The 57,671-nt window shown below is 70.9% G+C and carries 12 protein-coding genes and 1 pseudogene (1 of these 13 running past the window's edge); 3 read left to right on the top strand and 10 right to left on the bottom strand.

Annotation, left to right across the window (positions count from 1 at the left end):
* From CCN37_RS22015 to CCN37_RS22000, 4 genes and pseudogenes are all read right to left on the bottom strand, one after another.
* On the bottom strand, positions 1–732 hold the 5' portion of the coding sequence (locus CCN37_RS22015; protein ID WP_210408148.1) for a DHA2 family efflux MFS transporter permease subunit. Its footprint begins 723 nt before the window's first position; only the first 732 of its 1,455 coding nucleotides appear in the window; the start codon lies at positions 730–732; its stop codon lies off the left edge, out of view.
* Between the two features lies 1 nt (position 733).
* On the bottom strand, positions 734–1,165 hold the full coding sequence (locus tag CCN37_RS22010; RefSeq protein WP_086824119.1) for an SRPBCC family protein: 432 nt from the start codon (positions 1,163–1,165) through the stop codon (positions 734–736).
* A gap of 28 nt (positions 1,166–1,193) precedes the next feature.
* Positions 1,194–9,980 (bottom strand): annotated as a pseudogene (locus tag CCN37_RS22005) (amino acid adenylation domain-containing protein); the annotation flags it as partial.
* A 41-nt stretch (positions 9,981–10,021) separates the two neighbouring features.
* Entirely contained in the window at positions 10,022–15,067 is a 5,046-nt protein-coding gene (locus CCN37_RS22000) for a type I polyketide synthase (protein WP_168200791.1), read from the bottom strand.
* Between the two features lie 135 nt (positions 15,068–15,202).
* On the opposite strand from CCN37_RS22000, the gene CCN37_RS21995 reads away from it, so the two are divergent.
* From CCN37_RS21995 to CCN37_RS21985, 3 genes are read left to right on the top strand one after another with little or no spacing between them, the layout of a single operon-like run.
* Positions 15,203–16,369, top strand: a complete 1,167-nt coding sequence (locus CCN37_RS21995) for an aromatic ring-hydroxylating dioxygenase subunit alpha (RefSeq protein ID WP_168200790.1) — start codon at positions 15,203–15,205, stop codon at positions 16,367–16,369.
* Positions 16,369–17,523 (top strand): acyltransferase, encoded by a 1,155-nt coding sequence (locus tag CCN37_RS21990; RefSeq protein WP_086824108.1) that lies wholly within the window; start codon positions 16,369–16,371, stop codon positions 17,521–17,523. The genes CCN37_RS21995 and CCN37_RS21990 overlap by 1 nt, the downstream gene beginning before the upstream one ends.
* Complete coding sequence (locus CCN37_RS21985; protein ID WP_086824106.1) at positions 17,520–18,602, top strand: acyltransferase; 1,083 nt, start codon at positions 17,520–17,522, stop codon at positions 18,600–18,602. The genes CCN37_RS21990 and CCN37_RS21985 overlap by 4 nt, the downstream gene beginning before the upstream one ends.
* Before the next feature lie 65 nt (positions 18,603–18,667).
* Here CCN37_RS21985 and CCN37_RS21980 read toward each other — a convergent pair whose 3' ends face one another.
* From CCN37_RS21980 to CCN37_RS21895, 6 genes are read right to left on the bottom strand one after another with little or no spacing between them, the layout of a single operon-like run.
* Positions 18,668–19,909, bottom strand: coding sequence for a glycosyltransferase (locus CCN37_RS21980; protein ID WP_086824104.1), 1,242 nt, complete (start codon positions 19,907–19,909; stop codon positions 18,668–18,670).
* Between the two features lie 2 nt (positions 19,910–19,911).
* Positions 19,912–21,123: a glycosyltransferase gene (locus CCN37_RS21975; protein WP_086824103.1), complete on the bottom strand. Its 1,212-nt coding sequence runs from the start codon at positions 21,121–21,123 to the stop codon at positions 19,912–19,914.
* Positions 21,120–22,382: an activator-dependent family glycosyltransferase gene (locus CCN37_RS21970; protein ID WP_086824100.1), complete on the bottom strand. Its 1,263-nt coding sequence runs from the start codon at positions 22,380–22,382 to the stop codon at positions 21,120–21,122. Before CCN37_RS21970 ends, CCN37_RS21975 begins: the two co-directional genes overlap by 4 nt.
* Before the next feature lies 1 nt (position 22,383).
* Positions 22,384–32,253: a type I polyketide synthase gene (locus CCN37_RS21965; protein WP_086824098.1), complete on the bottom strand. Its 9,870-nt coding sequence runs from the start codon at positions 32,251–32,253 to the stop codon at positions 22,384–22,386.
* Complete coding sequence (locus CCN37_RS39135; protein ID WP_143261731.1) at positions 32,250–52,466, bottom strand: type I polyketide synthase; 20,217 nt, start codon at positions 52,464–52,466, stop codon at positions 32,250–32,252. The genes CCN37_RS21965 and CCN37_RS39135 overlap by 4 nt, the downstream gene beginning before the upstream one ends.
* Entirely contained in the window at positions 52,463–57,538 is a 5,076-nt protein-coding gene (locus CCN37_RS21895; protein WP_086824096.1) for a type I polyketide synthase, read from the bottom strand. Before CCN37_RS21895 ends, CCN37_RS39135 begins: the two co-directional genes overlap by 4 nt.
* Positions 57,539–57,671 lie beyond the last annotated feature (133 nt).

Genomic DNA, 57,671 nt, shown 5'->3' with positions numbered 1-57,671 from the left:
TCCGACCACGCCGACGACGCCCAGCAGGCCGATCGGCCAGACGACGGCCGCAGGAGCCCCGCCAGCGGCGAGGAACGCGGTGAAGATCAGCGCGGCCAACCCGGGCGAGAGCAGCAGCATGCCGAGGAAGTCGAAGCGCCCGGCGGGCCGGGGCGGGTCGACCGGCAGCACCCGCGCGGAGATCACCAGTGCCACCACGCCGATCGGCACGTTGATCAGGAACAGCGCGCGCCAGCCCGCGACGTCGACCAGCCAGCCGCCCAGGATCGGGCCGCTGATCGGGCCGAGCAGCATGGGCACGCCGAGCACGCCCATCACCTTGCCGACCTGATCAGGGCCTGCGAGCCGGACAAGGATCGCGGTACCGGCTGGCCCCAGCAACCCGCCCGCGAAGCCTTGCAGGACGCGGAAGACGACCAGCGAACCCACGTCCCACGCGAGCCCCGCCAGCGCCGAGCCCGCGGTGAACAGGACCAGCGCGAGCAGGTAGACCCGGCGCGCGCCGAAGCGGTCGGCCGCCCACCCGGTCACCGGGATGGCCATGGCCAGCGCCAGCAGGTAGCCGGTCACCACCCACTGGATCGTGGCGAAGGAGGTCTGGAACCCGGTGGTGAGCTCGGGCAGGGCGATGTTGACCACCGTGGAGTCCAGCACCGCCATGAACGAGCCGATCACCACCGCCCCGGCCGCCCGCCACGACGCGCGATCGAGCGCGGCCGGTGCCGTCGTCACGCTAGTTCCCCTCCGCGCGCGACTTGAGCGCGGTCAGCAGGCCGTCGATGCCCTTGCGGCACATCTTCTCCAGCAGCCGCTTGGGCATCGGCCACTTCAGCGCGATCTCCTGGCTGGCCGTGACCTCGCTGCCGCCGCCGGTCGCGGTGACCGCGCAGGTGAAGTCGTACTTCGTGGTGACCTCGCTGGAGTCCAGGTGGAACTCGTAGGCGTCCTCCCCGGAGTAGCTGTAGCGCACCTGGTGCGACGCCTTCTGCCCCATCGCCGAGACGTACCACTTGACCAGCACGGGGCGGCCCCGCTCGTCGGTCTCGTGGATCTCGATCTTGTCGTAACCGCTCTGCCAGGACGGGTACTTGGCGACGTCGAGCAGGATGCCGATGACGGCAGCGGGCTCGGCGTCGATGGAGATGGAGCCGGTGACGGGCGCCATGGGTGAGCCTCCGGGTCGGGAAGTGCTGTCAGGGAAGGAGTTCGCCGAGCGGGCGGCGCGGGTCGGCGGCGACGGCTTCGAGCAGGCGCACGAACTCCGCGAGCCACCCGGCCACCGCGCCGTCCGGGAAGCGCCCGGCGCGGTGGTTGAGGTTGAGGTGCATGATCTCGCCGGCCAGCACGACCTCCACGCGCAGCGGGTGCTCGGTCTGGGCGAGGAACTGCAACGGGAACGCGCCGAGCACGGAGAAGAACCGGCCGAGGTTGGAAGCCATGCCCGGAACGGACTCGCTGACCAGGTAGCTCTCCACCAGCGGAGCGTCCTGCGGTGCCCCGGCGAGTTCGTGCAGCCGGGCCTGCGGCAGGTACTCGTGCTCGGTGATCGCGGAGATCTTGTCCTGCAACGCCGCCAGCCACGGCAGCAGCCGCTGCGTCCGGTCCACGGTGACAGCGACTGGCAGGATGTTGAACAGCAGCCCCACCGCCTGGTCGACATCGACCGAGGTCGTGCCGCGACCGGAGAAGATCGTGCCGCACACCACCCGGTCCGAGCCGGTGATCGTGCTGAGCAGCAGTGCCCAGGCTCCGTGCGCCAGCGTGTTCACACTCAGCCCGTGCGCCCGTGCCAGGTCGGCCAGCGCGACGGCGGTCTCCGGCGCGATGACCGCCGTCTCCTGGAAGATCGGCGTGGAGATGTCGGCCGTCCCGGGCGAGGTGATCGACGGCGCGGGGAAAGCCAGTTCCTGCCGCCAGAACTCCTCGGCGGCGGTCATGTCGCGCTGGCTCTGCTCCACGCAGAAGTCGCCGAAGGCCGTCGCGGGCGGCAGCGCGGCGGGCTCCCGGCCGGAGGCGTAGAGCTGGTAGGCGTCGAGCAGCGTCGTCACCAGGATCTGGTAGCTCCACCCGTCCTGCGAGGGCAGCGTGAACATGTGGACGTAGTCGTAGGTGTCCTCGTCCGTGCGGAACAACGCCAGCCGCAGCTGCGGCGCGGAGCCGTCGAATCCCTTGCGGCGCTCGGCTTCGATGTAGGCGCCGATCCGCCGCTCCTGCTCGACGGGCTGCACCGCGCGGAAGTCACGCATGTCGATGCGCGGCTCAACGTCCGTGCGGACCACCTGAATCCAGCGTCCGCCGTCCTCGCGGACGTAGGCCGTGCGCAGCGTCGGGTAGCGCCGCGCCGTGTACTGCCAGGCGCGTTCGAGCGCCACCGGGTCCAAGCCCTGGTCGGCAAATCGGAAGCGTTGGTGCACAACGTAAACACCGGAGCCCGGCTCGCGGAGGATGCTGTCCAGCGCGCGCTGTTGCATGCCGGTCGCCGGGTAGGCGTCCTCAGCGTCGGCGTGGTGCGTGCGCGCCCACTCCACCAATTCCGCGTCCCGTTCCACAGCGACGGCGTTTCGCGCGGGACCGCGTGCCTCGACGAGCGCCGCCAGTGCCGCGATCGTGCGGCTCTGGAAGACGTCCTGCGGGCTGAGCACCATGCCCCTGGCGTTGGCGCGGCTGACCATCTGGATGCCGAGCAGCGAGTCACCGCCCAGCTCGAAGAAGCCGCGGTCGACGCTGATCTCCTCGATGCCGAGCACGTCGCGCCAGACCTCCGCCAGGCGCCGCTCCACGTCGGTGCGCGGGGCCAGGACCTCGCCCGTTGGCGCGGCTCCGCGCAGTGGGAGCGGGAGCGCGTCGCGGTCGAGCTTCCCGTTGGCGCTCACGGGGAACTCCGCCACCGCGACGACCGCGGTGGGCACCATGAACTCGGGGATGCTGTCCCTCAGGAAACGCGGGACGTCGGTGCTGAGCCAGCGGCTCAGTTCGAGCAGGCGCGGGTTGTTGGTGTGCGCCTTGCCCGGCTCGACGGGATCGGCCCAGTCGACCAGGCGCGCGCTGCCTTCACGGCGCAGGACGACTCGGTAGGAGCCATCGGTGGCACCGCCCTGCCACGACACGTCGGCGGTGTAGCCGAGGTCGTCGGCCAGCTGCCACCACGCCTCGGGCTCGACGCCCCCGGTGGTCACCGATGTCCGCACCGGAGCGTCGGCGGCGGCTTCGGCCAGCTCAGCCAGGGCAGCGTTGATCGACGCGACGCGCGCGTTGGGCACGCCGTCAACGCGCAGCACCTCAGGGCGCTGCTCGGTGAGCACGTGACGCACGTCCTCCAGCGAGGTCCACGGCACCGGCTCGACCGGCGTCGCGGGCGCCCCGCCCACGTGCACGGCGACGTCGTAGCGGTAGCGGGTCAGCTCGTTGTGGTGGTCACCGCGCTTGAGCATGACCTCGACGCGGCTGATCTCCGGGACCTCCGCGCGCAGAGCGGTGAAGTACTCGGGCGCGATCACCAGCTCCTGCTCCTGCGCGGCGCGCTGGTGCACGCGGTCGCGCAGCGCCCCGACGGTCAGGCCGGGTTCGGCGCGGGCCAGCTCGACCTCGACGTGGAAGGTGTTCAGCAGGGCGAGGCCGCGCAGGTCGCCGAGGAACAGCGTGCCACCGGGTACCAGGCACGCGATCGCCTGCTTGACGACGTCCGTCAAGTAGTCCGGACCTGGGAAGTACTGCGCGACGGAGTTGATCACCACGGCGTCGAACCGCTCCCCCGCGATGCCGGAGAAGTCGTTGGCGTCGCGCTGGAAGAGCTGCACGTCCACGCCGGAGGGCAGCGTCGGCACCACCGCGTCGCGCACGTAGTCCAGCGCGGTCGCGGAGATGTCGGTGCCCCAGTAGCGCTCGGTGTCCGGGGCGATCCGCGCGAGCAGCAGTCCGGTGCCGCTGCCGATCTCCAGCACGGAGCGCGGCCGCGTCGCCCTGATCCTGTCCACAGTGGACTCGACCCAGACGCGCATCTCCTCGGCGGGCAGCGGTTCGTCGGTGTAGCTGCTGTTCCAGCCGACGATGTTGAAGTCCGCGGCGCCGCCGGAACCGCCGGAGCGGTAGTTCTGGTCGAACAGGTCCTGCCACTCCGAGACGCGGCTCTCCTCGCTGGAGGAGGGGGCCATGGCGCCGGGCTCGGGCACGACGTAGGCGACGAGCTGCTTGTCCTCGGCGTCCTGGGTCAGCGAGCGCGCGAGCACGACCACGTCGCGCACGGCGTCGTGCTCGGCCAGCGCCGCCTCGATCTCGCCGGGCTCGATGCGCAGCCCGCGCACCTTGACCTGGAAGTCGGTGCGGCCGAGGAAGACGATCGTGCCGTCCGGCTGGTAGCGGGCGAGGTCGCCGGTGCGGTAGAGCGTCGCGCCGGGCCCGTCGTTGAAGGGATCAGTGCTGAACGGGTCGGGCACGAAGCGCTGCTCGGTCAGCTCGGGGCGGCGGTAGTAGCCGCTGCCCACGCCGATCCCGCCGATGTACGCCTCACCCGGAGTACCAATTGGAACCGGGTTCCGGTGCTGGTCGAGGATGTGGATGCGGGTGTTCGCGATCGGAGTTCCAATTGGCACCAGCGCCGATGTGGTGTCGCGCGGGCACTCCCACGCCGTGCTGTCCACGCTGGACTCCGTGACACCCCACAGGTTGTGCAGCGCCGCTCCCGGCAGCGTCGCGTAGAGCGCGCGCACCGAGGTCTGCGGGAGCGCTTCGCCGCTGGAGATCACCCGCGTGATCGACTCGCAGTTGCCGACGCCGGGGTGCTGGAGGAACACGCGCAGCATCGGCGGGACGAAGTGCAGCGTGGTGACGCCCTGCTCCTGGATGAGCGTCGACAGGTACTCGGGGTCCTTGTGGCCCTCCGGCTTGGCGATCACCATGCGCGCGCCGGTGATCAGCGGCCAGAAGAACTCCCACACCGACACGTCGAAACTAAACGGAGTCTTTTGCAGTACTCGGTCCCCGGCGGTGAGGCCGAAGTGCTCCTGCATCCACAGCAGCCGGTTCACCACGGCGCGGTGGGCGTTCATCGCTGCCTTGGGCTGCCCGGTCGAACCGGAGGTGTAGATCATGTACGCGATGTCGTCCATGCCGACCGCGACGCCGGGGCGCGTGTCCGGCTCGGCGTCGAACTCTCCCGCGCCGTCCAGCGCGACGACGACCGCGCCGTGCTCCGGCAGGTCGTCGACGAGCGTCTGCTGCGTCAACAGGATCGTGGGCTCGGCGTCGGCGAGCATGAACGCGACGCGCTGCTTCGGATAGGTCGGGTCGATCGGCAGGTAGGCACCACCTGCCTTGAGGACGCCGAGCAGGCCGACCACCATCTCCGGCGAGCGCTGCACGCAGACGCCGACGGGCTGCCCTGCCGTGATTCCCATGCGCAGCAAGCGGTGCGCGAGCCGGTTGGCCCGGAGGTCCAGCTCGGCGAAGGTGACGTCCTGGCCCTCGAAGCGCAGCGCGACCGCGTCCGGAGTCGCGTCAACGGTGTCCTCGATAAGCGTGTGCAAGGGGCGCCAGCGGTGCTCCGGCCACTGCACGTCGGTGGCGTTCCACTCGCGGAGGATCTTCTCCTCAGTGGCGGCGGGCAGTACCGGCAACTCCGAGACACTGCGCTCCAGATCGGCCGCGAAAGCCTCCAGAAGCACCTGGTAGCCAGCGAAAACGCGCTCGATGGTCTCGCGGTCGAAGATGTCGCTGTTGTACTCCGCGTCCACCAGCAGCGAGTCGGGGTTCTCGGTCACCGAGATCTCGACGTCGAACTTGCTGGTGTCGGTGTGCACCTCGCTGATGTCGGAGAACGGCGAGTCCTCGCCGTCGGCGACCGGGATCTGGAGCTGGTCGATCTTGTGCCGCTTCATGTCGAAGAGCACCTGGAACAGTGGCGTCGCGGTCAGCGCGCGCTCGGGCGCCAGCTCGGAGACCACCGCGTCGAACGGCACGTCCTGGTGGTCGGCAGCGCGCTTGACCACGGTGTCCACGCGCTTGATCAGCTCGGCCACCGAGGGGTCGTCGCCCAGGCTGGTCTTGAGCACCATCGTGTTGACGAAGAAGCCGATCAGCCCCTGCACGGCCTCGTGCTGCCGGTTGGCCATCAGCGTGCCGACCACCACGTCACCGCTGCCCTGCGTGTCCCCGGCGTAGCGGTAGAGCACGACCTTCAACGCCGACAGCACGGTGGTGAACAGCGTGACGCCGCGGTCGTTGCTGAACGCGCGCAGCCGGGCCAGCAGCTCCGCGCCGACCTCGAAGCTCGTGCTCGCGCCGCGGAACTCCTGCAACGCCGGGCGCGGCCGGTCGGGCAGCAGCTCGACGCCGGTACCCGTGGCGCCCAACAACTCCCGCATGCTGCCGACGCGCTCGGTGAGCGTGTCGCCGTCCAGGCGCTCGCGCTCCCACAGCGTGTAGTCCGCGTACTGCACGGGAAGCTCGGGCAGCTCCGGCTTGCGGCCGTTGGCGAAGGCGTCGTAGGAGGCGGCCAGCTCGGCGCCGAACACGCCGCCGGACCACGCGTCCGCGACGATGTGGTGCATCGTGAACAGCATCCGGTGCTCGTCCGCGCCGAAGCGGTAGAGGGTCACGCGCATCAGCGGACCGGTCGCGAGGTCGAACGGGTCGCGCGCGGCGGCCTTCACCAGGCGCTCGCACTCCTGCTCGCGCTCGCCCTCCGGCAGGTGCTCCATGTCGATCACGGGAACCGTCATGGCCAGCTCGGGCGCGATGTCCTGCCACGGAACGCCTTCGACGCTCGGGAAGGTCGTGCGCAGGATCTCGTGCCTGCGGACGAGTTCGTTGACCGCCTGCTCCATCGCCTGCGGCTGCAACGGTCCGTACAGGACGACCGACATCGACATGTTGTAGGCCGGGCTACCGGGAACCATCTGGTCCACCGACCACAACCGCTGCTGCGCGAAGGAGAGCGGCACGCGGATGTTCTCGGCGCGGCGGCGCGCGGCGATGGCCAGCAGCTCCTGGTTCGCGTCCGGACCGTTGCTCCCGCCGCTGGCGCACTCCGCGAGCACGCACTCAGCCAGCTCGGTCGGCGTCGGGTGGTCGAAGACCATGCTCACCAGCAGGGTCATCCCGGTCGCGCGGTTGAGCCGGTTGCGCACCTCCAGCGCGGTCAGCGAGTCCATGCCGAGTTCGAGGAACTTCGCGGCGGGGTCGATCTCCTCGGCGGAGGCGTGCCCGAGCACGCCCGCCACCACGCGGCGGACCAGGTCGAGCGCGGCGGCACTCGGGTCCTCCGCGCCGAGCAGGTCGACGTGATCGGCGTCAACCGTGCTCTGCGGCAGGTGCGCCTCAAGGGAATCACCCTCGCCGGAGCCCGAGGTGCCGGTGTTCATCCAGTAGCGCTGGCGCTGGAAGGCGTAGGTCGGCAGGTCCACGACCGGGCCGCTCGGCAGGACCGAGTTCCAGTTGAGACCGACTCCCGCGACGAACGCCTCGCCCAGCGAGGTCAGCACGCGACGGCGGTCGCCGTGGCCGCGCCGCAGCGTGCCGATCGAGCAGAAGGGCCGCCCAGTCGGCTCCAGGTTGTCCTGGACCTCGCGCGGCAGCACGGGATGCGGGCTGACCTCGACGAAGGAGTCGAAGCCCTGCTCCGCGAGCGCGGTCAGCGAGGCGGCCAGCAGCACCGGGCGCCGCATGTTCTCGAACCAGTACCCGGCGTCCATGGCTTCGCCGTCGAGCCAGTCACCGGTCACTGTGGAGAACACGCGCACCGGAGCGTGCTGCGGGCGAACGGGCTCCAGCTCGCTCATCAGGCGCTCACGCAAGTCGTCTACCTGCGGAGAGTGAGTGGCGACGGAGGCCGGTACCTTTCGGGCCCGGGTACCGTCCGCCTCGCAGCGCGCGAGCAGCTCGTCCACGGCGTCGTCGTCCCCGGCCACCACCGAGGACACCGGGCTGTTGACCCCGGCCACGGTCAGCCTTCCGCCCCACGGCTCCAGCAGCTCGGTCAGCGCGGCACCGGCCGCCTCGATCGCGACGAGACTTCCACGTCCGGCCAGCAGCTCCACGAGTTCCTGGCTGCGCAAGGCGATCACGCGCGCGGCGTCGGCCAGGCTGAGCGCGCCCGCGACGTATGCGGCGGCGATCTCCCCCTGGCTCTGGCCGACCACGGCGCCCGGCTCGACGCCGTTGGAGCGCCACAGCGCCGCGAGCGAGACCGCAACCGAGAACAGCGTCGGCTGCACCACGTCGATGCGGTCCAGACCGGGGGTACCGTCTACTTGACGGATGACGTCAAGTACCGAGAAGTCGACGTGCTCGCGGAACGCCTCGTCGCAGCGGGCCATCTCTTCGGCGAACACGGATTCGGTGTCGAGCAGGTCCGCGCCCATGCCCGCCCACTGCGAGCCCTGGCCGGGGAAGACGAAAACCGTGCGGCCGGTGGTGCGTGCGCGACCATGCACCACGCCAGCCGAGTCCTCGTTGTCCGCCAAGGACTTCAGCCCGGAAAGCAGCTCTTCGCGAGTCTCGCCGACGACGGCCGCGCGGTTCTCGAAGACCGTGCGCGAGGCGAGGGCGCGGGCCACCGAGTCGAGCGGCGCGTCCGTCTCCTCCACGTGCGCCAGCAGCTTCGCGGCCTGAGCGCGCAGGGCTGCCGCGGAGCGGCCGGACAGCGGCCAGGCGAGCGGGCCGTTCACCGGCTCGGCCTCGACGGGCTCCTCCGCTGGCGCCTGCTCCAGTACCACGTGGGCGTTGGTACCGCTCATGCCGAACGAGGACACAGCAGCGCGCCGGGGGCGGTCGACCTCGGGCCACGCCCTGTTCTTGTCCACCAGCTCGATCGCGCCCGCCGACCAGTCCACGTGCGGGGTCCGCGCATCCAGGTGCACGGTCGCGGGCACGGTGCCCTTGCTGAGCGCGAGCACCATCTTGATCACTCCGGCCACACCGGCGGCGGCCTGCGCGTGCCCGATGTTGGACTTCACCGAGCCCAGCAGCAGCGGCGTCCGCTCCCCCGCCCCGTAGGTGGCCAGAAGTGCTTGCGCCTCAATGGGGTCGCCGAGCTTGGTGCCGGTTCCGTGCGCCTCGACCACGTCCACGTCACCGGTGCTCAGGCCAGCGTTGGCCAAGGCCGCGCGGATCACGCGCTGCTGCGACGGGCCGTTGGGAGCAGCGAACCCGCTGCTCGCGCCGTCCTGGTTGACCGCGGAGCCGCGCACGACGGCGAGCACCCGGTGGCCGAGGCGGCGCGCGTCGGACAGGCGCTCCAGCACGACGATGCCCGCGCCCTCGGACCAGCCGATGCCGTCCGCGGTGGCCGCGAACGGCTTGCAGCGACCGTCGTCGGAGAGCACGCCCTGCCGGGTCAGCTCGACGAGCACCCGGCGCGTGATCATCACCGTCGCCCCGCCCGCGAGCGCCAGCGAGCACTCGCGCTGCCGCAGCGCGGTCACTGCCGTGTGCAGCGCGACCAGCGACGACGAGCACGCGGTCTCCAGCGTCATCGCCGGGCCTTCGAGGCCGAGCGTGTAGGAGATCCGCCCGGCCGCCATACTGCCCGCGCTGCCGTTGCCGAGGTATTCGTTGTACGCCAGGCCCATGTAGACGCCGGACTGGCTGCCCGCGAGCGACTTCGGGTCCACACCGGCGTTCTCCAGCGACTCCCACGCGCACTCCAGCAGCAGCCGGTGCTGCGGGTCCAGGGTCAGCGCCTCGCGCGGGGAGATCCCGAAGAACGCGGCGTCGAACCCGGCGATGTCGTCGATGAAACCGCCTTCGCGCACGGTGATCTGGTCGTCCAGGCCGTCCTCGGACCAACCCCGGTCACCGGGCGTTGGGGTGATCGCATCGACGCCGTCGGCCATCAGGCGCCAGAAGCCCTCGGGATCGCTGACCCCGCCCGGCATCCGGCAGGCCAGGCCCACGATCGCGATCGGCTCGGCGGAGGCGGCGGTCAGCTCCTCGGTCCGCCTGCGCAGGCGGTCGTTCTCGATCAGCGACGCCCGCAACGCCTCGACGAGCTGCTCCGGAGACGTGTCCATCCCGTTTCCCACCTTCAGTTCATCTCAAGCTGTTCGTCGAGCAGGGCGAAGATCTCGTCGGCGCTGCCGGTGGCGACCGTGCTGGTCGCGGGGGTCCACTCGCGCGCCAGGTCCCGCAGCCGCCGCGCCAGGTCGGCGCGCTCGGCCTCGTCCAAGCCGCCGGCGACCGAACGCAGGTGCGCCACGGTCGAGCCCACCGCGTCCGCCGCAGCGGCGGGTTCGGTGACCAGTTCCGCGCGCAGGTGCGCGGCCAGCACCTCGGGCGTCGGGTAGTCGAAGACCAGCGTCGCGGGCAGTTTCAGCCCGGTCGCGGTGCTGATCCGGTTGCGCAGTTCGACCGCCGTGAGCGAGTCGAAACCGAGTTCCTTGAACGGGCGATCCGGTTCGACCACCTCGGAGGTGTGGCCGAGCACCGACGCGACGCGCGCGCCGACCAGGTCCAGCAACACCGCCAGCTGGTCCTGCTCGCTCAGCCCGGCCAGCTCCACCGACCGCTCGGGCTCGTGCCGTTGGACGCGCACCAGGCCGCTCAGCACCGGCGGCAACTCGTCGTTGGCCGCGACCGCGCGGAGCACGGACATGTTGAGGCGAGCGGGAACGAGGGCCGCTTCGTCCACAGTGGACGCCAGGTCGAACAGCGCGGTTCCCTCGGCGTCGCTCAGCGGCAGCAGTCCCGCCGACGCGAGCCGTTCCTGGACTCCGCTGGCGAGCCCACCGCTCCACGAGCCCCAGGCAAGCGATTGCCCCCGCTGACCGTTGGCGCGCCGATGCTTCGCGAGCGCGTCCAGGAACGCGTTGGCCGCCGCGTACCCGGCTTGGCCAGCGCCGCCGAGCACTCCGGAGAGCGAGGAGAACAGCACCAGGTCGGCGTCGGGTGCGAGTTCGTGCAAGTTGATCGCAATGTCCACCTTGGACTTCAGGACACGCTCAAGCCGCTCCGGGCTCTGGTCGGTGATCACGCCATCGTCCAACACACCGGCCGCGTGGATCACCGTCGTGACCGGGTGATCCGCGAGGACTTTCGCGAGCGCGTCGCGGTCGGCGGCGTCGCACGTCACCACCGCGACCTCCGCGCCCAGCTCAGCGACGAGTTCGGCCGCGCCCGGCGTGTCCGCTCCGCGACGGCCGAGGAGCACCACGCGCTTGGTAGCGCGCTCAGCCACGAGGTGCTTCGCCATCGTCGAGCCGAGCGCGCCGAGCCCGCCGGTGATCAGCACGCTCTCGACGGGTTCGGGGCTCGTCGTCGTGGGTCGCACCGGAGCGAGGCGCGCGACGTGCGTGACTCCTTTGCGCACCAACACCTGCGGCTCGCCGACGGGAAGCGCCACGGCTCCGGCGTCGCTGTCCAACAGCACGAAACGGCCCGGGTGCTCCGACTGCGCCGAGCGCACGAGCCCCCACACCGCCGCCCCGACGGGGTCCACGCTCGGCGCCATGACCACCAGGCGCTCCGCGTGGTCTCCGGAGATCCACTCCTGCACGCGCGCCAACGCGTCGGCGAGCACGGCCCGGAGGTCAACGGAGGTGTCGATCGCGACGAACTCCAGTCCCTCCAACGAAACCTGAGCCGTGGACTCCTGCCATTCAAGGCGGAAGAGCGCGTCACCCACACCGAGCCGCATCGGCCGGGTGACCAGCGAGGTGACCGACGCGACCGCCGTGCCAGTGGAATCGGCGACCAGCAGCGCGATCTCGTCCTCACCGCGCCGGGTGATCCGCACGCGCAACGGCCCCTCGCCCGGGGTCCCTTGGAACGAAACACCTTGCCACGCAAAGGGAAGCTGTGGGCGCACCTCGCCGCCGGTCACCAGCAACGCGTGCAGCGAGGCGTCGAGCGCGGCGGGGTGCAGCGCGAAACCGGCTGCTGGGGGCGCTTCGACCTGCGCGAAGACCTCGTTCCCGCGAGTCCACGCGGCACGCAGGCCCTGGAACGCCGGACCGTATTGGTACCCGAGGTCCGCCAGCCGCGTGTAGGCGTCGGCGACGTCGACCGCTTCAGCACCTTGCGGCGGCCACGCACGGAGATCATCCTCCTGCGGCTCTGCCACGGCCAAGGTACCCGTCGCGTGCTTCGCCCAGGGCTCGTCGGTCTCGGCAGGCCGCGAGTACAGCTCCACCCGATGATCACGCACGAGCACCTGTAGGGCCACATCACCTTGCAGCACAAGCGGTGCGTGCAGGGTCAGCTCCTCCACCGCGCCCAACCCGCTACGCGCGCCAGCGGCAGCGGCCATCTCCACGAGCGCGGTGCCGGGCACGAGCACGGTCCCGGCCACCGCGTGATCGGCCAGCCACGGATGCGTTGCCGTGGAAAGCCTGCCGAGGAGCACCAGGTCGCCGTCTGCCCGGTCCACGACGGCGCCGAGCACAGGATGCTCCGACGGCGTCAGGCCGACCGCGCGCACATCGCCGGGGGCCGCACTCGCGTCGAGCCAGAAACGTTTGCGTTGAAAGGGATACGTCGGCAGGTCGACCCTTCGCGCACCGCTGCCCGCGAAGGCGACGGACCAGTTGACGGGCAGGCCACGCACGTACAGCTCAGCGAGCGACCTGTGGAAACGCGCGAGCCCGCCGTCCTCCCGGCGCAACGTGCCGGTGACCCGGGTTTCGTCCAGCTCGTCGATGCCGTAGGTGAGCACGGGGTGCGCGCTGCACTCGACGAACGTGTGGTGGCCGTCCGCGACCAACCTCGCCACCGCGCCCACGAAGTCGACGGGCTGGCGCATGTTCGCCCACCAGTAGTCCTGGGAGAAGTCCGCCTCCTGGGTGGCGGTCGAACAGAACGGGACGCTCAGCTCGCCGGGCTCGATCACGCCGATGGCCGCGCGCATCTCCGCTTCCACGGCGTCGACCTGGGGCGAGTGCGCCGCGTAGCCGATGTCGATCTTGCGCGTCCGCGTGCCGGACGCCTCGCAGGCCGCCTCCAGTTCGGCGAGCACGGCGAGCTCCCCGGAGACCGCCGTCGATGACGGGCCGTTGAGGGCGGACACGGAAAGCTTGTCGCCCCAAGGAGAAATCAGCTCAGTCACTTCGTCGGCCGGGCGCGCCACGGACAACATCCCGCCGCGCCCGGTGAGGCGCTGCTGGATCAACCGGCTGCGCGCGGCGACCATGCGTGCGGCGTCCACAAGGGACAGTGCGCCCGCCACGTGCGCCGCCGCGATCTCGCCCTGGCTGTGCCCCACGACGGCGCTGGGCAGCACTCCGTGCGCACGCCACACCTCTGCGAGGGCAACCATCATCGTGAACAGCACGGGCTGCACGACCTCGTCGCCGTCGAGACCGCGCGAGCCGCGCAGCACCTCGGTGACCGACCAGCCCAGGTGCGGCAGGAAGGCCTCGTCGCACTCGCGGACCTTGGCCGCGAACACCCGGGACTCCGTCAGCAGAGCCGCACCCATCCCGGCCCACTGGTGACCTTGCCCGGGGAAGACGAACACCGCGCCGGGCTTGCGGCTGGCGGCGGTACCCAGAACCAGATTGGACGCCGTCTCACCGTTGGCCAGCGCCGCGAGCCCGTCGCGCAGCACGCCGCCCGCGATCACCGCGCGGTGCCGCAGCGCGGACCTTCCGCTGGCCAGCGAGAAACCCACGTCCACCGGCTTGTCCACAAAGGACAGAAGCCGCGCGGCACTCGCGCGCAGCGCTGCCGCGCTCTTTGCCGACACGACGATCGGGACTTCGGCGTGCGCCGGTTCTGCGTCCGCGGCGGGCACAGGGGTGTGTTCGAGTACCACGTGGGCGTTGGTACCGCTGAGGCTGAACGAGGACACGGCGGCACGGCGGGGTTCGTCACCGGCGGGCCACGCGACCGCCTCGGTCAGCAGGCGCACCGCACCGCTGGACCAGTCGACGTGCGGGCTGGGCGCGTCGATCCCGAGCGTCGGCGGAGCGATCCCGGCGCGCAGCGCGAGCACCATCTTGATCACTCCGGCCAGGCCCGCCGCCGACTGGGTGTGGCCGATGTTGGACTTCACCGAGCCCAGCAGCAGCGGCCGTCCGTCACGACGGCGCGCGCCGTAGGTCGCCAGCAGCGCCCTGGCCTCGATCGGATCGCCGAGCGTGGTCCCGGTCCCGTGCGCCTCGACGACGTCCACCTGGTCCGGGGTGAGCCGGGCCGAGGCGAGCGCGCTGCGGATGACCTGCTCCTGCGCGGCGCCGTTGGGCGCGGTGAGGCCGTTGGAGGCGCCGTCGGAGTTCACCGCCGAGCCCGTGACGACCGCCAGCACCTCGCGCCCGGCCTTGACCGCGTCGGAAAGTCGTTGCACCACAACCATGGCGACGCCCTCGGAGAAGGAGGTCCCGTCGGCCGCGGCGGCGAAGGGCTTGCAGTGCCCGTCCTCGGCGAGCCCGCCCTGGCGGCTGAACTCCTCCAGCAGCGCGGGCGTCGACATCACCGACACGCCGCCGACCAGTGCGGTCGAGCACTCCTGGCGGCGGAGCGCGCGGCAGGCGTCGTGCAGTGCCACCAGGGTCGAGGAGCACGCGGTGTCCACGGTGACGGCGGGACCGTGCAGACCGAGCGCGTAGGCGATCCGGCCGGAGGCGATGCTGCCGCCGTTGCCGTTGAGGAAGAAACCTTCGAAGCCCGCGTGGCCGAAGCGGCTGGCGTAGTCGCCCGCCATCATGCCGATGTAGACACCGGTGTCGGTGCCGCGCAGGTCGTCGGCGGCGATCCCGGCGCGCTCCAACGCCTCCCACGCGGACTCCAGCAGCAACCGGTGCTGCGGGTCCATCGCGATGGCCTCGCGCGGGGAGATCTCGAAGAACTCGGCGTCGAAGTCGGCGGCGTCGTGCAGGAAACCCCCGCGCAGCACGCCGTTGCCCGTGGGCCAGCCGCGATCGGCCGGGCCGTCGGTGATGCCGGTGCCGCCGCGCAGCACCAGCTCCCACAGCTGCTCGGGCGAGTCGACCCCGCCGGGGAAGCGGCAGGCCATGCCCACGATCGCGATCGGCTCGTCGTTCTCGGCGGCCTCAAGACGCTTGCGCGTGTCCAGCAGTTCCCCGGTCACGCGCTTGAGATAGCCGCGCAGCCTCTCCTCAGCGCTCACCCTCGCCATGCTCGGGGGCCGCCGGTGGCGCGGACCAGGCAGAACCGCTGGCGGAAGCCGAATCCGCCGCCGGTTCTGCCTGGTGACACCGCGCCGCGCGCGGAGATGCTGCGCACTGGACGCAACCGTCGCTGGAGGTCGACCGTGGTTTTCCGCCCCACTCGTGGTGACCTGCCCGCCCGCTTCGGGCCGGGGGTGCCCGCCGCGCCGCCCATCGGCCCCGCCGAGCTGGACGCCGAGGTCTACCGCGACCCCGCGCGCTACGAGCTGGAGCGCGAGCGCGTGCTCAACCGCAGTTGGCAGCTGATCTGCCGCTCGGACCAGCTCGCCAACCCCGGCGATCACCACGTGTGGGAGGGCCACGGCGAGAGCGTCGTGATCACCAGGCGCGAGGACGGTGGCCTGTCCGGCTTCCACAACGTCTGCCAGCACCGGGGCGCGCGCATCGTGCGCGAGAGCGGATCGGGCGCCAAGCGCTTCACCTGCCGCTGGCACAACTGGGCCTACGACGTCGACGGGAACGTGCGCGGCGTGCCCGACCGCCCCGACTTCGGCAAGGAGCTGCTGAAGGGGCTGTGCGCGCCGGGCCTCGACCTCGCCGAGTGGGGCGGCTGGGTGTGGGCGGTGCTCGCCGGGCCCGGTGTCGCGGGGTCGCTGGAGGACTGGCTGGGCAAGGAGATCGCCGACGACCTCGGCGCCTTCCGCATGCAGGACATGCGCCTGGCCGAGAAGGTCGAGTGGGAGGTCGAGGTCAACTGGAAGGTCTGCGTCGACGCCTTCAGCGAGTACTACCACGCCCAGGCGCTGCACGAGGTGCCCTCCACCGACGTCAAGGACGCGCGGCACTCCACCATCGACGTGTTCGGCCGCAACGGGATGATGGTCGTCCCGGTGATGGGCGTGCTGGAGGAACTGCGCGAGACCCTGGACCACAACCGGCTCGCCACCTGCAACTACGTGCTGTTCCCGACCACCGTGGTGAACAGCACCCACCTGCACACCCAGGTCTTCCGCGCCGTCCCGCTGTCGGTGAACAGGACGCGTTTCGAGGCGTGGGAGCTGCAGTACGCCAGCGACGACGAGGAGTACCTGGACTACGTCGAGATGTCCTGGGAGCTCTACAAGAGCATCGTCGCCCAGGACGTCGAGGAGTGGACCGACGTCGCCGCCGTGGCCAGGTCCTCGGCCTACCGCAGGAACGTCCTCAGCGAGCGCGAGTGCCTGATCACCCACTTCCACCGGGTCTGCGAGGACATGGTCTCCGGCGGAGACGGCCTCAGCCCCAGCCAGTTCAGACAGGAAACCCCCTGATGACCACGACCACCTCTCCGGCAGGGCTGAGCCCCGCGCCCGTCACCGAGAACCGGCTGCCGTCGCTGACCGGGGTGCGCTTCTACGCCGCGCTCGCGGTCGCGCTGGTGCACCTGGTGTCCACGCAGGTGATCTTCTCCGACACGAACCTCCAGATCGCCTTCGGCGCCACCATCCCGCTGGCCACCTCGGCGGTGTCGATCTTCTTCGTGCTGAGCGGTTTCGTGCTGACCTGGTCGGCGCGCTCGGCGGTCGGGGACACCGCGCGCAAGTTCTGGCGGCGCAGGCTCGTCAAGATCTTCCCGAACCACGTGGTGATGTGGGCGCTGGCCATGGGCTTCCTGGTCACCTTCGGCGCCAAGGCCCAGATGGTCGGCACCACGCCCGGGCCGGTGCGGTGGGACGCCAGCGTCGCCAACCTGTTCCTGGTGCACGCGTGGGTGCCCAACCCCGCCTACATCTCCTCGGCGAACTCCCCAGCGTGGTCGCTGGCCAACGAGCTGTTCTTCTACCTGATGTTCCCCGCGCTCTATCTGGTGATCAAGCGGATTCCCAGCGCCCGCTTGAAGATCTGCGCGCTCGGCGCCGTGCTCGTCAGCCTCGCCGTCCCGTGCCTCGCCCTGCTCTTCGGCGGCGCCAACCTCGCGCCCGAGATGCCGATCCCGGTGTGGCAGCTGTGGTTCGGCTACCTGTTCCCGGTGAGCAGGCTCGCCGAGTTCGTGCTCGGCATGGTGCTGGCCCGCGTGGTCGCCGAGGGCCTGTGGCGTCCCCGCCGCGTCGGCCTCGCGGTGCTGCTGCTGTTCGTCTCGCTCGTGGTGTCGCTGGCCCTGCCGCCCATCTTCTTCTTCGGCCCGTTCTACGCCGCGCCCGCCGGGCTCCTCGTGGCCACCCTCGCCACTCGTGACCTCGAAGGCCGTCCCTCGCACCTGCGCGGTCGCGTCATGACCTACCTCGGCGACCGCTCGTTCGCCCTGTACATGAGTCACTTCGTGGTCATCGCCTACGCCAGGCAGCTGCTGCTTCCCTCCGGCGGCCAGGACGCGGGCCAGGCGCTGATGTGGCTGTTCTTCGTCGTGCTGCCGCTGGTGCTGCTCGCCCCGATCGCGCTCTACGCGCTCGTGGAGAAGCCGCTGTACAAGCGATTCGCCCGATGATCTTCTTCGCGGCGGTGGTCGTCGGGGCGCTGCTCGTGCTGAGCGTCCCGGCGTTCGCCCGCCTCGACTCCCCCGCCTCCGGTCGCTTCGGCCACGTCGACGGGCTGCGCGGCTTCCTCGCGCTGGCGGTGTTCGTGCACCACGTCGCGGTGTGGCGCGGCTACGCGGAGACCGGCCGGTGGGAGCCCCCGGAGTCGGCCTTCTTCGAACACCTCGGCAAGGCCCCGGTCTGGCTGTTCTTCATGATCACCGGCTTCCTGTTCTGGCGCAAGGTGATCGCCGGTCCCGTCCGCTGGCGCACGATGCTGCTCGGCCGTGTGTTCCGGATCGGCCCGCTGTACCTCGTCGTGATCTTGTTCATGCTGCTCATCGTGTTCTGGCGCACCGGGTTCCAGCTGCACCAGCCCGCGGGGACCGTGCTCGGCCAGGTGGCGAGCTGGCTCGCGCTCGGCCTCTCCGGCAACGCGACCACGGTGATCAACGGCTACGCCGACGCGCACACGGTGGTCGCCGGAGTGACGTGGACCCTGCAGTTCGAATGGGTCTTCTACCTCTCGCTGCCGCTGCTCGCCCTGGTCCGCAAGCGCCTGCTGATGCCTTCGGTGATGTTGGCGCTGCTGCTCGCCCTGCCCGCCAACGAGATGTCAGCCCTCCCCCTGGCCAGCTTCGCGAGCTTGTTCGCGGGCATGGTGTGCGCCGCGCTCCCACCGCTGTCCGTGCCGGACCGGCTGAGTTCGGCCGTGGTGGTGCTGTGCCTGCTGCCGGGCCCGTTCCTCGCGCCGACCGGGAGCCTGCAGATCGTGCTGCTCGCCGTGGCGTTCTTCTTGGTGTGCAACGGAAGTTCCGTGTTCGGCCTGTTGGGTCTGCGAGCTTCTCGACGGCTCGGCGCCGTGAGCTACGGCGTCTACCTCTCGCACGGCCTCGTCCTGACCCTGCTCGCTCCGACCACCTGGCCGGTCGCCGCCTTGGCGGGCCTCATCGTGCTCGTCGTCGCCGCCCTGGCCCACGTGCTCGTCGAGCGCCCCGGAATCCGTTGGGGCAAGCGCCTGTCCACCCGCGCCCCCGTACTCCCTGAATGACTCATTGAGGTACTTGAGGGTCCTGAATGAGTCATTCAGGACCCTCAACGCACCAAACGCGGCATTCAGTTCGCGCTGAGGATGTGGTTGACGGCGTTGAGGACGGGGGCGAAGCCGTCCTCGGAGCGCACGAGCGGGGCGACGCGCTCGGCACTGTCGCGATAGGACGGTTCGGTGAGCACGGCGGTGATGGCCGAGGCGAGGGCCGACGACGTGAGGCGCTTGTGCGGCAAGGGCGCGGGGGACACGCCCAGCGCGGCCAAGCGGGTCGCCCACAGGGACTGGTCGTTGATCAACGGCACACCGACGACGGGCACTCCGGCGCGCAGGGCGTAGGCGGCCGTGCCGACGCCCGCGTGGCAGACGACGGCGGACACCTGGGGGAAGAGCCAGTCGAAGGGCACGTCTCCCACGGTGATGACGTCGTCCCCCACGGAACCGAGATCCGACCAGTCCGCTTGGACGACGCCGCGCACTCCGGCGGAGCGCAGCGCGGAGAGCACGAGGTCGGCGCTGGCGGCGGTGGAGCCGTGCGCGGTGCTGCCGAAGCCGACGAACACCGGCGGCGGGCCGGAGGCGAGGAAGTCCAGCAGCTCCCGCGAAGGCTCCCACGCGGACGGCGCGGGCCACCAGAAGCCGCAGACGTCCAAGCCAGGACGCCAATCCGACGGCCGGGGCAGCAGCGTGGGGCTGAAGCCGTGGTAGATCGGCCAGTTCCGCGCTTCGAGCTCGCGTACCACTTGGGTCACGGTCGCCGGAGGCAACCCGAGGGTCGACCGCAGCTCGGCGTTGGCCTTCTTGAGCACCATGGCCTGCGCGACGGTCCAGTTGGTCAGCACGCCCGCGACGCGGTTGCCGAGCCGCCCGAAGGAGCGCGTGGTGTTGAGCGAGATCGGCGCGAAGTCGCCGGTGCGGTGCACGGGGTAGACGTTGACGCCGATGCTGGGCAGCCCCAGCGCCTCCGCGACCTGCACTCCGGGCAGCCACCCGGTGAAGTTGAGCAGGAGCAGGTCGGTTCCCTGCTTCGCCGCGTCGAGGGTGCCCCACGCGATCTCCCGCCAGTAGCCCTCCAGCAGGTCCCGCTTCTGCTTCAGCGAAGGGCGGTCGGAGACGAGGACGTCGGCGTTGACGGCGTGCACGTCACCGGGGATCGCACGGAACTCCAAGCCTGCGGAACGAACCATCGACGAGAACGGCTCGTGCGCCGCGACGGCGACGGAGTACCCGGCCTCGTTCAACATGGCACCGAGTCCCACATAGGGGGCGACGTCGCCGCGCGTGCCGATGGCCACGATCAGGATTCGCACGGTCAGCCTCCCAAGCCGTTGATCGCGGCGACGACCGCGCCCGCGCCGTTCTCCGCGGCGATCTGCTCGCTCAGCGCCCGCGCCCGCACGCCGAACGACGGCGTTGACACTGCGGCCCGAATGGAATCGGCCAACCGCTGCGCGGTGAGCTTCTTGTACGGCAGCGGCTTCGGCCCAGCGCCGAGCGCGGCGACGCGGCCCGCCCAGAACGGCTGGTCGCCGAGGATCGGCACGCCGACGGTCGGCACTCCGGCACGCAGTCCCGCCGCGGTGGTACCGGCACCGCTGTGGTGCACGACCGCAGCCATGCGCGGGAACAGCCACGAGTGCGGGGCCTCGCCCACGGTGAACGTGCGCGAGGACGACGCGGCGAGCTCGGCCCACCCGGCCTGGACGACACCGCGCACCCCGGCGAGGCCGAGCGCTTCGTCGACGAGCGCGGCGATGCGCGGCGCGTCCTCGATGTTGCGGCTGCCGAAGCCCACGAACACCGGCGGCGGGCCGTCGGCGAGGAAGTCCAGCAGGTCCTGCGAGGGCTCCCACGTGGACGGCGCCGGCCAGAAGTAACCGCAGACGTCCAGGCCAGGACGCCAGTCGGCCGGGCGCGGCAGCACGCTCGGGCTGTAACCGTGCAGCACCGGCCAGGACGCGTGCTGCTCGGTGAGCTGCGCGCGGGTGCGGGTCGGCAGGCCGAGGCGTGAGCGCAGCTCCATCGTGGTGCTGCTCATCAACCGGCCCATCACGCCCATCACCGCTTTCGCGGAGGCGCGGTTCCCCCACCCGCCGAGCGAGCCGCCGACGCCGAGGAACGACGGCGGGTGCTCGCTGGTCGGGAACAGGGGCTGGAGGAACACGCCGATGCTCGGGATGCCGAGGCTTTCCGCGACGTGCACGCCCGGCTGCGCGGCCATCGACAGCAGCAGCACGTCGGCGCCCTGCTTCGCGGCCTCCAGGATCGCCTCGCCCAGCTCCAGCCCCTTGCCAGCGGCACCCCGCGCGGCCTTGGAGGAGTTCTCCGCCTGCGTCCACTCGCCGCGCACGGACGGATCGCCGGGCAGCTCGCGGAACTCGGCTCCGCAAGCGCGGATCAGCTCAGCGAAGCGCGGGTAGGCCGCGATCGCGACCGTGTGCCCCGCCTCGATCAGCGGGGGCACGAGGCCGGTGTACGGGGCGACATCGCCCATCGTCCCCGCGGCGACAATAAGGACTCTCATGTGTCGAGCTCCTGGTGTTGTGCGGTCAGTTTCTCCAGCGTCACGACGACCTCACCAGGGCTCGGATCGCTGTTCATCTCGCGGCGGAGCCGGTCGGCGCCCTCGGCGAAGCCCGGCTCCTCCAGCAGCCGCAGCACGCCCGAGCGCAGTGCGGCGGGAGTCAGTTCCTGTTGCGGCACGGCGATTCCCGCGCCGATCTCGGCGGTCCGGCGGGCGCGGTAGGCGTTGTCCCACACGGAGGGGAAGATCATTTGCGGCAGCCCGGCGGCGACCGCGGTGGACCACGTGCCCGCACCGCCGTGGTGGGCGATCGCCGAGCACGTCGGCAGCAACGCGTGCAGCGGCACGAAGTCCACGGCGCGGACGTTGTCGGGCAGCGAAGCGACCTCGGCGCGCTGCGCGGCGTCCAGCGTCGCCACGATCTCCACGTCCAGGTCACCGATCGCGTCGAACAACCCGGCCAGTCCCCCGACCAGGTAGTTCGCCCCGCCGCGCGCGGTGAGCCCGACCGTCAGGCACACGCGGGGCCGCTGCGGCGGTTCGCGCAGCCAGTCCGGCACCACGGCGGTGCCGTTGTAGGACACGTAGCGCATGGGCACGGTCAGCTCGTCGGAGGGCAGGCGGATGCTCGCGGGCATCATGTCGATGGTCCACTGCCCTCGCACGGCCGTCTCGTCGAAGAACGCCCCGTGCCGGTCGAGCACGTCGCCGAGCCAGTCCGCCAGCGCGTCGTTCCCGCCGCGCGCCGACAACATCCGCAGGTAGTTCACACGCTGGTTGAGGAAGAGGTCCGCGCCCCACAGCAAGCGCGCGTGCGCCGCCCCGACCGCCTTCGCCGCCACCGCGCCGGCGAGCGTGAACGGCTCCCAGATCACCAGGTCCGGCCGCCAGTCCCTGGCGAAGGCGACGAGGTCGTCGATCATGGAGTCGTTGTTGGCGCGGGCGAAGAACATCGACGGCAGCCGGTCGTTGAGCGCCTCGAGGAACGGCCACGCGCCGACCTCGGGGCGAGCCGGATCGAGGTCGACGGCGTTCCACGGCGTCGCGCCGGGTTCGGCGGCGCTGGCGGCCATCGCCTCCAGCAACTGGTGGTCAGTACCAACTGGGACCGCGGTCAGTCCCGCCGCGGTGATGGTCCCGGTCAGCGCGGGCTGGCTGGCGACGCGGACCTCGTGCCCGGCCGCGCGCAGCGCCCACGCCAGCGGCACCGAGCCCAGGTAGTGGGCGTCGAGCGCGAACGAGGTGAACAGGACTCGCACGTCAGGCTCCGATCTCGCTGTCGATCAACGCGAACATCTCCTCGTCGCTGGCGTCCTCGACGACGGCACGCCCGGCACCGCCCCCGGTGTGCCTCGCCAGCAACGCCCGCACGCGCGCCAGCAGCGCCGCGCGGTCGGAGTCCTCCAAGGAACCGAGTACCTCATCCAGCCGGTCCAGGTCGGCCAGCGAGGACTCGGTGGCTCCCGGTGCGGCCCCCACCAGTCTTTCCAGCAGGTGCGCCGCCAGATCGGCGGGCGTGGGGTGCTCGAAGACCAGCGTGGCGGGCAGCCGCAGCCCGGTCGCGGCACCGAGCCGGTTGCGCAGCTCGACGGCGGTCAGCGAGTCGAATCCGAGGTCCTTGAACGGCTTCTCCTGGTCGACCGCGGCACCCGACTCGTGCCCGAGCACCGCGGCGACGTGACCGCGCACCAGCTCGGTCAGCACCTGCTCGCGCTTGGACTCCGGCAGGTCGGCCAGGGCCAGCTCCGCGACGGGGGCCCGCCTGCGCACCAGCCCGCGCAGCAGCGGCGAGGACGCCACGCCGAGGTCGAGCCGAGCCGGGACGAGCACCGCTTCGGCGTGGGCCAGCGAGGTGTCCAGCAACGCCAGCCCCTGCTCTGGCGACAGCGGCAGTACTCCACCCCGCGCCATCCGCGCGTCGTCGCCGAGGTCTCCGGCCATGTCGCTGCGCTGGTCCCACGCGCCCCACGCCAGCGACACCGCGGGCAGTCCGGCCGCGCGCCGTCGGGTGGCCAGTGCGTCGAGCGCCGCGTTCGCCGCCGCGTAGTTGGCCTGGCCCGGCGCGCCCAGCACTCCGGCCGCCGAAGAGAACAGCACGAACGCGGCGAGGTCCTGGCCCCGGGTCAACTCGTCCAGGTGCAGCGCCGCGTCCACCTTGGAACGGAACACGGTACCGAGACGCACTGGGTTCAACGACTCGACCACACCGTCATCGAGCACTCCGGCCGCGTGGAACACGCCGGTGAGGCGAACTCCGCTCAACAGAGCCGAAAGCGCGTCGCGATCAGACACATCGCAAGCAGCGAACGACACCGCGTCACCCAACTCAGCCGCCAGCTCCGCCGCGCCGGGGGCCTCAGCGCCCCGTCGAGAGGCGATCAGCACCCGCCGGACACCGTGCGAGTTCACCAGGTGACGCGTCACGAGCCGTCCGAGGCCGCCGCTGCCGCCCGTGACCAGAACGGTCCCGTCCGGGTCGAACCCACCGAACTCCGCGCCCGCACCCGCCCTGGCCAGCCGCAACGCGAACAGCTTGCCGTCGCGCACCATGATCTGGGGCTCGCCGGTGGCGACAGCGACAGCGGCCAGCGAGGTGTCCGCGTCGGCCGGGAGATCGACAAGGACGAAGCGGTCCGGGTGCTCGGTCTGCGCGGACCGCACCAGGCCCCACACCGCCGCCAGCTCCAGCGACTCAGCGGCTCCGCGCGTGATCACCGTGACCCGCGATTCCGGATCTCGAAGCGCGCTCTGCACAAGTTCCAACGCTTCGACCGCAGTGGACACTTCGACGGCATCGACATCATCAGCTGAGACGGGCGTCGCGACCGGGACCCACTCCAGCCGGAACAAGGAGTCGGTGGCACGCAGTCCGCTGAGGGCGTCCGCGCTCACCGGCCGCGCCACCACCGACGCGACCGAGGCGATCGGCGCGCCAGTTGGGCTGTGCAGCTCAACGGCCCCAGTCGGCGTGATCCGCACGCGCACGGAGTCCGTCGCGGGACCGTGTACCACCACGCCGCTCCAGGAGAACGGCAGCTTCGGCGTGTCCTCGCCAGCGACGGCAGCGTGCAGCGCCGCGTCGAACAGTGCCGGGTGCACGCCGTAGCCGTGGCGCGCTTCGCCTGCGGGGAGCACTGCCTCGGCGAACAGCTCGTCATCCCGCTGCCACACCCGCCGCAGGCCCTGGAACACGGGACCGTAGTGGAAACCCTTGTCCGCCAACGTCTCGTAGAGACCTGTGATGTCCACTTCGGACGCACCGCTCGGCGGCCAGTCGTCCGGGTGCGTGCCGTGCGGCGCTCCGGTGGACAGGGTGCCGCTGGCGTGCAGCAACCACTCCGAGTCCTCAGGGAGGTCGTCCGGCAGCGAGTGCACGCTGACCCGCAGGTCCGCGCTCACCACCACGCGAACCCGGACACCGCCCTCAACGGGGAAGACCAGCGGCGCGTGCAACGTCAGCTCGTCCAGCACGTCAGCGCCCGCGAACGCGCCCGCCTGGGAGGCCAGCTCGACGAAGGCCGTTCCGGGCAGCAGCGGCACGCCGTGGACCGCGTGGTCGGCGAGCCAGGAATGCGTGTCGAGGGACAGCCTGGATGTGAACAGGAACCCGCCGATCCCCGGCAGCGCGACGGCCGCCCCGAGCAACGGGTGCCCGGACGTGGCGATGCCCGCCTCGGGCGGATTCTCCAGCCAGAAGTGCTTTCGCTGGAAGGGATACGTCGGCAGGTCGACGCGCCGTCCACCACCGAGCAGCGTCCGCCAGTCCACCGAGGCGCCCAGCACGTGCGCTTCGGCCAGCGAGCGCACGAACCGGTCGACCCCGCCCTCACCTCTGCGCAGCGTGCCGACCGCGTCGACGTCCAGCGCCGGGACGAGCACCGGGTGCGGGCTGCACTCGATGAACACGTTGCCGCTCAACGCAGCTACAGCGTCGGTGAACCGCACAGTCTGCCGCAGGTTCTCGTACCAGTACTCCGCGTCCAACGAAGCACCGTCGACGTACTCCCCCGTCACCGTCGAGAAGAACGGAACCTCCGCCGATCGCGGCTCGATCCCCGAAAGCACGTCAAGCAGCTCGTCCCGAATCGCCTCCACCTGAGCCGAATGCGACGCGTAGTCCACCGGAATCCGCCGAGCCCGCTCATAGCGAGCAAGCACGCCCTCCACAGCAGCAGGAGTACCGGATACCACCGTGGACGCAGGCCCGTTCACCGCCGCGACCGACAGCCCAGGCTCCAACTCAAGCTCCGAGGAAGGAACCGGAACCGACACCATCCCACCGCGGCCAGCCAGCGAGGCGGCAATCGCCGCACTGCGCAACACAACCACGCGGGCAGCATCACGAAGACTCAACGCTCCAGCAACACAAGCCGCCGCAATCTCCCCCTGCGAATGACCAATCACCACCGCAGGCGAAACCCCGAACGACTGCCACACAGCGGCCAACGACACCATGACGGCGAACAGAACGGGCTGAACGACCTCAACCCGATCAAGATCCGACTCCAACGCGGAGAACAGATCCCAGTCGACGAACTCACCCAAAGCCGCAGCACACTCAGCCATCCGCGCCGCAAAGACCGGGTTCTCCAGAAGCGACACGGCCATGCCGACCCACTGCGAACCCTGACCCGGGAACATGAACGCCGCGCCACGCTCGCTGGCTCGGCCACGCACCACATCAGGACTCTCCGCCCCCGAGGCGAGCGCCGCCAACCCGGACTGGAGATCACCGAGCACGACCGCACGGTGCTCCAACGCGGACCGAGTCGTGGCCAACGACCACGCGATGTCAGCAGGAGCAGCGTCCACAGTGGACAAATGTCCGGCCTGAGTACGCAGAGCGACCGCGTCCCGCGCCGACACCGGCCACACCAACCGCGAGGGCGCTTCGACCGGAGCAGGGGCGACTTCAGCCGCCTGTTCGAGGATCACGTGCGCATTGGTCCCGCTCACCCCGAACGACGACACCCCCGCGCGCCGAGTCCCCGACGGCCACGCGACCTCTTCGGTCAGCAGCGACACCGACCCCGCCGCCCAGTCCACCTCCGACGTCGGCGACGACACGTGCAGCGTGCGAGGCAACACGTCGTGCTGCATCGCCTGCACCATCTTGATCACGCCACCAACACCCGCAGCCGCCTGCGCGTGGCCGATGTTGGACTTCAAGGAGCCCAGGTACACCGGCGTGGAGCGATCCTGACCGTAGGTCGCGATCACCGCCTGAGCCTCGATCGGATCACCGAGCCGAGTCCCCGTACCGTGCGCCTCAACCACCGCGATGTCCGAAGTGGACAGACCAGCGTCCGCCAACGCCGCGCGGATCACCCGCTGCTGCGAAGGACCGTTCGGCGCGGTCAACCCGTTCGACGCGCCGTCCTGGTTCACAGCTGAGCCACGGATCACCGCCAGCACGGGGTGACCGTTGCGGCGAGCGTCAGAAAGCCGCTCCAGCAAGAGCATTCCGACACCCTCAGAGCCAGCGGTGCCGTCAGCGCCGGAGCTGAACGACTTGCACCGACCGTCCGCTGCGAGGCCCCGCTGTCTGCTGTACTCCACGAAGAACGACGGCGTCGACATCACCGATGCGCCACCAGCCAACGCCAGCGAACTCTCACCGCGCCGCAACGACTGCACTGCCAGGTGCAGCGCCACCAACGACGACGAGCACGCGGTGTCCACCGTCATCGCGGGGCCTTCGAAGCCGAAGGTGTAGGAGATCCGGCCGGACGCGACGCTGACCGAGCTGCCGTTGGCCAGGTAGCCCTCGTGCTCCCCCGCCCCGCCGGGCGTGATCATCTGCCGAAGCCCGTAGCCGCCCGCCATGACCCCGGTGAACACGCCCGTCCGGCTGCCCCGGACCGAAGCGGGATCGATGCCCGCGCGCTCCAACGCCTCCCACGAGGTCTCCAGCAACAGGCGCTGCTGCGGGTCCATCGTCACGGCCTCGCGCGGGGAGATCCCGAAGAACTCCGCGTCGAACTCCCCAGCGCCGTCGAGGAAACCGCCGACGCGGACGTAGCTGCGCCCGATCCGCTCCGGGTCGTCGTCGAAGAGCTCGGCGAGGTCCCAGCCGCGGTCGGCGGGGAACGGCCCGATCACATCGCGTCCCTCGCCCACCACCGACCACAGGTCCTCGGGTGAGCCGACGCCGCCGGGGTAGCGGCAGCTCATCCCGACGATCGCGATCGGCTCGTCGGCGGGCCGCGCGGGAAGTTCCTCGGCACGGGCGGGTGCGAGCCCGGTGGCCAAGAAGTCCGCCAGCGCCTTGGGGTTCGGGTGGTCGAAGACCAGCGTGGCGGGCAGCCGCAGCCCGGTCAGCGTCGCCAGCCGGTTGCGCAGCTCCACGGCGGTCAGCGAGTCGAACCCGAGCCGCTTGAAATCGCGTTCGGCCTGGACCTGCTCCCCCTGCCGGTACCCGAGTACCGCCGAGGTCTCCGCGAGCACCGCCGCGAGCACGGCTCCGCTGCTGAGCCCGGCCAGCGCACCTCGGGCCGCGCGCCGCGTCGGCGGCACGAGCCCTCGCAGCGGCGCGGGCAGGTCGCCTGACGAGGCCCGCGCGCGCAGCACAGATCGGTCGAGCCGCACGGCGAGCAGGGCCGGTTCTCCCAACGCCACGGCGGAGTCCAGCAGCGCCAGGCCCTGTTCGGTGCTCAGCGGGAGCACTCCCGAACCGGCCATGCGTCTGCGGTCGTTCTCCGACAGCCGCGCCGTCAGCTCGCTGGTCTCGGACCAGAAACCCCAGGCGATCGACGTCGCCGGAAGACCTCGTTGCCGGCGGGAGTGCGCGAGCGCGTCCAGGAAAGCGTTGGCAGCGGCGTAGTTCCCCTGGCCCGGCGTGCCGAAGAAGCCCGAAGCGGAGGAGAACAGCACGAACGCCTTCAGGTCGGCGGTCAGCTCGTCCAAGTGCACGGCGGGGTCCACTTTGGACCTGAACACCGCGTCAACCCTGTGGGCGGTAAGGGATTCCACCAAGCCGTCGTCGAGCGCGCCCGCACTGTGCACGACGGCGGTGACCGGATGCTCATTGAGCAGGTCGGCGACAGACTGCCGTTCGGCGAGGTCGGCGGCGAGCACTACGGCTTCAGCGCCCAGCCGCTGCACGTCCGCGACCAGGGCGTCCGCACCGGGAGCGGCGGGACCTCGGCGGCTCACCAGCACAAGGCGTCCGACACCGCTGGCCGCCAAGTGCCGGGCGACCGCCGCGCCGAGCGTGCCGGTACCCCCGGTCACCAGGACCGTGTCCTCCGGCCCCCACACCGGGGCGCTCACCGCTTCGCGGACCGGCTCCACGCGCTGCGCGAAGACTTTTCCTTCGCGCACGGCCAAAACCGGTTCGTCAAGCGCGCAGGCGCTCGCGAGCGCGTCCACGTCGAAACCTGCGTGCTCGATGAGTTGGAGCCGCCCGGGGTGCTCGGCCTGGGCCGAGCGGGCCAGTCCCCGGACGGCTGCACTGGAGGTGTCCGACCCGATCACGAAGACCAGGCGCGCGGCCTCGAACCGCTCGTCGGACAACCATGTTTGGATCAACTCAAGCGCTCGCGCGGTGGCTTCGCGCGGTGACGAATCCGGATCGACTCGGGCGAACACCAGCTCCGCGCCGACCACGTCGGCCAGGTCCCCGTCAAAGACCTTGGCAGACCGAGAAACTACAGCGTCGACGGTAACTTCCGTCCACAGCGGGCGGTAAAGGTGTTCAGCGGAGGATGAACGCGTGGTGTCCACCGCGCGCACGGTCAACGAGTCCACGGTGAGCACCGGCAGGCCCTGACCGTCGGCGACGAGCACCGCGAAGGAATCGTTGCCCAGCGGCGTGATCCGTACGCGCACGGCCGTCGCTCCGGTGGCGCGCAACGTGATCCCGCTCCACAGGAACGGCAGCTTCGGCGCGTCCAACTCCGCCGTCAGGCCCGCCGAGTGCACGGCGGCGTCCAGCACTGCGGGGTGCAGCCCGAATCCGGTCACTGCGAGATCAGCTTCGATGTCGACGAAGAGCGCGTCACCCCGGCTCCACGCCGCCCGAACGCCCTGGAAGCTCGGCCCGTAGGCCAATCCCGTGGCGGCGAGCCGCTCGTAGAACCCATGCGTGTCAACAGGCTCAGCGTCGCGCGGTGGCCACTCACTGAGATCGTCAGCGACGGCCTCGCGCGCGGGCGTGAGCGTCGCCGTCGCGTGCAGGACCCACTCCCCGACGCCGTCCTTGGCGTGCACCGTGAGGTCGCGGCGCCCCGCGGCGCCCGGCGCGGTCACCGTCACCTGCACCTGGACGGACCCCGCCGATGGCAGGACGAGCGGGGCGACGAGCACCAGTTCTTCGACGAGCTGGCACCCCGTCTCGTCACCCGCTCGAACCGCCCACTCGACGAATGCCGTTGCTGGCACGAGGATGTCGCCGCGCACCATGTGATCCGCCAGCCAGGGGTGCGTGTGCGTGGACACCTTCGAGGTGAACACGTACCCGGCCGAGGCGGCGAGGGGAAGCGCAGCGCCGAGCAGCGGATGGTCGACGGCGTCGAGCCCGGCCGACGCGACGTCCGCCACCGCGCTCTCCAGCCAGTAACGCCGCCGCTGGAAGGGGTATGTGGGCAGGTCCACCAGACGTCCGTGAACGACCGTCGTCCAGTCCACCGAGGCGCCCAGCACATGCGCCTCGGCCAAGGACCGGACAAGCCGGTCGAATCCGCCCTCGTCGCGCCGCAACGTGCCGACCGCGCTGACGTCCAGGGCCGGCACGAGCACCGGGTGCGGGCTGCACTCGATGAACACGTGCCCTTCCAACGCCTCCACAGCTTCCGAGAACCGCACTGTCCGCCGAAGGTTCTCGTACCAGTACTCCGCGTTCAGCTCAGCACCGTCGACGTACTCCCCCGTCACCGTCGAGAAGAACGGCACAGCGGCCGTCTGCGGTTCGATCGACCCGAGCACGTCGAGCAGCTCGTCCCGAATCGCTTCCACCTGAGCCGAATGCGACGCGTAGTCCACCGGAATCCGACGAGCCCGCTCGTGCTGAGCAAGCAACTCGTCCAAAGCCGCAGTGGTACCCGAAACCACGGTGGACGCAGGCCCGTTCACCGCCGCAACCGACAACCCCGGCCCCAACTCCACGTCGGAAACAGGAAGCGGAACCGACACCATCCCACCGCGACCAGCAAGAGAAGCCGCAATCGCCCTACTACGCAACACGACCACCCGAGCCGCATCACGCAGGCTCAGCACGCCAGCAACGCACGCAGCCGCGATCTCGCCCTGCGAATGCCCCACAACAACGGCAGGCGAAACGCCATGCGACTGCCACACAGCCGCCAACGACACCATGACCGCGAACAGAACGGGCTGAACGACCTCAACCCGATCAAGATCCGACTCCAACGCCGACAGCAAATCCCAGTCGACGAACTCACCCAAAGCCGCAGCACACTCAGCCATCCGCGCCGCGAAAACCGGGTTCTCCAACAACGCCACAGCCATACCGACCCACTGCGAACCCTGACCCGGGAACATGAAGACCGCCCCTGCGGCCTCAGCGACACCCGTCACAACGTCAGGGCCAGACAAGGAACGCAGGCCGTCGCCGAACACCACCGCACGGTGCTCCAACCGCGACCGCGCGGCCAAAGTCCACGCAGCGTCCACTTCGGACACTCCGGACGAGAGCGCGTCGGCGAGCCCCGAAGCGACGTCGCGCAACGCAGCAGGGCTCTTCGCGGACAACGCCAGCGGAACCGGACCCGAGTGCACCGGCACCACGTCAGAAGGTGCGGGCGCCTGCTCGACGATCATGTGCGCATTGGTGCCGCTCACCCCGAACGACGACACCCCGGCACGCCGAACCGACGACGTCCACGGAACTTCCTCGGTCAGCAGCGACACCGACCCGGCCGACCAGTCCACCTCCGGCGTCGGCGACGACACGTGCAGCGTGCGTGGCAGCAAGCCGTGCCGCATGGCCTGCACCATCTTGATCACGCCGCCAACACCCGCAGCGGCCTGCGTGTGCCCGATGTTGGACTTCAACGACCCCAGGTACACCGGAGAGGAACGATCCCGGCCATAGGTCGCGATCACGGCCTGGGCCTCGATCGGATCACCCAGCCGAGTTCCGGTCCCATGGGCCTCAACGGCGGAAATGTCCGAAGTGGACAGACCGGCGTCAGCCAAGGCCGCACGGATCACGCGCTGCTGAGCGGGACCGTTCGGCGCAGTCAATCCGCTGGACGCGCCATCCTGGTTCACGGCGGAGCCGCGAATCACCGCCAGCACCGGGTGGCCGTTGCGCTGAGCGTCGGAAAGCCGCTCCAGCAACACCATCCCAACGCCTTCGGAGCCGTTCGTGCCGTCAGCACCGGCGCTGAAGGACTTGCAGCGCGCGTCGAGGGAGAGCGCGCCCTGCTTGCTGTACTCGACGAACAGCGCGGGGATCGCCATCACCGACGCGCCACCGGCCAACGCCAGCGTGCACTCTCCGCGCCGCAACGACTGCACCGCGAGGTGCAGCGCCACCAACGACGACGAGCACGCCGTGTCCACGGTCAACGCCGGACCTTCGAGCCCGAACGTGTACGAGATCCGGCCCGAGGTGATGCTTCCGGCGCTGCCGTTGCCGATGTAGCCCTCATGCTCGCCCGCCGCGCCCGCGACGCTGATCTCGCGCATGCCGTAGCCGCTGACCATGATCCCCGCGAACACGCCGGTGCGGCTACCGCGCACCGAGTCCGGGTCGATACCCGCGCGCTCGAACGCCTCCCACGAGGTCTCCAGCAGCAGGCGCTGCTGCGGGTCCATCGTGGTGGCCTCGCGCGGGGAGATCCCGAAGAACTCCGCGTCGAACTCCGCCGCGGCGTCCAGGAAACCGCCCTCGCGCACGGAACTGCGGCCGGGCCGGTCGGGATCGTCGGAGAACAGGGCGTCAAGGTCCCAGCCGCGATCGGTGGGGAACTCCCCGATGGCGTCGGTTCCGCCGGCCACGAGCCGCCACAGGTCCTCCGGCGAACGGACCCCGCCGGGGTAGCGGCAGCTCATCGCCACGATCGCGATCGGCTCGCGCGCGGCGTCGACCTGCCTGCGCAGGCGCTCGGTCTCCTTCACCGAGGTGCGCAACGCGTCGAGCAGGCGGCTTTCCTGGTTGCTCATGCTGGAGTCCTTCGCGAGTCGCCGCCCCCGAGGGCCAAGGCGATGAGGTCTTCGGCGTCCATCGAGTCGATCCGCTCGTCATCGGGCTCGGCCGGGCGGGTGAGCCGGAGCAGCTGGTCGAGCAGCCCGGCCTCGCGCAGCCGCTCCAGCGGGATCGCCGCGAGCGCCGCGCGCACGTCCCCGTCCGGCTCGGTGGCCGGCGTGATCTCGCCGAGCAGGAACTCGCCCAGCACCTGGGCGTTCGGGTGGTCGAACACCAGGCTCGCGGGCAGCCGGAGCCCGGTCAGCGTCGCCAGCCGGTTGCGCAGCTCGACCGCGGTCAGCGAGTCGAGCCCGAGCTGGGTGAAACCACGGTCGGCCCGGACGGAGCCCTGGGAGCGGTGTCCGAGAACGGCTCCGGTCTCGGCGACGACCGCCGCCACCACCGCGGTGAGCCGACGCTCCACCGGCAGGCGCAGGATTCGCTGCGCCAGCGTCTCTTTCGGCGCGCCTTCCGTCGTGCGCTGAACTGTCGTCCGTGCCAGCGCCCGCAGTGGTTCGGGGCCTGAGCGCGCGGCGGCGAGGTCGAGCGGCATCGCCACGACGAACGGCTCATCGCGCGTCAGCGCCGCGTCGAACAGCGCCAGCCCGTGATCACTGGACAACGCCCTTCCCCCAACGCTTTCCAGCCGCTCGTGGTCCAGCCCGGTGGTCAGCTCACTGCTGTCCTGCCACAGTCCCCACGCGATCGAGGTCGCGGGCAGCCCGCTCGCTCGCCGGTGCGCGGCCAGTGCGTCCAGGAAGGCGTTGGCCGCGGCGTAGTTGCCCTGCCCGGCCGTCCCGATCGTGCCCGCGGCCGAGGAGAAAAGCACGAACGCCTTCAGGTCGGCGGTCAGCTCGTGCAGGTGCACCGCAGCGTCCACTTTGGACTTGAAGACCGCGTCGACGCGCGCCGGGCTCAGCGACTGCACGAGCCCGTCGTCCAGCGCTCCCGCGCAGTGCACGACCGCGTCGACCGGGTGGGCCTCGAGCAGGGCGGCAACCGCGTCCCGGTCCGAGATGTCGACCGCGACGACTTCAGCCCCGAGCTCGACCAGCTCAGCGGCTCCTGGGGCGTCCGGGCCGCGTCGGCTGGCCACGACCAGCTTCCGCACGCCGTGCGTCGTCGCGAGGTGGCGGGCGACCAACCGGCCGAGCGCGCCCGTCCCGCCGGTGATCAGCACGGTGTCGTCCGGGCCGATCGGCATCCGCTCCACAGTGGACCGAACCCGGGCGAGGCGCGGCGCGCGAGCGACACCGTCCCGCAGTGACACCTGCGGTTCGTCCATTGTGGACACGCGTTGGAGCAGGGCGAGGTGGTCGTCCGGCTTGTCCGCGTCGACGAGCTGGAAGCGCCCCGGGTGCTCGGACTGGGCCGACCGGAGCAGCCCCCGCGCGGCGGCGACGGGCAGTTCGTCCACGCTGGTGACCAGCACGAGCTTGGAATCGGCGTACCTGTCGTCGGCGAGCCACCCCTGCACCAGGCTGAGCACCCGCTCGGTCGCTTCCCGCGCCGCGGTCGGCAGGTCGGCGGCCATCGGCGCTTCGAGCGGCACGAACACGGTCTCCGGCACGGGACCGTCCAGCTCCGACAGCTCCCGCACCATCACCACCGACACCGGCCCCGCGGCGGGAACCTCCAGGTCCACCCAGCGGACGTGGTGCAGCTGCTCGCCTCCCGAGCTGGCCGGGCGGGCGAGGAAGGACTCCACGGTCAGCACCGGGCGCCCGACCTCATCGGCCACGAACACCGAGAACGTGTCGTCACCGAGCGGCGTGATCCGCACTCGCAACGCCGACGCTCCGCGCTCCCACAGGCTCACCCCGTTCCACGTGAACGGGAGCTTCGGCCGGTCGAGATCCGCGCCCAGGACCGCCGAGTGCACGGCCGCGTCCAGCAGCGCCGGGTGCACTCCGAACCCCGTCGTGGTGAGGTCGGCGCGCGAGCGGATCTCCGCGAAGACCTCGTCGCCGCGACGCCAGGCCGCGCGAACCCCTTGGAAGGCTGAGCCGTACTCCAGTCCGGCCGCGCGGACGACGTCGTAGAAGCCTTCGACGTCGACCACATCACCGGCGGGCGGCCAGTCCACGAGATCGTCCGACTGCTCGTCACCTTGCGGCACAAGAACTCCGGCGGCGTGCAGCACCCACTCGTCAGCGCGGCGGGTGTGCACCAAGACGCGGCCAGTGCCCTCGCCCGGTTCGACGGTGACCTGGACCTGCACGGAGTCCGATCCGGCCAACGTCAACGGTTCCAGGATCGTCAGCTCTTCGACGCGCGGGAACCCGGTCTCCTCACCGGCGCGCACCGCCCAGTCGACGAACACCGAGCCCGGCACCAGCACGGTTCCCTGAACGGCGTGGTCAGCGAGCCACGGGTGCGTGTGCGTGGACAGCCTCGCCGTGAGCACGAAACCACCCGACGCGGCGAGGGGCACCGCTGCGCCGAGCATTGCGTGCCCGGAGGCATCAAGTCCGGCCGAGGACACGTCGGTCCCGGTTCCGGCTTCCAGCCAGTAGCGGTGCCGGTGGAAGGCGTAGGTCGGCAGGTCGATCTGATGACCGCGCCCGACGAAGACCTGGTCCCAATCCACCTTGACACCGAGTACGTGAGCCTCAGCCAAGGACTTCAGGAACCTGTCGGAACCGCCTTCGTTGCGGCGCAAGGTTCCCACTGCCGCAACGTCCAGGGCGGGGACGAGCACCGGGTGCGGGCTGCACTCGATGAACACGTGCCCTTCCACAGCGTTCACCGCGTCGTCGAAACGCACCGTCTGGCGCAGGTTCTCGTACCAGTACTCCCCGTCCAGCGCCGTGCCCGGAAGGTACTCGCACGTCACGGTCGAGAAGAACGCGATGTCCGTCTCCTGCGGCGTGATGTCCGCCAGCACTTCGAGGAGTTCGCCCCGAATGGCCTCCACCTGAGCAGAATGCGACGCGTAGTCAACAGGAATCCGCCGAGCCCGCTCATACCGGGCAAGCAGCTCATCCAAAGCCGCAGTGGCACCCGATACCACCGTGGACGCAGGCCCGTTCACCGCCGCAACCGACAACCCCGGCCCCAACTCCACATCGGAAACAGGAAGCGGAACCGACACCATCCCACCGCGACCAGCAAGAGAAGCCGCAATCGCCCTACTACGCAACACGACCACCCGAGCCGCATCACGCAAACTCAACGCCCCGGCAACACAAGCCGCCGCGATCTCCCCCTGCGAATGACCAATCACCACCGCAGGAGACACACCAAACGACTGCCACACCGCAGCCAACGACACCATCACCGCGAACAACACAGGCTGAACAACATCAACCCGCTCAAGATCAGACTCCAACGCGGAGAACAGATCCCACTCAACAAACTCGCCCAAAGCCGCAGCACACTCAGCCATCCGCGCCGCGAAGACCGGGTTCTCCAACAACGCCACAGCCATACCGACCCACTGCGAACCCTGACCCGGGAACACGAACGCCGCACGGCCCCCGACGACCTCGCCCTGCACGACATCACCGGAAGGCGCGGCCGAGGCGAGCGCGGTCAAGCCCGCCACCAACGAGTCCCGGTCGGAACCCAGTACCACGGCGCGCTGCCGCATCTGGTTGCGGGTCATCAACGACGACCACGACGCGTCCACAATGGACACATCCGTTGCCAAGCGCTCCGCGAGCCGCGAAGCCTGAGCGGCGAGCGCGATCTCGTCCCGCGCGGACAACGCCAACGGAACCGGGCCGGACCACGGCGACGACTCCGCTGGCACCGACGCCGGAGCCTGCTCAAGGACAACGTGCGCGTTGGTCCCGCTCACCCCGAAGCCCGACACACCGGCGCGGCGACGGCGGCCGACGTCGGGCCAGTCGATCGACGAGGTCAGCAGCGTGACCGCGCCCGCCGACCAGTCCACGCGCGGAGTCGGCTCGGTGACGTTCAGCGTGCGAGGCACCACACCATGACGCATCGCCTGGACCATCTTGATCACGCCACCGACACCCGCAGCCGCCTGCGTGTGCCCGATGTTGGACTTCAGCGACCCCAAGTACACCGGTGTAGAACGATCCTGGCCATACGTCGCGATCACGGCCTGAGCCTCGATCGGATCACCCAACCGCGTCCCGGTCCCGTGCGCCTCAACAACATCAACGTCCGAAGTGGACAGACCAGCGTCCGCCAACGCGGCACGGATCACTCGCTGCTGCGAAGGACCGTTCGGCGCGGTCAACCCGTTGGACGCGCCGTCCTGGTTGATAGCCGAGCCGCGCACCACCGCGAGGACCTTGTGGCCGTTGCGCTGAGCGTCGGACAGGCGCTCCAGCAGGATCATGCCGACGCCCTCACCACCGGCGGTACCGTCAGCGTCAGCGCTGAAGGACTTGCAGCGGCTGTCCGGGGCCAACGCGCCCTGACGGCTGTACTCGACGAAGAACACCGGCGTGGACAGCACGGTGACGCCACCGGCCAACGCCAACGAGCACTCGCCGCGCCGCAGCGACTGCGCGGCGAGGTGGATCGCCACCAGGGACGCCGAGCACGCGGTGTCCACGGTCAGCGCGGGGCCTTCGAGCCCGAGCGCGTACGAGACGCGGCCGGAGGTGATGCTGCCCGTGCTTCCGTTGCCGAGGAAACCCTCCACGTCCTCGGGGACCTGGCGCACGCGCGTGGCGTAGTCCCCGGCCATGACCCCGGCGAACACCCCGGTCTGGCTGCCGCGCAAGGAGTCCGGGTCGATCCCGGCGTGCTCCAGCGCCTCCCAGGAGGTCTCCAGCAGCAGGCGTTGCTGCGGGTCCATCGCGATCGCCTCGCGCGGGGAGATCCCGAAGAACTCCGGGTCGAACTCGACGGCCTCGTGCAAGACGCCGCCCTCCCGCGCGGTACTGCGACCCTGCCGGGACTGATCCCCGTCCAACAGGGAACCGAGTTCCCAGCCGCGATCGGTCGGGAACGGCGTGATCCCCTGCCCGCCCTCGGCGACGAGGTTCCACAGGTCGTCCGCCGAGCGCACGCCGCCCGGGTAGCGGCAGGCCATCCCGACGATGACGATCGGGTCATCCTCGGCGAGCGCGGCGGTCACCGGTGCGGCGGCCGGAGCCGACTCGCCGGACAGCTCCTCCTTCAGCCGCTCGGCGAGCGCGGCGGCGTTCGGGTGGTCGAAGACGAGCGTCGCCGGGAGCGACAACCCGAACTCGGCGTTGATCCGGTTGCGCAGCTCCACCGAGGTGAGCGAGTCGAAACCGAGTTCCTGGAACGGCCTCGTCACGTCGACCGACCGCGCGTCGGTGTGCCCGAGCACTTCTGCGACCGCGGTCCGAACGGACCTCAGTACCGCCTCGTCCGTCTCGACCCGTGCTCTGCGCGGAGCACTCACTCGGCCGAGCTTCGCGCCGACGTACACCGGCTCCGGCCCCGCGACGGCGGCGTCGAACATCGCCAGTGCGTCCACTGTGGACAGAGGGGCCAGGCCGGACCTCGCCAGCCGGGCGCGGTCGGCGGCGCTCAGCCCTCCGGCCATGCCCCCGGCCTCGGCCCACATCCCCCACGCCACGGACGTGGCGGGCAGCCCAGCCGCGTGGCGAGCGCGGGCAATGGCGTCAAGCGCGGCGTTGGCAGCGGCGTAGTTGCCCTGACCAGCCGTTCCCAGCACTCCGGCCGCTGAGGAGAACAGCACGAATGCCGTCAGCGAACGGTCGCGGGTCAGCTCGTCGAGGTGCTGAGCCCCCAACACCTTCGGCGCGTGCACAGCAGCGAGGCGCGCCGGTGTCAGTGACTCCACCACGCCGTCGTCGAGCACACCCGCCGTGTGCACGACCGCCGTGATCGGGTGCCCGACCAGCACGGCGGCCACCGCGTCCCGGGCGGTCACGTCACACCGAACTACCGCGACGTCAGCGGCGAGCGAAGCCACGAACTCCGCATCGACAACACCGCGCGCCGCCAGCACGAGCCGCCCGACGCCGTGCTTCTCCACGAGGTGGCGCGCAACGACCTGGGCCAACGTGCCCGTTCCGCCGGTGATCAGCACGCAGTCGTCCGCCGACCACACCGGCTCTCCGGCGACCGCGACCGGCTGGAGGCGCGGGGCCGTGACCTGCCCACCGCGCACCAAGACCTCGGGCGCGTCGAACCGCGCCGCGATGGAGTCCACAGTGGACAGATCATCGGTGTCGACGAGAACGAACCGGCCCGGGTGCTCCGACTGAGCCGATCGGACGAGCCCGGCGATCGCGGCCCGCCCAGGATCGGCCAGCGCGTCCTGAACCGCCACAACGACACGGGTGTCGGAGGCCAGCGCTTCCTGCACCACCGCCAGCGCTTCGGCAACGTCGGCCGGAGCCGCGATCACGCCGGAGAATCCAGCTGACGGCGCGACCGGCACGTGCTGCACGGTCAGCAGCGGCACAGTGCGAGCGTTGGAGGCGGCGCGCATCACAACGGACTCGGCGGTCAACATCGGCCCGCTGTCGGAGTCGACCTGCACGGAGATGCCCGACTCAGAGCGCAGCAGCCGTGCGCGCAGCGTCGTCGAACTGGGGCCGTGCAGCGCGACGCGCCGCCACGCGAAGGGCAGCTCAGCACCTCCGGTCAGCGTCAGAACGAGCGGTTGGAGCACGGTGTCCAGCAGCGCCGGGTGCACGAGGAGGCCATCCGAGCCGAAGCCCTCCGGCAGCTCGACCTCGGCGAACCACTCGTCGCCGTCCGACCACGCCGCGCGCAGCCCCGAGTAGGCCGGGCCGTAGGCGTAACCGCGCTCCACCAGGGCGTTCGCGATCTCATCAAGATCACGTTCAGCAGCCACGGGCGGCCACGCCAGCTGCGAGGCCGCGACGGGTTCCGCGCCGAGCACACCGGCCGCGTGCCTGGTCCACGTCGAGTCGCGGCGCGAGTGGACGGTGAACGTGCGGTCGGCGCGGACACTGACCTGGATCTCCACGCTCTCCGAGCCGTCGAGGACCAGCGGCGCTTCCAACGCGATCTCGTCGACGAGCGAGCAACCGACTTCGGCGGCGGCGCGCAACGCCAGCTCGACGAACGCGGTTCCGGGCAGCAGGACGGTACCGAGTACCTGGTGATCCGCGATCCACTGCTTTGCCACGGACACCGTGCCGGTGAGCAGGACGCCGTCGTTGAGCCTGGTCACGGACTGGATCAAGCCCTGGTCTGCGTCGGCGAACCAGTGGCGCCGCCGCTGGAACGGATAGGTCGGCAGGTCGATCCGCGATGCCCCGGGGAACACCGCGGTCCAGTCCGGCGACACCCCGTGCGCGTGCAGCGTCGCGAGCGCGGTGACCGCGGTGTCCACTTCGGACCGATCACGTCGCAGCATCGGCACCACGACGGGCGCGTCCACCAACGCCGACAGCACCGCGCCGGGACCGAGTTCCACAAAGGCCTTGACACCGTCGGCGATGAGCCACTGCACGGCGTCGTGGAACAGCACCGGCTGGCGCACCTGGCGGACCCAGTACTCCGCCGAGCACGGCTCCACCGGCGCACCCGTCACCGTCGAGATGAGCGGAATCGTCGGCGCGGCGTAGGAGATCGACTCCGCGACCGCGCGGAACTCGTCGAGCATCGCGTCCATCCGCGCCGAGTGGAAGGCATGGCTCGTGCGGATGCGGCGGGTCTTGGCGAAGCGCGCGGCGATCGCCTCCACGGCGTCGGCGTCTCCGGAGATCACCACCGAGTCGGCGGAGTTGACCGCCGCGATGCTCACGCCGTCCACCAGCTCGATGGAGTCCACAGTGCACTGGATCGAGATCATGGCTCCACCGGGCGGAAGCGCCTGCATCAGGCGACCGCGCGCCGTCACCAGCAGTGCCGCGTCGGCCAGCGTCATCACCCCGGCGACGTGCGCTGCGGCCAGCTCGCCGATCGAGTGGCCGACGAGGAAGTCCGGGCGCAGGCCCCACGACTCCAGCAACCGGAACAGCGCGACCTCGACAGCGAACAACGCGGGCTGCGCGTACTCCGTCTGCTCAAGCGAATCCGCGATCGCCTCAGCCAGCGGCCGGGCGAGGTGCTTGTCCAGCTCGGCGGCCACCTCGGCGAAGGCATCTCCGAAGGCGGGGAACTCCGAGGCCAGCTCCAGGCCCATGTTCACCCGCTGAGCGCCCTGACCGGTGAACATCGCCGCGAAGCGGTCCGCGGTGACCGTCCCCCGTACCACCCGCGCGCTGGTCTCGCCGCGCGCGAGCACGTCGAGGCCGTCCAGGAGTTCGGCTCGTCCGGAGGCCAGCACCACGGCGCGATCCGGCAGTCCCGCACGACCGGTGCCCTGCGACCGCGCGAGCGCGACGATGTCCTCGCCGGTGAACTCGCGGAGCCGTGCGGCCTGCGCCCGAAGAGCATCCTCGCCACGAGCCGACAACGGAACCGGAACGAGGGCCGGGGCCGAAGTCGCCACGACCTCCTCCGCCGGAACGTGCTCGATGATCACGTGCGCGTTGGTCCCGCTGACACCGAATGCGGAGACACCCGCCCGCCGCGCAGCGCTCGGCCACTCCGTCGGCGAGGTCAGCAGCTGCACGGAACCGGCGGTCCAGTCCACGTGCGGCGACGGCGAATCGACGTGCAGCGTGCGGGGCACGACGCCGTGCCGCATCGCCTGCACGATCTTGATCACGCCACCGACACCGGAAGCCGCCTGCGCGTGCCCGATGTTGGACTTCAACGTGCCCAGGAGCAGCGGGGTCGACCGGTCCTGACCGTAGGTCGCCAGCAGCGCCTGCGCCTCGATCGGATCACCCAGCGTCGTCCCGGTCCCATGCGCCTCAACAACATCAACGTCCGAAGTGGACAGACCAGCATCAGCCAACGCGGCACGGATCACTCGCTGCTGCGAAGGACCGTTCGGCGCGGTCAACCCGTTCGACGCACCGTCCTGGTTCACGGCGGAGCCACGGATCACCGCCAGCACGGGGTGACCGTTGCGGCGAGCGTCGGAAAGCCGCTCCAGCACGAGCATTCCCGCGCCCTCGGCCCACCCGGTCCCGGCAGCCGATGCGGAGAAGGACCGGCAGCGACCGTCTGCGGACAGTCCGCGCTGACGGCTGAACTCCACGAAGACACCCGGCGTCGACAACACCGCGACACCGCCGGTCAGCGCCATCGAGCACTCGCCGCGCCGCAACGCCTGCGCCGCCAAGTGCAGCGCCACCAACGACGACGAGCACGCCGTGTCCACCGTCATCGCCGGGCCTTCCAAGCCCAGCTCGTAGGCCACGCGGCCGGAAATCACCGCGTCCAAGCCACCGGTCAGGAAGTGCCCCTCCGACCCGGTGGGTGCCTCGTGCAGGCGCGGACCGTACTCCTGCGCGCTCGCCCCGACGAACACGCCGGTGCTGCTCCCGCGCAAGCTGGTCGGGTCGATCCCGGCGCGCTCGAACGCCTCCCAGGCGGTCTCCAGCACGACCCGCTGCTGGGGGTCCATCGCGACCGCTTCACGCGGGGAGATCCGGAAGAACCCGGCGTCGAACTCCGCCGCCCCGTCGAGGAAACCGCCGTGCCGCGTGTAGGTGGTACCCGGGTTCGAAGGGTCCGGATCGTAGAGCGAGCCGATGTCCCACCCGCGATCGGCCGGGAACTCGGTGATCGCGTCGACACCGTGTTCCACCAGGCGCCACAGGTCCTCCGGCGACGCGACGCCGCCGGGGTAGCGGCAGCTCATGCCGACGATCACGATGGGATCGCCGTCCGGCTCCGCGACCCGGGCTGTGGTGACCGGCGCGGCTCCTCCGTAGATCCGGTCGAGCAGGTGCGTGACGAGCGCTTCGGCCGTGGGGTGGTCGAACACGAGCGTGCTCGGCAGCTTCAGGCCGGTGGCGGCGGACAGCCTGGTCCGCACGTCCACTGCGGTCATCGAGTCGAAGCCCAGCTCCTTGAACGTGCGTCCGGCCTCGGCGCCGGGCTCGTGGCCGAGCACCGCCGCGACGGTCTCGGTGACCAGTTCCCGCACCACACGGCGGCGATCGGCCACCGGCACGGCGGCCAAGCCCGTCTCCGCCTCGGGGGCGGCGGTCAGCGCGCGCCGCGCTTCGGGCAGCTCGGACAGCAGCGGGCTCGGCCGGTTGATCGCGAAGGTCGGCGCGAACTTCGCCCAGTCGACGTCTGCGATGGCGAGGAAGGTCTCGTCGTCGGTGATCGCCCGCGTCAGCGCGGTCAGCGCGTCCGAGGGCCGCATCAGGTTGAGGCCCAAGCGTTCGAAGCGCGTCCCGGCGTCACCGGCGGCCATGCCCTCGCCCGCCCACGAGCCCCACGCGAGCGACACCGCGCGCAGCCCCCTGGCTCGCCGCCGCTCGGCGAGGGCGTCGAGCATCGCGTTGCCCGCCGCGTAGGCGCCCTGCCCGCTACCGCCCCACACCCCCGCGTTGGAGGAGATCAGCACGAAGGCGTCCAGGTCGTGGTCGAACAGCTCGTCCAGGTTCTCCGCGCCTGTAGCCTTGCCCGCGATCACCTCGGCGACCTCGGCCGCCGTGATGTCCTTCAGGTCTCCCCAGTGCGCGACCCCGGCCGCGTGCACGACCGCGCGAACCGGCTCGACCGAGTCGATCAGCGCCGCCAGGGCGTCGCGGTCGGCGGCGTCGCAGGCCGCGATCGTCACGCGGGCCCCGAGCGCGGTCAGCTCGGCTTCGAGTTCCTTCGCCCCGAGCGCCTCCGGCCCACGCCGCCCGGTCAGGACGAGGTGCTCGGCGCCGTTTCTGGCGAAGTGGCGGGCGACGTGCGCGCCGATCGCCCCGGTGCCCCCGGTGATCAGCACAGTGCCGGTGGGACGCCAGGTCACACGATCGCTGTCGGGACGCGGTGCCCGGACGAGCCTGCGGCCCAGGATCGCGTTGGAACGCAGTGCCACTTGGTCCTCGGTACCGCCCAGCACGGACGCGAGCCGCCGGTGGACGTCCGCGTCCGGCTCGGCGGGCAGATCGATGAGCCCGCCCCAGCGCGCCGGGCGCTCCAGCGCGGCGACCCGGCCGAGCCCCCACACCGCGGCCTGGACCACGTCCGGGGCGGCAACGGCGACCGCTCCCCTGGTCACGGTCCACAGCGGGGCGTCGAGATCCCGGTGGAGGAGGTCCAGCGTCGCGGCGACGGGCTCGGGGTCGGCCGCGACCAGCGAGATCACACCCGCGAAAGTCCCATGTGGAACCGCGTCCCGTGTCACGACGACCGGAGTTCCACCGGCTTCGGCCAGTGCGGCGCACAGCGCCTCGGTGGGCTCGCCGGAGCTGACCACGAGCCAGGTCCCGGACAGTGCGGCGGGGCGCTCCGGCACTCCGCGCCACTCGACGCGATAGCGCCAAGAGTCGACAACGGACGCGGCAGGGGCCGGGGCGTCCAGCCAGAAGCGCTTGCGCTGGAACGGGTAGGTCGGCAGATCGACGACGCGACCCGCCGCGAGGCCCCAGGCCACTTCGACACCGTGCACGTGCGCCTCGGCGAGGGAGGTCAGCATCCGGTGCACGCCGCCGTCGTCGCGGCGCAGCGAGCCGATGACCACCGCGTCGTGCTCCTCAGCGGAACTGAGTACCGCCGGGGTCAGCACTGGGTGCCCGCTGGACTCGACGAACGCGGTGAACCCGTCCTCCAGCAGCCGCGCGGTGGCGAGGTCGAAGCGCACGGTCTCACGCAGGTTGCGGTACCAGTACTCCGCGTCGAGCCCGGCGGTGTCCAGCCGCTCCCCCGTCACCGACGAGTAGAACGGGATCTCCGAGGAGCGCGGCGTGATCGGGGCCAGCACGTCCAGCAGCTCGTCACGGAGCGCTTCGACCTGGGCGGAGTGCGACGCGTAGTCAACCGGAATGACCCGGGCACCCGTCGCCGCAACGAACTCCTGCAAAGCCCCAGTGGGACCGGATACCACGGTGGACGACGGCCCATTTACCGCGGCGATCGACAACTGCGGATCGAGTTCCAACGCGGCGGCAGGCGACGCGACGGACACCATGCCGCCACGACCGGCCAGCGAAGCCGCGATCGCCTTGCTGCGCAGCACAACGACGCGCGCGGCGTCACGCAGGCTCAAAGCACCCGCGACGCACGCGGCGGCGATCTCGCCCTGCGAATGCCCAACCACGGCGCCAGGGGTGACGCTGTACGAGCCCCACAGCGACGCCAGCGACACCATCACCGCGAACAGGGCGGGCTGGACGACGTCGACCCGCTCCAAGGCTTCCGCGTCCCCGAGCACATCGAGGAGGTCCCAGTCGGCGAACTCCCGCAGAGCCGCCGCGCACTCCGCCATCCGCGCGGCGAAAACCGGGTTCTCCAGCAACGGGACGGCCATGCCCACCCACTGCGAGCCCTGACCGGGGAACACGAACGCCACCCGGCGCTCGACGCCGAAGCCCTCGATGACGTCGTCACCGAGCACGACCGCGCGGTGCGGCAGCCGCGCCCGGGTCGTGGCCAGGGTGTGGGAGATGTCGACCGCAGGCACGTCCGGATTGGCCGCCATGAACTCACGCAGGCCCGCGACCTGCGCCGACAGTGCCGCTGGGCTGCCAGCCGAGAGCACGAACGGAACCGGACCGGACACCGGCGCGGCCGCGACGGCGGACACCGGAGCCGCTTGTTCCACGATCACGTGCGCGTTGGTGCCGCTGACGCCGAACGACGAAACGCCGGCGCGACGGGGACGCCCCGACACGGGCCACGGCGTCGGCTCGGTCAGCAGCGACACCGCACCCGCCGACCAGTCCACCTCGGGCGTCGGCTCGTCGACGTGCAGCGTCCTGGGCAGCAGCCCGTGCCGCATCGCCTCGACCATCTTGATCACACCGCCGACACCCGCCGCCGCCTGCGCGTGGCCGATGTTCGACTTCACCGAGCCGAGCAGCAGTGGGGTCAACCGGTCCTGGCCGTAGGTCGCCAGCAGCGCCTGAGCCTCGATCGGATCACCCAGCGTCGTCCCGGTCCCGTGCGCCTCGACCGCATCGACGTCCACAGTGGACAGACCGGCGTCGGCGAGCGCCGCGCGGATCACTCGCTGCTGCGCGGGACCGTTGGGCGCGGTCAGGCCGTTGGACGCGCCGTCCTGGTTGACCGCCGTCCCGCGCACCACTGCGAGGACTCGGTGGCCGTTGCGCTGTGCGTCGGAAAGCCGCTCCAGCACGAGCATTCCGGCGCCCTCGGACCAGCTGGTGCCGTCTGCTCCGGCGGCGAAGGACTTGGAGCGGCCATCCGGCGCGAGCCCGCCCTGGCGACTGAACTCCACGAACAGCGAGGGTGCGGCCATGACGGTCGCGGCGCCGGCGAGGGCCAGCGAGCACTCCCCGCGCCGCAGCGACTGCACCGCCAAGTGCAGCGCCACCAACGATGACGAGCACGCCGTGTCCACGGTCAACGCCGGACCTTCGAGACCGAACGTGTACGAGATCCTGCCGGAGGCGACACTGGCGGCGGTTCCGCTGGCCAGGTAGCCCTCGGTCTCCTCGATCCCGGTCGACGCCGCGAGCTGCTGGGCGCCGTAGCCGCCGTTCATCACCCCGGCGAACACCCCGGTGTCGCTGCCGCGCAAGGAATCCGGCGCGATCCCGGCACGTTCGAACGCCTCCCACGCGATCTCCAGCAACAGGCGCTGCTGGGGGTCCATCGCCAGCGCCTCGCGTGGGGAGATGCCGAAGAACGCCGCGTCGAAGCTCGTCGCGTCGCGCAGGAAACCGCCGCGCTGGACGTAACTGCGGTTCGTCTGGCTGGAGTCCCAACCTCGGTCGTCGGGGAAGTCCGCGATGGCGTCGGTACCGGAAAGAACCAGGTGCCACAGGTCTTCAGGCGACTCGACGCCGCCCGGGTAGCGGCAGCTCATGCCGACGATCGCGATGGGCTCGTCGGTGCTCGTGGCCGTGGTCGCGGCGGCCGGGCGATCGCGTCGGCCCGTCAGCTCCGCCTGCACGAACTCCGCGACAGCCCTCGGCGTCGGGTAGTCGAAGACCAGGGTCGCGGGCAGTCGCACGGCGAACAACGCGTTCATCCGGTTGCGGAACTCCACGGCGGTGAGCGAGTCGAAGCCCATTCCCTGGAACGCAGTATCAGCGCCAACCGAGGCCCCCGAAGCGTGCCCGAGCACGTCAGCGACCTGGTCCCGCACCATCTTCAGCACCGAGTCGGCGGTGACCTCGGCCTTCCTGCGCACCGGCTTGCCGCCGAAACCACGCAGCACGGCGGGCAGATCGGTCCGCGAGCGCAGCACCGAGCGGTCCAGCCGCACCGCGACCGTGCTCGCCCCCGTGCTCGCGTCGAACAGGTCCAGAGCGTCCTCAGTGGACATTCCGACGACGCCGGAACGCCCGAGACGCGTGCGGTCGGCCTCGCTCAGCGTGCCGGTCAACGCGCTCGTCTCCGACCACAGACCCCACGCGATCGAGGTGACTGGCAGTCCTTCGGCCCTACGCAGTTCGGCGATCGCGTCGACCGCGCAGTTCGCCGCCGCGTAGTTGCCCTGTCCCGCCGTGCCGAGCACTCCGGCGATCGACGAGAACAAGATGAAGGCGGTCAGCTCCCGGTCACGGGTCAGCTCGTGCAGGTGCCACGCGGCCCCGGCCTTCGGCGCGTGCACGGCCGCGAGCCGCGACGGCGTCAGCGACTCCACCAAGCCGTCGTCGAGCACCGCGGCGGCGTGCACCACGGCCGTGATCGGGTAGCGCTCGAACAGCTCCGCGAGCGCATCGCGGTCGGTGACGTCGCAGCTCACCACCTCCGCGCCGTCCAGCTCATCGCCACCGGACCGGCTCGCCAGGACGACGCGCCCCACGCCGTGCACGCGCAGCAGGTGCTCGGCGACCGCCCTGCCGACCGTGCCCGTGCCACCGGTGATCAGCACGCAGTCCCGCGAAGTCCACTTCGGACTATCCACAGTGGACTCGACGACGCCGAGCCGCGGCACGAAAGCTTCGCCGTCGCGCAGCCACACCTCTGGCTCACCAGAGGCCACGACCGCCGCCAACGGGGCATCGGACGAATCGGTGTCCACCAGGACGAACCGCCCTGGCTGCTCCGAGATCGCCGACCGCACCAAGCCCCGCACAGCGGCATGCGCGGGGTCGGTCGACGCGTTGCGCGTGACCACCACCAACGGGGAGTCCGAGGATTGGATCGCCGCCAACACCTCGTCGACGGTGCCCGCGTGCAGCACCTCCGGCACCACGCCGACCTCAGCGGGCAGGTCGATCCGAACCGGGCGAACGGCGAACAGCTCGCGGCGACGGAGTGCCGAGATCGGCCGCATCACCAGCGACCGCGCGGTCAGAACGGGATTGCCCGCCACGTCGGCCACGACCACCGAGACACCGCTGTCCGAGCGGCGGAGGTGGACCCTGGCAGCCGTGGCGCCAGAGCCGTGCAGAACCACGTCATGCCAGGAGAACGGCAGCTCGGTGGCGTCGAGGACGAGTGCGTGCAGGCCCGCGTCGAGCAGCGCCGGGTGCAGGCCGAAGCCCTCGTGCTCCACGCCCTCCGGGAGCTCGAGCTCGGCGAAGACCTCGTCATCGCGCCGCCACGCCCTGCGCAGCCCCCTGAAGACCGCGCCGTACTCGAAACCGTTGTCCCGCAACACGTCGTAGGCGTCCGCGAGATCGATCTCCGGCGCTGACGGTGGCCACTCCGCCAGCGCGACACCGTCGTTTGCCGCAGCGGAAAGCACACCGGTGGCGTGTGACGTCCACTCGTCGTCGGACAGCGAGTCGGTCAGCGAGTGCACGGTGATCCTGCGCCGCCCGGACTCCTCCGGAGCGCCAACCGCCACCTGGAGCCGAACGCTCCCGTCGGCAGGGATCTCCAGCGGAGTCTCCAGGACCAGTTCTTCGATCAGGTCGCAGCCGAGCTGATCGCCCGCGCGCACCGCGAGCTCCAGGAACGCCGTCCCCGGCAGCAGCACCGCGCCGCGCACGGCGTGATCGGCCAGCCACGGGTGGGAGCCGAGCGAGATCCGCGAGGTGAACAGGAATCCGCCGGAATCCGGTAGCTCGGTCGCGGCGCCGAGCAACGGGTGCTCCGGAGCGACGAGCCCGAGGGCAGCCGCGTCGGTGACCGCTGGGGCTCCGCCGTCGAGCCAGAAACGCTCGCGCTGGAAGGCGTAGGTCGGCAGCGCGATGTGGTTGCCGCGCAGAACAGTCGACCAGTCGACCGGGGCGCCGTGCGCGTGCGCCTCAGCGAGCGAGGTGAGGAACCGGTCGAAGCCGCCGTCATCACGGCGCAGAGATCCCACCGTGGTGGCGTCGATCGCACTGGTCAGCACGGGATGCGAGCTGCACTCGATGAACAGGTGCCCGCTCAACGCCGTGACCGCGTCGTCGAAGCGCACGGTCCGCCGCAGGTTCTCGTACCAGTACTCGGCGTCCAGGTTGGTACCCGGTACCACGGCGTTTTTCACGGTGGAGTGGAAGGCGACCGTGGTCGGCCGGGGCTCGATCCCCGCAAGCAGGGCGAGCAGTTCCTCGCGCAGTTCCTCGACCTGAGCGGTGTGCGAGGCGTAGTCGACCGGAATCCGCCGTGCGCGCTCCCACCGAGCGAGCACGTCCTCCAGCGCCGCCGGATCACCAGCAACCACAGTGGACGATGGACCGTTCACCGCCGCGATCGACAAGCCCGGCCCCAACTCCAGCTCGGAAGCCGGGACGGGGACCGAGACCATCCCGCCCCGACCGGCGAGTGAGGCCCGGATGGCTTTGCTGCGCAACACAACTACGCGCGCGGCGTCACGCAGGCTCAAAGCACCCGCGACGCACGCGGCGGCGATCTCGCCCTGCGAGTGCCCCACGACCACCGAAGGCTCGACGCCGTGCGAGCGCCACACGGAGGCCAGCGACACCATCACCGCGAACAGCACGGGCTGCACGACATCCACGCGCAGCAAGGCATCCGCGTCGTTCAGGACCTCGAACAGATCCCAGTCGACCAAGTCCTCCAGCGCGTCCGCGCACCGGTCCATCTGCGCGGCGAAAACCGGGGACGAGCCGATCAGCTCGACCGCCATCCCCGGCCACTGCGAGCCCTGGCCGGGGAACACGAACGCGATACCGCGAGTGTCCGCGTTCCCCCGCACCACGCCTGGCAGTCCCGATCCGAGCGCGGCCAGCCCGGCGAGCAGTTCCTCGCGGTCCGAACCGAGTACCACCGCGCGGTCGTCGAACGCCGTGCGCGTCGTCGCCGCAGACCACGCGACATCCGCCAACGGCACTTCCTCCCGCAGGAAGGACGCCATGCGCGTGGCCTGCTCACGCAGCGCCAACTGCCCACGCCCGGACAGCGGAAGCGGGATCAGGACCGGGTGCGAACGCTCGCCAGCAACGGATTCCGGCGCCTGCTCCAGAACGACGTGCGCGTTGGTCCCGCTCACGCCGAAGGACGACACGCACGCGCGACGCACATCGGTGTCCGGCCAGGGAAGGTGCTCGGTCAGCACCGCGACCGAACCCGCCGACCAGTCCACGTGCGCGGTCGGAGTGGTGACGTGCAAGCTCTTCGGCAGCACGCCGTGCCGCATCGCCTGCACCATCTTGATCACACCGCCGACGCCCGCCGCCGCCTGCGTGTGGCCGATGTTGGACTTCAAGGAGCCCAGGTACACCGGCGTCGAACGATCCTGGCCGTAGGTCGCCAACAGGGCCTGAGCCTCGATCGGATCGCCGAGCCGCGTCCCGGTCCCGTGCGCCTCAACGACATCAATGTCCGAAGTGGACAGTCCAGCGTCGGTGAGCGCCGCGCGGATCACGCGCTGCTGCGCGGGACCGCTCGGCGCGGTCATCCCGTTGGACGCCCCGTCCTGGTTGATCGCCGAACCCCGGATCACCGCGAGCACCGGGTGGCCGTGGCGCCGGGCGTCGGAAAGCCGCTCCAGCACCAGCACGCCGACGCCCTCGGCGAGGCCGAAACCGTCCGCGCTGTCGGAGAACGCCTTGCTGCGGCCGTCCGGAGCGAGCCCGCCCTGGCGCGAGAACTCCACGAACATCCCGGGGCCGGACATCACCGTGACGCCCGCCGCGAGCGCGAGGCCGCACTCGCCGCGCCGCAGCGACTGGGCCGCGAGGTGCAGCGCGACCAGCGACGACGAGCACGCCGTGTCCACGGTGACCGCGGGTCCCTCGAAGCCGTACAGGTAGGAGACGCGCCCGGACATCACGCTGCCGGTGTTGCCGGTGAAGACGTAGCCCTCGGCGTCGCTGCCCTGGTCCATGCGCGGGCCGTAGTCCATGGTCATCGCGCCGACGAACACGCCGGTCCCGCTGCCGCGCAGGGACGCGGGGACGATGCCCGCGTGCTCCAGCGCCTCCCACGAGGTCTCCAGCAGCAACCGCTGCTGCGGGTCCATCGCGGCGGCCTCGCGCGGGGAGATCCCGAAGAACTCCGCGTCGAACAGATCCGCCTCGCCCAGGAATCCGGCCTGGCGCTGGTAGAACGTACCTGCTGGACGGGATTCGCCGTCGTAGGCGGCGGCGAAGTCCCAACCACGGTTTCCCGGGAAGTCCGCGACCACGTCCGCGCCGTCGCTGACCAGGCGCCACAGGTCGTCCGCTCCGGCGACACCGCCGGGGTAGCGGCAGCCGATGCCGACGATGACCACGGGGTCGTCGTCCTCGGCCGGGCGGCTCGCCACCACGACCTCTGGCTCAGGTGCGCCGACCAGCACCACGCGGACGTACTCGGCGACGTCGGCCGGGGTCGGGTGGTCGAACACCATCGTGATCGGTAGATCGACACCAACGGCCGACGAAATGCGCGCGCGGATCTCCAACGACGTCACGGAGTCGAAGCCCAGCTCGCGGAACTGGCGATCGGGTGCGACCCGCTCGGAGGTACCGCGCAACGCCATGATCTCCTGGCACACCAGCTCAGTCAGGTGCGCGCGCTGCTCGGACTCCACCATGCCCGCGAGCCGCGCGCGCAGCGGCGACTCCACGTGCGCGTTCGCCCGCTCGGCGCCGGGCAGTTGCACCACGCGCGCGTCCTGCCCGCTGTACACGGCGTCCCAGTCCACGGACACTCCGTCGACGTGGAGTTCGCCCAGCGAAGCCATGATCCGACTCTGCCCGGCGTGGCCTCTGCGCAGCGAGCCACGCACGGAAGCCGCCGCGCCCTCGGTTTCTACGGTCTGCTGGATGGCGGCGGTGAGCACCGGATGCGGACTGAGTTCCAACAGAACTCCGGTCCCGTTGTCCAGCGCCACCCGCGTGGCGCGGTCGAACTGGATGGTGTTGCGCAGGTTGTGGCACCAGTAGTCGGCGTCCAGCTCGACGTGCTCCGGCAGCACCTCACCGCGCGCGGCCGACACGAACGGCACGCTCGGACGACGCGGGCGGATCGGGGCCAGCGCCTCGCGCAGCCACTCCGCGATCCGGTCGATGTGCGGGGAGTGCGCCGCGAGGTCCACGTCGATCCTGCGCGCCGCGATCCCTTCGGAGACAAGCTCCTCCAGCAGCTCCGACGCGGCGTCGGCGTCCCCGGAGACGATCACCGAGCGCGGTCCGTTCACCGCACCCAGAACTAGCCGACCGCCGAAGGTGGCCAGCCGCGCGCCCACGTCCTCCGGCGCGGCGGGGACCGCGATCATCGCACCGTCACCGGCCAACGTCGCCTGCGCGCGGCTCCACAACGCCACCACCCGCGCACCGTCCTCAATGGACAGCGCGTCGGCCACCACGGCGGCGACGACCTCGCCGAGGCTGTGCCCGAGCACGGCGGACGGCGCGACGCCGTACGAGCGCCACACCGAGGCCAGCGACACCATCACCGCGAACAACACCGGCTGCACGACATCCGTACGACGCAGGGCTTCGCCGTCCTCCAGCGCGTCGAACAGGTCCCAGTCGACGAACGGCTCCAGCGCCCGAGCGCACTCCCGCATCCGCTCGCCGAACACGGGCGAGGACTCCAGCAGCTCCGCCGCCATCCCGGCCCATTGCGAACCCTGTCCCGGGAACACGAACACGACGCCGCCCGACACCGGAGAACCCTCGGTCAGCCCGGGCGCTCCCCTGCTGTCGGCGAGCGCTTCCAGAGCGCCGAGAAACTCCTCGCGGTCAGTGGCGGACACCGCAGCACGCCTGCCTCGCCCCTGAGCAGCGGCCAGCGACAAGCCGATGTCCGCCGGGCTCCAGTCCAACCGCGCACGCAGTTCCTCGGCCAGCACGCTCGCATACGCGCGCAACGACGCGCTCCCGGACGCGGAAAGACCCCACAGCAGCGGCTTCACCGACTCATCGCCCCTCGTCATGGCTTCGCAGCTGCCCCTTCGAGCGCGAGCCGCACCAGGTCCCGCACGTCCATCTGCTTGATCTCGGCACTCTTGTCGGCGCTCTTGGCCACGGCGGCGGGCTGCTCGGCGAGCCGCACCAACGGGTCGAGCAGACCGGACTCCCGCAGCCTCGTGATCGAGACCGTCGCCAGCAGCCGTCGCAGCTCGTCGTCGCCCACGGTCGCGTCAGCGTCCACTGTGGACGAAGGAAGCAGTCGCTCAAGGACGTGGTTCGCGAGCGCGTCCGGCGTCGGGTAGTCGAAGACCACCGTCGCCGACAGCCGCAGACCCGTGACGGCGTCGAGCCGGTTGCGCAGCTCCATCGCCATCACCGAGTCCAGCCCCATGTCCAGGAAACCCTTGTCGCCCAGCACGTCGGCCGGAGCGAGCTTGAGCACCGCGGCGAGGTGCTCGCGCACGATCCCCGTCACCTCGCGTGATCTGTCCTCTTCGGACAGTTCCGCCAGCCGGGCGCGCAACGCCTCCGCGCGGGCGCCGGTCAACTCCACCCGAGGCCGGGGCAGTCGCACGAGGCCGCGCAGCAACGGCGGAACGCGGTCGTAGCGGCCGAACTCGCGCCGCATGGCCTTCACGTCCATCCGCGCGGCGACGACCGCGCGGTGCTCGGTCTCGGCGAGCACGAGGTCGAAAGAGTCCTTCTCCGCGCTCTCGCCCCAGAAAACCACGGTCCCGGAACCTCGCTGGTCCACAATGGACTCCAGCTCGGCGTCGGCGGCGCCGAGCTCCGCCAGCCCCCGACCGCCCAGGAGCGCGTCGAACGAGGCGACCAGGACGAACGCCCGCAGGTCGCGGTCGCGGGTCAGCTCGTCCAGGTGCCGGGCCCCTTCGCCGCCGGTGTGGATCACGGCCGTCAAGTCCGCGATACCCGCCAGCAAGCCGGAAACCGCCTCCCGGTCAGCAAGATCGCACTCCAGCGCGCTGGTGACGAGGACGACCTTCTCGACGCCGTGCGCCGTCGCCAGGTGCTGCGCGAACCTCGTCCCAAGTGGACCCGTGACCAGCACCGTTCCCGCGGAGCCGAGCGGATCGCCCGCCTTGGCCGCGACACGGGCCAGGCGGGGCACCAACGGCCGTCCGTCCCGGATCGCGAGCTGCGGCTCGTTCGCTCCCGCGACCGCGGGCAGGACACGGCGCGACAGCTCGTTGTCGTCCACATCGGCCAGCACGACGCGCCCAGGGTGTTCCGCCTGCACGGAACGCAGGAAACCCCACACCGCCTTGTCCCCGGACACGACGACCAGTCGCGAGTCGGCGAGCCGAGGTTCCGCCAGCCACTCCCACACGCCGTCCACACTGGAGGCGACCGCCAGCGCGGGTGCGGGCAAACCGGAGTCCATGGCCTCGCGCAGCGCTGAAACGTCAACGTGCCAGTGACCGTCGCCCCACGCTGGCCGCAGCGCGGCCGAGAGGCCCGGATCGTCGACGCCGAGCATCGTCCAGCCGCTGCGCAGGGACTCCGACACGTCGTGCACGACGAGATCGGCGTCCACCCACTCCACCGCGTACAGCGAAGCCTCCGCCGAGCGCGTCAGCTCCTCCGGCGCGATCGGTCGCACCTCCACCGACTCCGCCGACACGACCGGAACGCCGGAGAAGTCAACGGCGGCAAGCGAGTACGCGTTCTCGCCGACCGGAGAGAGACGCACGCGCAGCCCACGAGCCCCCTCGCTGTGCACCGAAAGCCCGCGCCACGTCATCGGCAGAACCGGCGCCACGCTCTGCATCGCTTGCGCCACGGCGTCGATGAGCACCGGGTGGACGGCGAAGGACTCGGCGTCCACGTCCAAGGACACTTCGGCGAAGATCTCGTCCTCGCGACGCCACACGTGGCTCAGGGAACGGAATGCCGGACCGTGGTCGTAGCCCTGATCAGCGAGCTTGTCGTGGACATCGAGCACTTCGACGGCGCCGAGCGGCGGCCAGTCACGCGTAGCGATGGGCAGCGGCGCAACGGCGTCGGTCGCGAGGACCGCGCGGGCGTGCGAGACCCACGGCTCCGACTCATCGCTGTCGGACTCCCTGGAGTACACCTCAAGAACGCGCTCACCGCGCTCGTCCGGGGCCTCCACCACAACGCGCAGGTTCACCGCAGCTTGCTCGGGAACGATCAGGTGCTCGCGCAGCTGGAGTTCGCGGACCTGCGAGCAGCCCAGCAGCGCGCCGCAGTACGCGGCCAGCTCGACGAACGCGGCTCCCGGCGCGAGCACCGCGTTCCAGACGGTGTTGTCCGCCAACCACTGGTGCACGTCCAGCGCGAGCCGCCCGGAGAGCACGAACTTGGCCGAGCCCGGCACGTCGGTGGCGGCCGTGAGCAGCGGATGCGTGATCGCGGTCAGCCCGAGACCACTCGCGTCGCCGGTCGCGGTATCGGCTGGAACCCAGTACCGCTGCCGCTGGAACGCGTAGGTCGGCAGGTCCAGCCACGGACGGGGCCGACCGGCGAACACCTCGTTCCACCGCACCGCGACCCCGTCCACGTGCAGACGGGCCAGCGCAGAGGTCACGGCCTGCACGTCCTCGGTCCCACGCCGCAGCGCCGAGGTGAACACCCCCTCGCCCGCAACGGTTTCCTGGGCCGCAACGGCAAGGCCGCCGTCCGGGCCCAGCTCCACGAAGCGGGTCACGCCCTGCTCGTGCAACCAGCGCACGCCATCGGCGAACCGCACGGCCTCGCGCACGTGGGACAGCCAGTAGTCGACCGAGCGCGCCTGCTCGTCGGTCAACCGCTCGCCGGTCACGTTGGACACCACGGGCACGCGGGGCGTGGCGAACTCGACGGAACGCAGTACCTCCGCGAACTCCGTCAGCATCGGCTCCATCAGCGCGGAGTGGAACGCGTGCGAGACGCGCAGCGGCTTCGTCCGGACCTTCTCCGCGCGGCAGGCGGCAGCGACCCCGGCGACCGCACCGGCCTCGCCGGAGATCACCACGGCTGCGGGGCCGTTGACCGCAGCGATGCCGACGTTCTCCAGCAGCCGCTCGCGAACCCACTGCTCACTGCCCGCGATCGCCACCATCGCGCCGCCCTCGGGCAGTTCGCGCATCAACCGGCCACGCGCGGCGACGATCATCGACGCGTCCGCCAACGACCACACCCCCGCGACGTGCGCCGCCGCGAACTCCCCGACGGAGTGTCCGATCAGGAGATCAGCTCGAACTCCCCAGCTCTCGAAGAGCCGGTACAGCGCCACTTCCACCGCGAACGTGGCCACCTGCGTGTAGTCCGTGCGGTCGAGCAGCCGGGCCTCGGCGGTATCCGGGCGCGCGAAGACCACCGACCGCAGCGGGCGCTCCACGTGCTGGTCGACGGCCGCGCACACCTCGTCGAACGCCTCGGCGAACACGGGATGCGCGTCGTAGAGGCCGCGTCCCATCCGCGCGCGCTGCGAGCCCTGCCCGGAGAACACCACGGCGAGCTTGCCCGCGTGGGCCTTCGCCTGAACGACGTCCGCCGACTGACCTCCTGCCGCGAGAACGTCGAGTGCGCTGAGCTGATCAGCCCGGCTCCCCGGGAGCACGGCGGCACGCACACCCATCGCCGGGCGCGTGGTCAAAGCGACCGCCACGTCGGCCAGATCCACGCCCACGTTTGCGTCCACATAGGACTTGAGGCGTGCGGCCTGCTCGCGCAGCGCGTCGTCGGTCCTGGCCGACAGCATCAAGGGCAGCGCACCGGGAATCCGCGCGGGGACGGGCTCCTCGTGCTCGGCAGGAGCTTCGAGGATCACGTGGGCGTTGGTACCGCTGAGCCCGAACGAGGAGACCGCAGCCCGCCGCGCGCGCCCGGTCTCCGGCCACGGCGCGGACTCGGTCACCAGCCGCACTGCGGCGGAGTTCCAGTCCACGCGCGGTGACGGCGCGTCCACGTGCAGCGTCGGCGGGACGAGCCCGTGCCGCATCGCCTGCACCATCTTGATCACGCCGGCGACCCCGGCCGCGGCCTGCGTGTGGCTGATGTTCGACTTCACCGAGCCCAGCAGCAGCGGTCGGTCAGCGGGCCGATCACGGCCGTACGTAGCCATGATCGCCTGCGCCTCGATCGGATCGCCCAGCGTGGTGCCGGTGCCGTGCGCCTCCACAACGTCCACATCGGCCGGTTCGAGCTCAGCCCACTCCAACGCCTCGCGGATGACGCGCGCCTGCGAGGGACCGTTGGGCGCGGTGAAGCCGTTGGAGCGCCCGTCCTGGTTGACCGCCGACCCGCGCAGCACCGCCAGCACCCGGTTGCCCGCCTCGCGCGCGTCCGAAAGCCGTTGCACCACAAGCACTCCGACGCCCTCGCCGAAGCCGGTACCGTCCGCTCCGGCGGCGAAGGCCTTGCAGCGGCCATCGGGTGAGAGCCCGCGCTGCTGGCTGAACTGCACGAAGACCTCGGGCGTCGGCAACACCGTCACACCGCCGACGAGCGCCATCGAGCACTCCCCGGCGCTGAGCGCCCGCGCGGCCAAGTGCAGTGCCACCAACGAGGACGAGCACGCCGTGTCGACGGTGATGGCGGGCCCTTCCAGGCCGAGCGTGTACGCGACGCGGCCGGAGGCCATGCTCAGCGGGTGCCCGGAGGAGTAGCTGGACATGACGCCGCTGAACACCCCGGTCCGGCTGCCGCGCAGGACGGCCGGGTCGATCCCGGCGTGCTCGACCGCCTCCGCCGTGCACTCCAGCAGGACTCGGTGCTGCGGGTCCATCGTGAGCGCTTCGCGCGGACTGATGCCGAAGTGCTCCGCGTCGAAGAGCGCGGCGTCGTCGAGGAAACCGCCGCGCCGGGTCGAGCTCCTTCCCGGCGTTCCCGGCTCCGGGTCGTAGATCCCGGCGATGTCCCAGCCGCGGTCGCGGGGGAAGTCGGTGACGGCGTCGCGCCCGGCCGCCACCAGGTCCCACAGCTGGTCCGCGGACCCGACCCCGCCAGGGAAACGGCAGGCCATACCGACGATCGCGACCGGCTCCCGCGTCTCGCGCAGCTGCCGACGCAGGTCCTGCAGCTCGGCGGTGGCTCGCCTGAGGTAATCCAGGTACTTCTGCTCGTCGGCCATGGTCTTCGGCTCCCCCAGGAGAAACGGCGGCGCGGCGCGGGGTGTGACCCTCCCGAATGATCCGCACCGCCGCACCCACCCGACCAGGAGGTTTCAACGGCGGATTTGTTTCCGCCTAAGGGCTGTCTCGTAA

Origin of the sequence: Allokutzneria sp. NRRL B-24872 (genome assembly GCF_002155965.1) — a bacterium.
Lineage (GTDB): Bacteria > Actinomycetota > Actinomycetes > Mycobacteriales > Pseudonocardiaceae > Allokutzneria.
Note: the sequence above shows the minus strand (reverse complement) of the source record. Positions and strands in the feature narration are given on the sequence as shown.

What these genes read in the sequence shown, in the direction of transcription:
- CCN37_RS21975 (WP_086824103.1), bottom strand. Translation starts at nt 21,123, where the DNA reads ATGAGAGTCCTTATTGTCGCCGCGGGGACGATGGGCGATGTCGCCCCG.
- CCN37_RS21990 (WP_086824108.1), top strand. Translation starts at nt 16,369, where the DNA reads ATGACCACGACCACCTCTCCGGCAGGGCTGAGCCCCGCGCCCGTCACC.
- CCN37_RS22010 (WP_086824119.1), bottom strand. Translation starts at nt 1,165, where the DNA reads ATGGCGCCCGTCACCGGCTCCATCTCCATCGACGCCGAGCCCGCTGCC.
- CCN37_RS21965 (WP_086824098.1), bottom strand. Translation starts at nt 32,253, where the DNA reads ATGAGCAACCAGGAAAGCCGCCTGCTCGACGCGTTGCGCACCTCGGTG.
- CCN37_RS22000 (WP_168200791.1), bottom strand. Translation starts at nt 15,067, where the DNA reads ATGGCGAGGGTGAGCGCTGAGGAGAGGCTGCGCGGCTATCTCAAGCGC.
- CCN37_RS21895 (WP_086824096.1), bottom strand. Translation starts at nt 57,538, where the DNA reads ATGGCCGACGAGCAGAAGTACCTGGATTACCTCAGGCGAGCCACCGCC.
- CCN37_RS21985 (WP_086824106.1), top strand. Translation starts at nt 17,520, where the DNA reads ATGATCTTCTTCGCGGCGGTGGTCGTCGGGGCGCTGCTCGTGCTGAGC.
- CCN37_RS39135 (WP_143261731.1), bottom strand. Translation starts at nt 52,466, where the DNA reads ATGACGAGGGGCGATGAGTCGGTGAAGCCGCTGCTGTGGGGTCTTTCC.